45 protein-coding genes (1 of these 45 only partly in view) are annotated in these 57,671 nt (G+C 41.4%); 34 read left to right on the top strand and 11 right to left on the bottom strand.

Going from position 1 to position 57,671, the window contains the following annotated elements:
- Positions 1-70 precede the first annotated feature (70 nt).
- A complete protein-coding gene (locus ACXJY6_RS04360) occupies positions 71-1,936 on the top strand; it encodes a TIGR00341 family protein (RefSeq protein WP_458767509.1) in 1,866 nt (621 codons plus the stop codon).
- A gap of 100 nt (positions 1,937-2,036) precedes the next feature.
- On the opposite strand, the gene ACXJY6_RS04355 is transcribed toward ACXJY6_RS04360, so the two are convergent.
- A complete protein-coding gene (locus tag ACXJY6_RS04355; protein ID WP_456051830.1) occupies positions 2,037-2,417 on the bottom strand; it encodes a TM2 domain-containing protein in 381 nt (126 codons plus the stop codon).
- A gap of 394 nt (positions 2,418-2,811) precedes the next feature.
- Here ACXJY6_RS04355 and ACXJY6_RS04350 point away from each other — a divergent pair, with 394 nt between their 5' ends.
- From ACXJY6_RS04350 to ACXJY6_RS04330, 5 genes are all read left to right on the top strand, one after another.
- Complete coding sequence (locus ACXJY6_RS04350; RefSeq protein ID WP_458767508.1) at positions 2,812-3,726, top strand: hypothetical protein; 915 nt, start codon at positions 2,812-2,814, stop codon at positions 3,724-3,726.
- A gap of 143 nt (positions 3,727-3,869) precedes the next feature.
- Positions 3,870-5,339 (top strand): protein adenylyltransferase SelO, encoded by a 1,470-nt coding sequence (locus tag ACXJY6_RS04345; protein ID WP_458767507.1) that lies wholly within the window; start codon positions 3,870-3,872, stop codon positions 5,337-5,339.
- A 243-nt stretch (positions 5,340-5,582) separates the two neighbouring features.
- Positions 5,583-6,578: a TRAP transporter substrate-binding protein gene (locus ACXJY6_RS04340; RefSeq protein WP_458767506.1), complete on the top strand. Its 996-nt coding sequence runs from the start codon at positions 5,583-5,585 to the stop codon at positions 6,576-6,578.
- A 70-nt stretch (positions 6,579-6,648) separates the two neighbouring features.
- A complete protein-coding gene (locus ACXJY6_RS04335) occupies positions 6,649-7,290 on the top strand; it encodes a TRAP transporter small permease (protein ID WP_458767505.1) in 642 nt (213 codons plus the stop codon).
- 3 nt (positions 7,291-7,293) lie between these two features.
- Positions 7,294-8,655, top strand: coding sequence for a TRAP transporter large permease (locus ACXJY6_RS04330; protein WP_458767504.1), 1,362 nt, complete (start codon positions 7,294-7,296; stop codon positions 8,653-8,655).
- Between the two features lie 92 nt (positions 8,656-8,747).
- On the opposite strand, the gene ACXJY6_RS04325 is transcribed toward ACXJY6_RS04330, so the two are convergent.
- The gene (locus tag ACXJY6_RS04325; protein ID WP_456051836.1) at positions 8,748-10,805 is read right to left on the bottom strand and encodes a methyl-accepting chemotaxis protein; all 2,058 of its coding nucleotides are present in this window, start codon (positions 10,803-10,805) and stop codon (positions 8,748-8,750) included.
- Between the two features lie 124 nt (positions 10,806-10,929).
- Here ACXJY6_RS04325 and ACXJY6_RS04320 point away from each other — a divergent pair, with 124 nt between their 5' ends.
- Positions 10,930-12,324, top strand: a complete 1,395-nt coding sequence (locus ACXJY6_RS04320) for an ABC transporter substrate-binding protein (protein WP_458767503.1) — start codon at positions 10,930-10,932, stop codon at positions 12,322-12,324.
- 95 nt (positions 12,325-12,419) lie between these two features.
- Here ACXJY6_RS04320 and ACXJY6_RS04315 read toward each other — a convergent pair whose 3' ends face one another.
- Positions 12,420-13,766: a sigma-54-dependent transcriptional regulator gene (locus ACXJY6_RS04315; RefSeq protein ID WP_458767502.1), complete on the bottom strand. Its 1,347-nt coding sequence runs from the start codon at positions 13,764-13,766 to the stop codon at positions 12,420-12,422.
- A gap of 15 nt (positions 13,767-13,781) precedes the next feature.
- A complete protein-coding gene (locus ACXJY6_RS04310; RefSeq protein WP_456051839.1) occupies positions 13,782-15,593 on the bottom strand; it encodes an ATP-binding protein in 1,812 nt (603 codons plus the stop codon).
- 484 nt (positions 15,594-16,077) lie between these two features.
- On the opposite strand from ACXJY6_RS04310, the gene tig reads away from it, so the two are divergent.
- The 15 genes from tig (at position 16,078) to ACXJY6_RS04235 (ending at position 32,261) form a co-directional block, all read left to right on the top strand.
- Positions 16,078-17,382, top strand: a complete 1,305-nt coding sequence (tig, locus tag ACXJY6_RS04305) for a trigger factor (RefSeq protein WP_456051840.1) — start codon at positions 16,078-16,080, stop codon at positions 17,380-17,382.
- 104 nt (positions 17,383-17,486) lie between these two features.
- The gene (clpP, locus tag ACXJY6_RS04300; RefSeq protein WP_456051841.1) at positions 17,487-18,119 is read left to right on the top strand and encodes an ATP-dependent Clp endopeptidase proteolytic subunit ClpP; all 633 of its coding nucleotides are present in this window, start codon (positions 17,487-17,489) and stop codon (positions 18,117-18,119) included.
- 83 nt (positions 18,120-18,202) lie between these two features.
- On the top strand, positions 18,203-19,483 hold the full coding sequence (clpX, locus tag ACXJY6_RS04295) for an ATP-dependent protease ATP-binding subunit ClpX (protein ID WP_456051842.1): 1,281 nt from the start codon (positions 18,203-18,205) through the stop codon (positions 19,481-19,483).
- A gap of 114 nt (positions 19,484-19,597) precedes the next feature.
- The gene (gene lon / locus ACXJY6_RS04290; protein WP_456051843.1) at positions 19,598-21,943 is read left to right on the top strand and encodes an endopeptidase La; all 2,346 of its coding nucleotides are present in this window, start codon (positions 19,598-19,600) and stop codon (positions 21,941-21,943) included.
- A gap of 195 nt (positions 21,944-22,138) precedes the next feature.
- A complete protein-coding gene (locus ACXJY6_RS04285) occupies positions 22,139-22,411 on the top strand; it encodes a non-specific DNA-binding protein Hbs (protein WP_456051844.1) in 273 nt (90 codons plus the stop codon).
- Between the two features lie 160 nt (positions 22,412-22,571).
- Positions 22,572-24,431: a peptidylprolyl isomerase gene (gene ppiD, locus ACXJY6_RS04280; protein WP_458767501.1), complete on the top strand. Its 1,860-nt coding sequence runs from the start codon at positions 22,572-22,574 to the stop codon at positions 24,429-24,431.
- A 131-nt stretch (positions 24,432-24,562) separates the two neighbouring features.
- Positions 24,563-24,880, top strand: a complete 318-nt coding sequence (locus tag ACXJY6_RS04275; RefSeq protein WP_456051846.1) for a ComEA family DNA-binding protein — start codon at positions 24,563-24,565, stop codon at positions 24,878-24,880.
- Positions 24,881-25,046: 166 nt separating this feature from the next.
- On the top strand, positions 25,047-25,727 hold the full coding sequence (gene cmk / locus ACXJY6_RS04270; RefSeq protein ID WP_456051847.1) for a (d)CMP kinase: 681 nt from the start codon (positions 25,047-25,049) through the stop codon (positions 25,725-25,727).
- 107 nt (positions 25,728-25,834) lie between these two features.
- Positions 25,835-27,508 carry a 30S ribosomal protein S1 gene (gene rpsA, locus ACXJY6_RS04265; protein ID WP_456051848.1) on the top strand — a complete coding sequence of 558 codons (1,674 nt, stop codon included), beginning with the start codon at positions 25,835-25,837 and terminating at the stop codon, positions 27,506-27,508.
- 75 nt (positions 27,509-27,583) lie between these two features.
- Entirely contained in the window at positions 27,584-27,868 is a 285-nt protein-coding gene (gene ihfB / locus ACXJY6_RS04260; RefSeq protein ID WP_456051849.1) for an integration host factor subunit beta, read from the top strand.
- Between the two features lie 145 nt (positions 27,869-28,013).
- Positions 28,014-28,313: a LapA family protein gene (locus ACXJY6_RS04255; RefSeq protein ID WP_456051850.1), complete on the top strand. Its 300-nt coding sequence runs from the start codon at positions 28,014-28,016 to the stop codon at positions 28,311-28,313.
- A 9-nt stretch (positions 28,314-28,322) separates the two neighbouring features.
- Entirely contained in the window at positions 28,323-29,489 is a 1,167-nt protein-coding gene (gene lapB, locus ACXJY6_RS04250; RefSeq protein WP_456051851.1) for a lipopolysaccharide assembly protein LapB, read from the top strand.
- Positions 29,490-29,526: 37 nt separating this feature from the next.
- The gene (gene pyrF, locus ACXJY6_RS04245; protein ID WP_458767500.1) at positions 29,527-30,222 is read left to right on the top strand and encodes an orotidine-5'-phosphate decarboxylase; all 696 of its coding nucleotides are present in this window, start codon (positions 29,527-29,529) and stop codon (positions 30,220-30,222) included.
- Positions 30,223-30,461: 239 nt separating this feature from the next.
- Positions 30,462-31,400 carry an ADP-ribosylglycohydrolase family protein gene (locus ACXJY6_RS04240; protein WP_458767499.1) on the top strand — a complete coding sequence of 313 codons (939 nt, stop codon included), beginning with the start codon at positions 30,462-30,464 and terminating at the stop codon, positions 31,398-31,400.
- Positions 31,401-31,409: 9 nt separating this feature from the next.
- On the top strand, positions 31,410-32,261 hold the full coding sequence (locus ACXJY6_RS04235; RefSeq protein WP_458767498.1) for an NAD(+)--dinitrogen-reductase ADP-D-ribosyltransferase: 852 nt from the start codon (positions 31,410-31,412) through the stop codon (positions 32,259-32,261).
- Between the two features lie 98 nt (positions 32,262-32,359).
- Here the strand turns inward: ACXJY6_RS04235 and ahpF are convergent, their stop codons facing one another.
- From ahpF to focA, 4 genes are all read right to left on the bottom strand, one after another.
- Entirely contained in the window at positions 32,360-33,928 is a 1,569-nt protein-coding gene (ahpF, locus tag ACXJY6_RS04230; protein WP_458767497.1) for an alkyl hydroperoxide reductase subunit F, read from the bottom strand.
- 152 nt (positions 33,929-34,080) lie between these two features.
- Positions 34,081-34,638, bottom strand: a complete 558-nt coding sequence (ahpC, locus tag ACXJY6_RS04225; protein WP_456051855.1) for an alkyl hydroperoxide reductase subunit C — start codon at positions 34,636-34,638, stop codon at positions 34,081-34,083.
- A gap of 214 nt (positions 34,639-34,852) precedes the next feature.
- Positions 34,853-35,182: a DUF2750 domain-containing protein gene (locus tag ACXJY6_RS04220; protein ID WP_458767699.1), complete on the bottom strand. Its 330-nt coding sequence runs from the start codon at positions 35,180-35,182 to the stop codon at positions 34,853-34,855.
- Between the two features lie 214 nt (positions 35,183-35,396).
- The gene (focA, locus tag ACXJY6_RS04215) at positions 35,397-36,842 is read right to left on the bottom strand and encodes a formate transporter FocA (protein WP_456051856.1); all 1,446 of its coding nucleotides are present in this window, start codon (positions 36,840-36,842) and stop codon (positions 35,397-35,399) included.
- Positions 36,843-37,085: 243 nt separating this feature from the next.
- Here focA and ACXJY6_RS04210 point away from each other — a divergent pair, with 243 nt between their 5' ends.
- Positions 37,086-37,991, top strand: a complete 906-nt coding sequence (locus tag ACXJY6_RS04210; protein ID WP_456051857.1) for a LysR substrate-binding domain-containing protein — start codon at positions 37,086-37,088, stop codon at positions 37,989-37,991.
- A 211-nt stretch (positions 37,992-38,202) separates the two neighbouring features.
- On the opposite strand, the gene ACXJY6_RS04205 is transcribed toward ACXJY6_RS04210, so the two are convergent.
- Complete coding sequence (locus ACXJY6_RS04205; RefSeq protein WP_456051858.1) at positions 38,203-39,327, bottom strand: M14 family metallopeptidase; 1,125 nt, start codon at positions 39,325-39,327, stop codon at positions 38,203-38,205.
- A gap of 217 nt (positions 39,328-39,544) precedes the next feature.
- Between ACXJY6_RS04205 and ACXJY6_RS04200 the strand changes: the two genes are divergently transcribed.
- The gene (locus tag ACXJY6_RS04200; RefSeq protein ID WP_458767496.1) at positions 39,545-40,921 is read left to right on the top strand and encodes an aminotransferase-like domain-containing protein; all 1,377 of its coding nucleotides are present in this window, start codon (positions 39,545-39,547) and stop codon (positions 40,919-40,921) included.
- Here the strand turns inward: ACXJY6_RS04200 and alr are convergent.
- On the bottom strand, positions 40,918-41,991 hold the full coding sequence (gene alr / locus ACXJY6_RS04195; protein WP_458767495.1) for an alanine racemase: 1,074 nt from the start codon (positions 41,989-41,991) through the stop codon (positions 40,918-40,920). The two genes, ACXJY6_RS04200 and alr, sit on opposite strands and share 4 nt — an antisense overlap.
- A gap of 840 nt (positions 41,992-42,831) precedes the next feature.
- Here alr and dgcN point away from each other — a divergent pair.
- The 6 genes from dgcN (at position 42,832) to ACXJY6_RS04165 (ending at position 51,751) form a co-directional block, all read left to right on the top strand.
- Entirely contained in the window at positions 42,832-43,836 is a 1,005-nt protein-coding gene (gene dgcN, locus ACXJY6_RS04190) for an N-acetyltransferase DgcN (RefSeq protein WP_456051861.1), read from the top strand.
- On the top strand, positions 43,836-44,810 hold the full coding sequence (gene dgcA, locus ACXJY6_RS04185; protein ID WP_458767494.1) for an N-acetyl-D-Glu racemase DgcA: 975 nt from the start codon (positions 43,836-43,838) through the stop codon (positions 44,808-44,810). The genes dgcN and dgcA overlap by 1 nt, the downstream gene beginning before the upstream one ends.
- Before the next feature lie 11 nt (positions 44,811-44,821).
- Positions 44,822-45,679: a D-amino-acid transaminase gene (locus ACXJY6_RS04180; RefSeq protein ID WP_456051863.1), complete on the top strand. Its 858-nt coding sequence runs from the start codon at positions 44,822-44,824 to the stop codon at positions 45,677-45,679.
- 330 nt (positions 45,680-46,009) lie between these two features.
- Complete coding sequence (locus tag ACXJY6_RS04175) at positions 46,010-47,155, top strand: efflux RND transporter periplasmic adaptor subunit (protein ID WP_456051864.1); 1,146 nt, start codon at positions 46,010-46,012, stop codon at positions 47,153-47,155.
- An 11-nt stretch (positions 47,156-47,166) separates the two neighbouring features.
- A complete protein-coding gene (locus ACXJY6_RS04170; protein WP_458767493.1) occupies positions 47,167-50,319 on the top strand; it encodes an efflux RND transporter permease subunit in 3,153 nt (1,050 codons plus the stop codon).
- Entirely contained in the window at positions 50,309-51,751 is a 1,443-nt protein-coding gene (locus tag ACXJY6_RS04165) for an efflux transporter outer membrane subunit (RefSeq protein ID WP_458767492.1), read from the top strand. The genes ACXJY6_RS04170 and ACXJY6_RS04165 overlap by 11 nt, the downstream gene beginning before the upstream one ends.
- A gap of 109 nt (positions 51,752-51,860) precedes the next feature.
- On the opposite strand, the gene ACXJY6_RS04160 is transcribed toward ACXJY6_RS04165, so the two are convergent.
- Positions 51,861-53,261: a DEAD/DEAH box helicase gene (locus ACXJY6_RS04160; protein ID WP_458767491.1), complete on the bottom strand. Its 1,401-nt coding sequence runs from the start codon at positions 53,259-53,261 to the stop codon at positions 51,861-51,863.
- 226 nt (positions 53,262-53,487) lie between these two features.
- Between ACXJY6_RS04160 and ACXJY6_RS04155 the strand changes: the two genes are divergently transcribed.
- From ACXJY6_RS04155 to ACXJY6_RS04140, 4 genes are all read left to right on the top strand, one after another.
- Positions 53,488-54,309, top strand: a complete 822-nt coding sequence (locus tag ACXJY6_RS04155; protein ID WP_458767490.1) for a Cof-type HAD-IIB family hydrolase — start codon at positions 53,488-53,490, stop codon at positions 54,307-54,309.
- Between the two features lie 230 nt (positions 54,310-54,539).
- Positions 54,540-55,697, top strand: coding sequence for an HDOD domain-containing protein (locus ACXJY6_RS04150; RefSeq protein ID WP_456051869.1), 1,158 nt, complete (start codon positions 54,540-54,542; stop codon positions 55,695-55,697).
- Between the two features lie 37 nt (positions 55,698-55,734).
- Positions 55,735-57,036, top strand: a complete 1,302-nt coding sequence (locus ACXJY6_RS04145; protein ID WP_458767489.1) for a sensor histidine kinase — start codon at positions 55,735-55,737, stop codon at positions 57,034-57,036.
- A gap of 265 nt (positions 57,037-57,301) precedes the next feature.
- On the top strand, positions 57,302-57,671 hold the 5' portion of the coding sequence (locus ACXJY6_RS04140) for a response regulator transcription factor (protein WP_456051871.1). 293 nt of this gene lie beyond the right edge of the window; the window shows 370 of its 663 coding nt (coding positions 1-370); the start codon lies at positions 57,302-57,304; its stop codon lies off the right edge, out of view.

Here is a 57,671-nt window from a genome sequence, read left to right as displayed (position 1 = left end):
AGTGGTATTCATATACTTAAAAATGCTAGGGTAAAGTATCTGTTAGTTTATTGAGAGCGATAACCCTAGTATGGCGCAATGCTTAATTATCGATAAGGTTGTAGAAGAAAAATCCTATGACAATTATCCCATCTCAGACCAAGACATCTATACATTAGTTCATTGGCCACAGGAAGCGAGTAAAGCGGGCGAATTTGAACAATGGTGGGTGATGGTTGATGATGCTCATATGCCTGATGTGTTGAACCAAGCACAAATTCAGCGAGCCACACTGAATATACTTCCTCATTCTAACAATCCACATACTAAACGCGGTTTCGGTTTACCTTCATCATTGGCGGATGTGGTTTGGGATAGTTCTCAACGTTCGATGTTAGAATGGGATGTTGTCCGATGTAACGATAACGTTGTGCTGAATAAAGTCGTTATTGGTCAGGTGTTTAGTTTTCAACCTGGTGGCCATAAAAATCAAATTTGGTTAAGAGCTAAACTCGCTTGGCGTCGTTTTCGTCAATTGAATCACCCAAAAAACCAGCCTCAGTTATTTACGATCAACTGTGATTGTGAGAATCCAATCGTCACAGCTGCGATTGGAGTTACTTGTACGCCGCACGTATTAGGATCGAATTTATCGCGCAAGTTACTGCCCGATCTTTACGCTAACGACGGTCAACTTTACGCTCTTGTCGTTTCTCCGAAAAGCGTCCAGCAGTTGATACTGTATCTGCTCGCATTACCGCTTCGTTCCAGTGTGTCTCAACCTGGATTTTTGGGTGTTTTGCGTTCTAATGAATTCGAAGTCAGCTCGTCCCAGCCGATGACATATCAAATCGATGAGCGTCCACTTGAAGCTGATTCGATAAAATTGGAGATTGACGAAGTTAAGCTGAACATCGCTGTCGATAGCGATTCATTATTGTTGGAGAGCGTCAAAATCGACAAAGATGTTCGTCGAATTCATGATATTCCCCAGTCAAAACAGGCGATCCAAGCATTAGTGGGTAAGCCTCTCCCATGGATCTCTCACGCCGCTGACGACGATTTTAAAGAATTGTATTTGCAGATTCGCGAAAATGCCAAAGTGAGCGCCAGTTTTTTGGTGATGATGGTGCTTTCAACGTTACTCGCGAGTTTTGGGCTGTACGCTGATTCGGCACCAGTAATCATAGGGGCAATGATACTCGCACCACTGATGGCTCCGATTATTTCCCTTGCGATGGCGTTTGTCCGGCAAGATGAAAAATTGCTGGCAACCAGTGCTAAAACTCTAACGATAGGGTGGGTGGTTGCCATTGGTTTCGCTATGATCTTGTCGTGGATATTACCGATGAGGATTGAGACTCACGAAATTTCAGTTCGGCTAAGTCCTACCTTGCTCGATCTTGGCGTCGCGATCATTTCAGGTATTGCGGGCGCTTATGCCCACGCGAAATCAGAAGCGGCGAAAAGTTTGGCAGGTGTCGCCATTGCGGTTGCGTTGGTGCCTCCATTGGCGGTGACTGGTATTGGTCTAGGTTGGGCTTCTTGGCATGTGGCAACAGGCGGTTTGTTGCTGTTTATCGCGAACCTGACTGGAATTGTTTTTTCGGCAGCATTGACGTTTCTCATTCTTGGATTTGCACCATTTGAGCGTGCACGAAAGGGATTGATCCTTGCGTTATTTTCCGTTGCTATTGTTAGTATTCCTCTTGGTTTTAGTTTTGTGCATCTGGCACAAGAGGCGAAAGTCATCCGTATTGTCGAAACTATGTCGCTCTCGCAAATGAGTATCCGTCAAGTAGATGTAAGCTCATTGCATAACCCGATGAAACTGAGTTTCGAACTGGTGTCACAACGGCCGCTAGATCAAGTCGATATCCGCGGGTTAAAAGATAAAATTGAGAAACGATTAGATAAAGAAGTGACGCTCGAAATTAAATCGGTGCTGCAGTATTAACTGAACAATGTGCGAGCTAAATTAGAGAGAATCATTGCGTAAAGCCACTTCGATACCGAAATCGGAGTGGCTTTAATTTATTATGAGGCCCTAGATTAGTTTATTGAATCTTAGCCACTTCATCTAAATACTCATAATAAGCGGGAAGACCGAACAGAAACGTAATTGAAAATAATACGATGAAAAAAGCCAGCATAATGACAATGAATTTTTTGGAAGGCCCGGGTTTGTTACCATATTTGGCATTCCATTTCTCTTTCGAGGTAAATAAGAACACGATAGATTCAAAGAACGCAATAATACCTGGAATACATGTCCAGAAGAATACTAAGTAAATTAAGCTTCTTTTCTGGCCGAGGTAAAATCGATGTGCACCAATTCCTCCGAAGAAAAACGCAATAACAGCGGCGATAATTTTATTTCGACCTTTAACAAGCTTGTCAGAAGAGCTTTGAGGTTCAGCAGTTTCCACAGATGACATGATGGCAGTTTTCCTATGTTACATGACTTAAATCTAACTTTTTCAAACGCTGAATATAAGAGATAAGCCATTGTAATAATGAGATAATTAATATGAAACCATATTGATTTGAACATATTCTCTGGAATATAAATCAATTTCATATAAATGTAACGAAATTTAGCTAGAGAGCGCAGATCAAACATGCATGAGTTTGATTCGTAACAATGTTAGGTACCTATTTTTCACTGCTGCACATTTTGACTGTGTTCTATTTCTTCTACCAGATTAAGAAATAATCTTATTTGTGTTACATCATTACCGCTAATCATGGTCCGTGAGATGTGAGTTATACGGTACACTTTACCTTTCTTCATCGCTTGCCTTTCAACTTCGTATTATGGATAGATCGTTTATGAACATGAGGATTCCTTTCGTCTTTGCTATTGCACTATTTTCGGCTCCAAATCTTGCTTTTACTGTCGATAAATCATTTATCGATACGACAAGCGTGTTAGGTATTCCAACGGTTAGTTCGATGACGGTTGGGCAAAAGGCGTGGATTGAGCAATCTAAGGTATCGCTATGTGTGAACTCAGAGCGACAGTTGCAAATTGAAAATGCTCAGCAGATCGAACTAACCGAAAATTTGAGACAACTGAATATTGAACTGTCTCGAGTTGATGCCGGTGTCGATATTCAAGTGAATTCGAATGATTTAACAAGCCAAAACGAAAAGTTACAGATTATTGCTTATAAGATTGCGAATGCTAAAGCCTGTACTGAGCGCATCGACCACTATCTGCCTATTGATAGTGTACTCGGAGTCAAATCCCAGTCTGATTTATTGGCGCTATCCCAAATCACCAAAGAAGAGAAGACAGACACACCAAAGCGACTCGATTTGGACAAAAATAGTGATACCTTATCAACTTGGCGCATTACGATTGAACGTGATGAACTTGAACAAGCTGTATCGGTAACATTCAGTCAGCCGGATAATGATCAACATGCACTGTTTGAAGCGAAATGTGAGGCGTCAACGACATCCTACACGGCAGTAGTAAATGATTTTCTGGGAGACAAAAGTCAAGACGCACTTTTGCGTTTCGGCAAGGAACAATATATCCCTGTTCACGTCAACTTAACGGATAACAGCCGTGGTTTTGTTTTAACCGAGGTGCCCGACATAAAGGAAAAAATTCTTAATTCACCCACAATGAGTTTACGTTACACAAACTTTAATCAGGAAACGAAGACGTTAATCTATTCGATTGAAGGTTTGTTGGACAAACTGAATACTCATTCTGAATTATGTGGCTCGAATTAGTTTGCTAGATAAATCACTTCAAGTTGAGTGTGCCAAATACCCTAGTAAATAACTAGGGTATTTGTTATTTTATAACCTCATTTATGATGCAGTATCAGGTTAACCTAGGGTTACTGGATATGCGTTAATTAGAGAGTGTGGTTATGAGTTCTTGGTCTTCATTAGAAATACATCAACGTTATCTTTCTCTGCCTGATTGCTTTTACTCTCCAGTGAATCCAATGGCTTTAGAGAATCCGAATTGGGTGGCTTGGAATGAGCCTCATGCCCACGAATTAGGGTTTCCAGCCATTCCAAACGAAGAATTACTCGCGATTTTTTCAGGCCAGCGAGTTCCCGATTCGGTAACGCCGATCGCGATGAAATACACAGGTCATCAATTTGGTGTCTACAATCCACAGCTCGGTGATGGACGGGGTTTGTTACTTGGTGAAGTTGAAGATAACACGGGGAAGTTGCATGATATTCACCTAAAAGGCGCGGGCTTAACGCCTTATTCTCGCTCTGGTGATGGCCGCGCAGTCTTGCGTTCAACCTTAAGAGAATATTTGGCCAGTGAAGCGATGCATGGACTAGGTATTCCTACTACGCGCGCGTTAGGAATGATCGGTAGTGATACTGTGGTATTTAGAGAACAGCCGGAACAAGGTGCGATGTTAATTCGCACCTCGGAGTCACATATACGTTTTGGTCATTTTGAATATTTCTATCGCAGTAATCAGCATGAAGAACTCAAACTGTTGGCAGATAATGTGATCGATTGGCATTTTCCTGAACTAGAACAACATGAGAATCCATACCAAGCGTTGTTCGCTGAGGTTGTTAAGTCAACAGCAACGCTTATTGCTCACTGGCAATCAGTGGGTTTTGCACATGGCGTAATGAATACCGACAATATGTCGATTCTTGGGTTAACCTTTGATTATGGGCCATTTGCCTTTCTTGACGATTATGACCCAAGGTTTATTTGCAATCATTCTGATCATCAAGGGCGATACTCGTTTGATATGCAACCAAGAATTGGACTTTGGAATCTCACAGTATTAGCTCAGAGCTTTTCTCCATTAGTCGATAATGAAGAACTTCAGCAAGGGTTGGATAGCTATGAACCTATTTTGAATCAAGAGTTTAGTCGTCAGATGAGAGCAAAAGTTGGGCTAAATAGTACCGTTGAAAAAGATGCCGAGCTATTTCAGGAAATGTTTGCGCTAATGAACGATTCTAAAGTCGATTACACACGTTTCTTTCGTCAACTTTCTTATCTCGATTCACAACCTGAATCTGAAGTGACCGATCTGTTTGTTGATCGTGAACGTGCGAAATCCTGGGTCACCAAATATCTAAAACGTTGTGAACAAGAAACATCATCGAAAGGAGAGGTAGTCACTGCAGAGCAGCGTTGTACGCAGATGCGTAAAGTGAACCCTAAATATATTTTGCGAAATTATTTAGCTCAACAAGCGATAGTTGCGGCTGAGCAAGGAGAGTATGGCGAACTCAATACCTTGATGACACTTTTACGCGATCCTTTTGCTGAACATCCTGATTTTGAAGACTATTCTAAGTTGCCTCCACAATGGGGAAAGGAGCTAGAGATTAGCTGCTCTTCATAATTTCTCCGTGTTATTTTGTTATGGCGAAATATGACACATAGTTGAACTTTTTATGGGTGGATTTCCACCCATTTTTTATTCAGGCTGTTTAAATGATATTGCTATTTCTTGCTTTTGTAGTCGGTAAGTTGTTGTTGTAATTGAATTGTTAAAAAATTGTACTAAATTGGCAAGCTCCTTGCTCTATAGGAAATAAGAACACTCATTTGAAGGTGTTCAAATCCGAAATCAAGGAGAACAATAATGATAAAGCCTCTAACTCTACTCGCTACCTCTATTATCGCTGTTACTAGTTTCAACGCTGCTGCGAATTGTGACCCAGGTGAAATGGTGATCAAGTTCAGTCATGTAACCAATGCCGATAAGCACCCAAAAGGAATTGCAGCTTCTCTGCTCGAATCTCGTGTTAATGAAGAAATGAATGGCAAAGTGTGCATGCAAGTCTTCCCTAACTCCACTCTATATGATGATGATAAGGTTCTTGAGGCGTTATTGAACGGTGATGCTCAACTTGCTGCTCCTTCGCTTTCTAAGTTCGAGAAATTCACTAAAAAATACCGTATTTTTGACCTTCCATTCTTATTCGAAGATGTCGAAGCCGTCGATCGTTTCCAAAACTCTGAAGCAGGTGATGCACTTAAAAACTCGATGCGTCGTCGTGGATTGCAAGGTCTGGCATTTTGGCACAATGGGATGAAGCAACTTTCTGCGAACAAACCTCTCGTTCATCCTGAAGATGCAAAAGGTCTGAAATTCCGTGTTCAAGCATCCGATGTGTTAGTTGCCCAGTTTGAACAACTTGGCGCAAATCCACAAAAAATGGCGTTTAAAGAAGTATACGGTGGCTTACAAACCAAAGTAATCGATGGTCAGGAAAATACATGGTCGAATATTTACGGCAAGAAATTCTTTGAAGTTCAAGATGGTACGACCGAAAGTAATCACGGAATCTTGGATTACATGGTCGTAACGTCAAATGATTTCTGGAAGGGGTTACCAGACGATATTAGAACACAACTTGGAACGATTATTCAGGAAGTGACAGAAGTTCGAAATGCTGAATCTGCAAGAGTCAACATGGAAAACCGTCAGAACATTATCGACGCTGGTGGCGTGATTCGTCAGCTGAGTTCAGAACAACGTCAAGAGTGGGTAACTGCGATGAAGCCAATGTGGGCTAAGTTTGAAAAAGATATTGGTGCAGACTTAATTGAAGCCGCATTAAATTCAAATAAATAGAACTTAGAACATTATTTCCCCTACCGCTGAGGTAGGGGAGTTTCCTGAACTGATTAGAGTGGTAACTTTTATGGATAACTCTTTTTTCGCGAAGATCGGTCGGCTTACGGATTCTTTTGAAGAGTTCTTGATCGCTTTTTTCTTAGGTGCAATGACGCTCCTTACTTTCTCGAATGTCATTTTACGCTATGTATTTAACGACAATATTCTTTGGGCGCTAGAGCTAACGGTATTCATGTTTGCGTGGATGATACTCGTGGGTGCATCGTATGGAGTTAAAAAGAATTTCCATATTGGAGTCGATGTGGTGATAAATGCTGCACCCGAGAGTTTGCGTAAGATCTATGCGATGATCGCAGTAATTTGTTGTTTAACGTTTTCAATTTTATTACTTATTGGTTCATGGAACTATTGGTATCCCTTCATTTCCGAACGTGCTTGGTATGAGACCGACGATATTCCAATGCCGGAAATGTTTCAATTTATCGCTGATTGGCTAAATGAAGGCGAGCGCTATGAAAAACTTCCACGTTTTATTCCTTATATGGCACTTCCTATTGGGATGGCGATGCTGACATTTCGTTTTCTTCAAATTGCGTATCAAATTTTCACTGGAAAGCTTGACCGAATGATAGCGGGTCACGAAGCGGAAGAAGCGTTAGAAGAGCTAAAAAATGACGTGTTAAATTCAGATGAAAGTAAGGAGCGCTAGGTTATGAGCATTATTATTATCTTCTTAATGGTCATCTGCTTTATGTTAGTTGGTGTCCCTATCGCGGTTTCATTGGGTTTATCGAGTGTATTATTTTTAATGGTTCACTCAGATGCGTCGCTCGCATCCGTTGCTCAAACATTGTTTAACGCCTTTGCTGGTCATTATACGTTACTTGCGATCCCATTCTTTATTTTAGCCTCCAGTTTTATGTCGACCGGAGGTGTGGCGAAACGGATTATACGTTTTGCGATAGCAATGGTGGGTTGGTTCCGAGGTGGTTTGGCTATTGCGTCTGTAGTGGCGTGTATGATGTTCGCTGCACTATCAGGTTCATCTCCAGCAACGGTTGTGGCGATTGGTAGTATTGTTATCGCTGGGATGGTGAAGAACGGCTATACCAAAGAATTTGCAGCAGGGGTTATTTGTAATGCTGGTACCTTAGGCATCTTAATTCCACCTTCAATTGTAATGGTTGTATACGCTGCGGCGACAGATGTTTCAGTGGGGCGTATGTTCTTAGCGGGCGTCATTCCTGGATTACTTGCTGGACTTATGTTGATTATTGCAATCTATATCTTTGCTCGCGTTAAGAATTTGCCAAAGCAACCATTCGTGGGTTGGGGTGAAGCAGCTAAAGCGGCGAAAGATGCAAGCTGGGGATTGCTATTAGTCGTGATCATATTGGGTGGTATTTACGGCGGAATCTTTACTCCAACGGAAGCGGCTGCTGTAGCGGCGATGTATGCGTTCTTTATCGCCAATTTTGTTTACAAAGATATGGGACCATTCGCGGATAAAGATAATAAATTGCCTATTGCGGTAAAAGCGCTACAAACCTTTGTTCATAAAGACACTAAGGCAACGCTATTCGAAGCTGGTAAGCTAACAATCATGCTGTTGTTTATTATTGCTAATGCTCTGATTCTAAAGCACGTATTAACTGAAGAACGTATTCCTCAGATGATTACGGAAGCGATGTTATCAATGGGGCTAGGTCCGATAGCATTCTTGATTGTCGTTAACATCTTATTGTTAATCGGTGGCCAATTCATGGAGCCATCAGGTTTGTTGATTATTGTCGCACCATTAGTGTTCCCAATTGCAATTGAGTTAGGTATTGACCCGATTCACCTCGGTATCATTATGGTGGTGAACATGGAAATAGGGATGATAACCCCTCCGGTAGGGTTGAACTTATTTGTCACAGCCGGTGTTGCGAGAATGTCGATGTTAGGGGTGGTGAAAGCCGCACTCCCTTGGGTTGCCATTATGTTCTTGTTCTTAATCATTGTGACTTATGTTCCTTGGGTATCGACATGGTTACCAACGTCTTTGATGGGACCAGAAATAATAACCAAGTAGATATGACATCTTTCTAAATGGTAATGAATAAGCAGAAATAGAAAAGGGAAGCCAAAGTGGCTTCCCTTTCGTTTTTATAGTGATAACGAAAATTATCGGTCGAACGTAAATTGCCCAACTTTCTTCTCTAGGTCTTGAACGATAGATACTTGAGATAACGCTTCTGTTTCAGATTGCTCAGCTTGGTTGTTTGTTTGGTCAGCTAACTCTGTAACTTGGTTGATGTTTCTATCGAGCTCTTTTAGTGTTACAGCTTGTTCTTCTGCTGCAGTTGAAATTAGATGTGACAAGTCTTGAATCTCAGCCATGGTGTTTTCGACTTCTGTGATTGTCTCGTCCGCTAAGGTTGTTTGTTTGAGACTGTCACTCACCAATACTTCACTTTGTTTGATTGCGTTCACAGCGACTTTAGAGTCATCAATCATAGAATTGATTTTGTTCTGTATCTCTAATGTCGATTGTTGAGTTCGAGTCGCTAAAGAACGAACTTCGTCTGCAACAACCGCAAACCCTCGGCCTTGATCACCAGCGCGTGCGGCTTCAATAGCGGCGTTTAGTGCCAGTAAGTTAGTTTGTTCCGCAATGGCTGTGATTGTGTCTATGATGCCTTCGATACTTTTAACACCTTCATCAAGTTTGTCGATGGCGCTAATTGTCTGTTCAGTTTGGGCAACCATCTGTTCGACGCTATCTCGACTTGAACCGACTTGTTTTCGACCTTCTCTCGATAGGTTGCCAGCGGTCATGATCTTATCGTGCGTCGCTTCAGTATGACTTGCTACTTCACCCGCTGTAGAACTCATTTCGACAAGTGCTGCCGCAATAGCTTCTAGTTCAGCTTTTTGGCGCTGGACAATTTCACGCGTCATTGTTGAAGAATCAGTGACTCGTTTTACTGAGGTATCGACTTGATGGGCAGAGCTTTCTATATCAACTACAATACCTTTAAGATTGGTTGCTACGGTATCCACATAGTGACTCAAACGTCCGAATTCATCATCAGATTTGCTCGATGAGCGAAGACTTAAGTTACCTTCAGAAAGCGCGTTTAGCCCTTCCATTAATTGATTAATTGCATTTCGAATATAACGAGTTAACCAAAATGAAACGACCGCAATACCTATCATAATCGAGATACCAACAATCATGATGGTTTGGCTTTGTGTGTCGACAGCATCATTAATGTCACTTGATAAACGATTATTTTCCTCAAATGCACTAGAGAGCAGTATGTTTGTATTGGTGCCCGCCTCTTCAAGCAGAACTTTGAATTGTTCGAATGACTGGGTTTGTTGCCCTACAATTTCAAGTTTTTTCTGTTGGATATTGAGAAGACCATTCTCGCCTTCGATTGCATCCATTAATGATAATGTAAGCGCAGATAACTCACGAACAAAGTTTTGAAATCCAGACTCTTGCGTGGCGAAAATCAGCGATGGAAGAAGGTTTGAGTGGCGATTTTGCCAAGATACAAAAAGATTTTTTTGTTCGTTCAGCTCTTCGAGAGTAGCGGCATGCCCCAATCGTTCGATAACCCACATGCCATTGGTAATTGATGCGTCAACGGCATTGATGGTGGAGATGACCATCTCATCTTCTTGCTCAAGCAATGTATTTTGTGCCAGTGGGACGATTTCACTTTGCAATTTTTTCAATTGGTTGATAACTGACGCACCCATCTCTTCATAGCTAACGATCAAATTCTGACCGTTGGTTATCTCAGTGCCGAGCGTGTTAAGTGATTCAATATTTCTTGATAGCTCTTCAACTGTACTTCTAAATGGGCCGTTCACTCCTTCTTGGAGAGGAAAACGACTTACTGAGGCGTTCAATTGATTTGAAATGAAAGTGATGTTTTCAACTTGTTGTTTGAGTTGTTCAGTTGTTTTTGAAGACATTAACTCGATATAAGCGGGCTCATAACTATGAACCAGTTGGTTTATTTGAGAAGAGAACATAACAACAGGAGTCGATTGTGTGTTGATAACGTCTAGCCCTTCAGAAACACGAGTTCCATTGTTATAACTCATCACAATCGTACCAATGAACATAACACCTATGACTAAAAAACATAGGATGATCTTAGTCGTTAAATTCACGCTAAATTTAAGACTGGATGCAGCACCCAAGGATATTGTGTTGGTCATCATCTACTTCCCATATTGACTATTGATAGATTGGTTACTGGTGAAAAATTTACTTGGAAATTTAAATTAGATTCTGTGTAAATGTAGTCTATATTTTTATTAATAGTAAAAATTGAGAGAAATATTTATGTGTTTAACGAAGGCAGCAACATTGAATCACTGGTTTGGATCAAAAACGTGGAGAAAGGGCTTGTTGCCTCTTTTCTCGAGTTCGATACTTTTTACTCCTTTTGCAAATGCTATAACTGAATTGAATATTGCCACTATTGATAGTGGGCATATTTCTGTAATGAAAAAATTGACCAGTGAGTTTGAAGCAGATTATCCAGATATTGCGCTCAATTGGCATGTTTATAACGAAGGTAGCCTAAGAATGCGGGTTATCGCGGATATCGCATCGCAAGCGGGTAATTATGATGTGATGACGATTGGTATGTATGAAACGCCGATTTGGGCAGAACGAGGGTGGTTAAAAACGCTAACGCCATCTAAAGCCTATCAGCTCGATGACATGCTGCCTGCAATTCGAGATGGCCTCTCATATCAAGAAAAGCTTTACGCTGCTCCGTTTTATGGTGAGAGCTCAATGATCATGTATCGCAAAGACTTGGTCGAAAAAGCAGGTATGAGCATAAATGATCGTCCAACTTGGGATCATATTCGCGATGTTGCAAAAGCGATTCATGATCCGAGTAATGAAATATACGGTATTTGCTTACGAGGCAAGTCCGGTTGGGGTGATAACGGGGCGATTATTTCTACCATCTTAAATAGTTTCGGTGGTCGATGGTTTGATATGGATTGGCAGCCACAAATTACGTCGCGAGCATGGAAACAAGCGATTAACTTTTATATTGATTTATTGAACGACTATGGTCCACCGAATTCACAAAATAACAGTTTCCCGGAAATCCTGTCCTTGATGCAAGAAGGGAAATGCGGAATGTGGATTGATGCATCGGTCGCGGGTTCATTCGTAACCGATAAAAAGAAAGCTAAATTCGCAGATCAAATGGCATTTGCCCAATCTCCGGTGAAAGCAACTTCTAAAGGAGCAAACTGGTTATGGGCTTGGGCATTTGCGATTCCAGAAGGGACGAAAAAAGCGGATGCAGCACAGAAATTTATTAATTGGGCAACATCGAAGCAGTACATTGAGCTGGTAGCATCTCGTGAAGGGTGGGGAAGTATTCCGACAGGTACTCGTACTTCGACCTATGAAAATCCCGAGTTTTTAAAGGTGGCTGGGCAATTTGCGGAAGCAGAGCTTAAAGCCATCAAGTCCGCTAACCCGCTTGATAGTACAATGCTACCATCACCGTACACCGGCGTTCAGTTTGTTGCGATTCCTGAGTTTGTCTCAATCGGTGGAGTAACGATGCAGAAAATATCGGAAGCTTTAGCGGGTGACACATCGGTAGAACAGGCTTTATATAGCTCACAAAAATACGCTGAGCGAGAAGTGAGAAGAGCCGGCTATACTCAATCCCCTCAATATCCTCAACCAACGAGTGATGATTGATTGGCGAAGTAGCATAAAATATTAATAGAATATAAACGGGAAGCCTACAGATTTGGTAAAGTAGACTTCCCGTTTTTTGTTAGGTTAATGCACAATTACGCTTTGTAGCTGTCTTTATCTAGTTGGTACTTTTGCATTTTATCGTATAACGTTTTACGTGGTAGATTTAGTTTTTCCATTGTCTCTTTAATTCCTCCATTGCACTCAATCAATGCTTGTTCTATTGCTGCTTTTTCAAACTCAGCAACTTGATCAGCAAGGCTTGTTATATTTGAAGGTTGAGATTCAGTATTGCTATCGGCGATTTGCATCAACTTTCCTAATAATACATATCGTTCAGCCGCATTGCGTAACTCTCGTACGTTCCCTGGCCAATCGTTAGAAATTAAGCGTTGAAGATCTTGATTCGAAATAGCGTTCGCCGCTTTGCCATAACGTGCAGCAGCGACCAGTAAAAAGTGGTGAAATAGCCCTGGTATATCTTCTTTACGTTCTCGTAGGGGCGGCAAGTTCAGCGTGACGATATTAAGTCGATAATAGAGGTCTTGTCGAAAAGACCCTTCCAAGGCAGCTTGAGTAAGGTCGACTTTGGTTGCGGCAATAACACGAATGTTCAATGGTATAAGTTCATTAGAGCCAATAGGTTCGATTACACGCTCTTGCAATACGCGAAGTAATTTGATCTGAGCTTGCATCGGCATCGATTCGATTTCATCCAAAAATAGTGTACCGCCTTGAGCATGTTCTACTTTACCAATGCGTTTTGTTTCAGCTCCAGTAAATGCGCCTTTGATATGACCGTAAAGTTCACTTTCAATTAGATTTTCTGGCACTGCGCCGCAGTTAACCGCAACGAAATTATTTTCGCGGCGAGAACTTTGTTCATGTAGCGAACGAGCTACCAGTTCTTTCCCAGTGCCTGTTTCGCCAAATAGCAGGATATCGGCTGCCGTATCTGCAATGTGCGTAATGGTCTCTTTCAGCTCTTGCATACAGGGCGTTTCACCAATAATTCTAGGGCCAAGAGTTTGGCTAGCTTTGAGTGAACGTTTCAATTTTTCGTTTTCTAATGTTAACTGACGACGCTCTTTTGCTCGGTTAACCGTTTCGATGAGCCTTTCAGGGGCAAATGGTTTTTCAATGAAATCATAGGCACCATCGTGCATCGCTTGAACGGCCATCGAGATATCGCCATGGCCTGTGATTAAGATAACCGGGATATCTTTATCCTGAAGATGGATAGAGTCGAGTAAGTTCTTTCCACTTATGCCGGGTAGACAAATGTCGGTAACGACAACCAAAGGAGGCTGATCGCTTTTCATGGCTACCAGTGCATCTTCGGCGTTTTCAAAAATTTGAGCTCTGATATCAGCCAATTCAAAACTTTGTTCTATTGCGATGCGAATATCGGTTTCGTCATCGATGAAATATACGTCACTCATAGCACGTCCTTCGAATTAGCTTTGTGTAGGTTTTTCTGAATTGGGTTCTGGAATGATCGGCAATATTAGGCTAAATCTAGCCCCTCCAAGTTCAGAGTTGGAGGCGGTAATTTTTCCATTCATACTCTGGGCTATTTGCTGTGAAATAGATAGCCCGAGTCCCAAGCCATTTTTCTTCGTGGTGAAAAAGGGCGCAAATATCTGTCCGACGATAGTCTCGTCAATGCCTTCACCATTATCGTCGATATGAATTGATATCCAATTATTATCATATTCGATTGAGAGTTGAACGTCCTTTTCCTCGGTTTGAGAACAGGCTTGGATTGCATTGGCAAACAAATTAATTAGAACTTGCTCTAACTGGATGGGATTCACGGTTATCCACAGAGGTTGCTCTGGAAGTTGAACACTAAACTCAACGAAGCTTGACTTAAACTGTCCTTGCATCAACTCCTTGGCGGAAAGGATGATTGGTTTTAGTTGTACATTCACTTTTTCATCGCCATCAGATTTTCGCGCAAATGATTTCAATTGCATACTGATTTTAGCAATGCGTTCGGTGAGTGCTGAAATGCGCTGCAAGTTATCGTCTACTCGCTCGTACTTTTCGGAATTGAGAAAACGGCGTGCGTTATCGGCAAAGCTGCGTATCGCGGCGAGTGGGTTATTGAGTTCATGGCTGATACTGGCAGACATTTGACCAAGCACCGCCAATTTAGCGGCTTGAATTAATTCATCTTGGGTCTGACGCAATTGTTCTTCTGTTTTACTTCTTTCTCTAATTTCTTCATGAAGCTCTGAGGTCCGTTCTAAAACGAGATATTCGAGTTTTTGCTTAGCTTCGGATTGTAATTGATCAAATTGACGTTGTTTGAGGCGACGATGGTAGCTAAGTAATAGGATTAGGTAGGCAATTGCAAACGCCATACTGCACCAGATGACATAAGCAAAGCTGTCCCAGAATATTTCAGTTTTTGGTGTCAACACTCGGATGGTTAATGGAAGATCACTCAACGTGCGACTCGTCACTACAAAATCGCCTTCTATCCACCCCTTATTTGGGTTGACCCATTCACTGTGAGAACTATCGAGATCGCCCTTTAGGTTGAGAGAGGTAATGGTTTGGCCGATATAGCGTTGAGATTGATTGATGTTTTCCAATGCTTTTGAAGACAGAGGTGCGATACTTTTAAACAACCATTCTGAGCGGCTGGACATGAAAATAATGTTATCGTTATCCGTGGCGACAAAATAGCTAGTGTCGCTTTGCCAATTCTCTTCAATCGAAGATATGTCCATTTTCACAACGACAACTCCGAGGGTTTCTGCTGCAAAAATTATGGGCGACGAATAGTAGTATCCACGTAGAGCGGACGTTGATCCGAGAGCAAAATATTGACTATTTTTACCTGATATTGCTTCTTTAAAGTAGGGGCGCCAACTAAAGTTTCGTCCTACGAATGATCGCTCTAAGTTCCAGTTACTTGAAGCTATCGTGGCAGCCTCGGTGTTGAGTAGATAAGTGTCTGACGCTTGAATGGTATTATTGATCTGTTCTAGATAGCGATTGGTAATATCGACTTGAGCGGAGTTTGATGGATTTGATAAAGCTTCAATCAACTTACGGTCGCGAGCGATGAGCTGGGGAATATGTGCATATTTTTCAAGACGAGCTTCGATGTGACTTGAAAAGCGGTCGAGCTGAGAGTGGTGATCTTGAATTAACGCATTATAACTGTATTTCCATACCGCATTCGCTCCCAAAGATGCAAATAGAAAATAGGCTAAAAATAAAGCGATACTTTCTCGACGAATAGATAATTTCAAGGCAGATTCCAGAAAACGTTTTTAATAGTAGATATTACGACTTTCATCGCCAAGCTTCACTTTCCATAGATATGGAACTGCAAAAATAGGAGCCAGATCTCTTTTTATCTATTTGTTCAAAAAAAAAGAGAAATAGCATTGAAAATGGCCGTACCGCCCCAATCTGAGAGCAGTATGGATTGATATTATTGAGATTCACTTCTCTTTAATGATGTATTTGGAATAGAGATTTGCCACGATAGGGTGTTTAGCTCGACAGTTGTAAATATGGTCGTTAGAATATCGCGTCTATGAAATTGTCATCGTTCTGTCTTGTAACTTATTCATTGCAGATCGACAGTTTGGCAACCGTCGGACAACAAATTTCTATTTTAAAATTTAGGTACCGATTAAGGTGCGATATACGGATTTGAGTCTTGATTATATCGACAATCGGGATTCACGATACTCAGATTACCTGAGCCAGTTTTGAGGTTTATATACAATGCAAGTTACTGTTGAAACACTAGAAGGCCTAGAGCGCGGTCTTACTATTACCGTTCCTGCTAAAAGCATCGATGATGCGGTTAATGCAGAGTTACGCAACATCGCCAAGAATCGTCGTTTCGACGGCTTCCGTAAAGGCAAAGTGCCAATGAAAATGGTTGCTCAAATGTATGGTTCAGCAGTGCGTCAAGATGCTCTTGGTGAAGTGATGCAACGCCACTTTATTGAAGCAATTGTAAAAGAGAAAATTAACCCAGCTGGCGGTCCTACTTTTACACCTGTTGAAAACGAAGCAGGCAAAGACCTTGTTTTCAAAGCAACATTTGAAGTTTACCCAGAAGTTGAGCTTAAAGGTTTAGAAAACATCGAAGTTGAAAAACCAGCTGTTTCTGTAAAAGACGAAGATGTTGCTGAAATGATTGAAACTCTACGTAAGCAACAGTCTGAGTGGATTGAAGTAGACGCAGCTGCAGAAGAAGGCAACCAAGTTACTATCGATTTCGTTGGTTCTATCGATGGTGAAGAATTTGAAGGTGGTAAAGCAGAAGCGTTCCCACTTGAAATGGGTCAAGGTCGTATGATCCCAGGTTTTGAAGACGGTATCCAAGGTAAAACTAAGGGTATGGAATTTGAAATCGATGTGGACTTCCCAGAAGATTACCATGCTGAAAACCTTAAAGGTAAAGCAGCTAAGTTCTCTATCAAAATCCTTAAAGTTGAAACTCGTGAACTTCCAGAAGTTAACGATGAATTCGTTGCTAAGTTCGGTGTAACTGAAGGCGGAATCGATGCACTTAAAGCTGAAGTTCAGAAAAATATGGAACGTGAGCTTAAGCAAGCAATTAAACAGCGTATCAAGCAACAAGCTATCGATGGCTTAGTTAAAGAGAATGATATCGACGTACCAAGCTCTTTGATTGATCAAGAAATTGATGTTGTTCGTAAGCAAGCAGCTCAGCGCTTTGGCGGAAATCCTGAGGTTGCTGATCAGCTTCCACGTGATCTTTTTGTCGATCAAGCTAAGCAACGTGTCGTAGTTGGTCTATTATTAGGTGAAGTCATCAAAGCTGGTGAAATTAAAGCGGATGACGAAAAAGTGAAATCACTGATCGAAGAGTTAGCATCAGCCTATGAAGATCCATCTGAAGTTATCGCTCATTATGAGCAGAACGAACAGATGATGGACAATATGCGTAATGTTGCACTTGAAGAGCAAGCGATTGATGCTATTTTAGATAAAGCTAAAGTGACAGAAAAAGAGATGCCTTTCAACGAGCTAATGAACTCTGAAGCTGCAGCTTAATAGGCAAATTGTAGCGTAAATAGTTGACTTATAGGCAACTATTCTGTTAACAATGGTCCGTATGATCCCCATCATCCGGGCCATTTATTTTAGGGATAAAGATTATGAGTTACCAAGAAAGAAACGCAATGTCTCCAATTGTTGATGCACTAGTACCAATGGTCGTAGAACAAACCTCTCGTGGTGAACGTTCTTATGATATCTATTCTCGTCTTTTAAAAGAGCGTATTATTTTCTTGACTGGTCAAGTCGAAGACCACATGGCAAATTTGGTTTGTGCACAGCTTCTATTTTTAGAATCTGAAAATCCTGATAAAGATATCTATCTCTACATTAATTCTCCTGGTGGAAGTGTGACGGCTGGTATGTCTATCTACGACACTATGCAGTTTATCAAGCCAAATGTTAGTACAGTATGTATGGGGCAGGCATGTTCTATGGGGGCATTCTTACTCGCTGGTGGAGCACCAGGTATGCGTTTTGTACAGCCTAATTCTCGCGTAATGATTCACCAACCGCTAGGCGGCTTCCAAGGTCAAGCATCTGATATTCAAATTCATGCCCAAGAGATATTAACCATTAAAAACCGATTGAATTCTCTATTAGCTGAGCACACTGGTCAGCCGCTAGAGGTTATTGAGCGTGATACAGATCGTGATAACTTTATGTCTGCGCAAGACTCAGTTGACTATGGTTTGGTTGATGGCATTCTGACTCACCGTGGCGCACAGTCTTGAGTTAATCCAACGAATTGAATAACGCAATTTTAAGAAAATTGTTATACACTCAAATTATTAAATAATAGCTAAGAGGCTAGCGAATGACAGATAAAAGCAAAGAGGGCGGGAGTAATAAATTACTGTACTGTTCTTTCTGTGGCAAAAGCCAGCACGAAGTTCGTAAACTCATTGCAGGTCCTTCTGTATACGTGTGTGATGAATGTGTCGATTTATGTAATGACATCATTCGAGAAGAAGTCAAAGATGTTGCACCACAGAGTAGTACAGAGGCATTACCAACGCCACGCGAACTTAGTGAGCATCTCGATGATTATGTGATTGGGCAAGAACACGCCAAAAAGGTATTAGCTGTCGCAGTATACAATCACTATAAACGGTTACGTAATGGTGATAAAACGGAAGATGGCGTTGAACTCGGAAAGAGTAATATCCTCTTAATTGGCCCTACCGGTAGTGGTAAAACGTTATTAGCAGAAACCTTAGCTCGTTTTCTTGATGTACCATTCACTATGGCTGATGCAACGACATTAACCGAAGCAGGGTATGTTGGTGAAGATGTTGAAAACATCATTCAGAAACTACTTCAGAAATGTGATTACGATGTATCGAAGGCTGAACGTGGCATTGTTTACATCGATGAGATCGACAAGATTTCTCGTAAGTCAGAGAACCCATCGATTACTCGTGATGTTTCGGGCGAAGGTGTTCAGCAAGCACTATTGAAACTTATCGAGGGCACTGTTGCTTCTGTTCCTCCTCAAGGTGGTCGCAAACACCCACAGCAAGAATTTTTGCAGGTTGATACCTCTAAGATTCTGTTTATCTGTGGCGGCGCATTTGCGGGCTTAGACAAAGTCATTGAACAGCGTGTAGAAACAGGTACTGGAATTGGTTTTGGTGCAGAAGTGCGTTCTAAGAGTGACGAGAAAACCGTCGGTGAACTCTTTACACAAGTAGAACCACAAGATTTGGTTAAGTTTGGATTGATTCCTGAATTTATTGGACGTTTACCGGTAACGGCGACGTTAACTGAGTTGGATGAGTCCGCATTGGTTCAAATCTTATGTGAGCCGAAAAATGCATTAACTAAACAGTACGCAGCATTGTTTTCGCTTGAAGATGCTGAGCTTGAATTCCGTGAAGATGCTCTGCAGGCGATTGCTAAGAAAGCAATGGAACGTAAAGCTGGAGCCCGTGGACTTCGTTCGATTTTAGAAAGTGTATTATTGGAAATAATGTACGAATTGCCTTCTAAAACAGACGTAAGCAAAGTTGTTATTGATGAATCGGTAATTAATGGAGAATCTGAGCCATTACTTATTTATTCTGGTTCAGAAAATCAAATTGCAAGCGGCGAGTAATCGTTGCAAATAAAAAAAGGAGGCAAATATGCCTCCTTTTTTAATTCTTTCATTGAATCCAGTCTGTTAGCCCCCATATACAATTTTATATCATAAAGCGGAAGAGAGAATAATATGAACTTGGAACGTTCTGAGCGTATCGAGATCCCTGTATTACCACTACGTGATGTTGTGGTTTATCCTCACATGGTCATTCCGTTGTTTGTTGGCCGCGAGAAATCTATCCAGTGCCTTGATGCGGCAATGGATAACAATAAACAAGTATTACTTGTTGCTCAAAAGCACGCAGATACAGAAGAGCCTTCAGTCGACGACCTCTATGAAGTAGGTACCGTTGCGACAATTCTTCAATTACTGAAGTTACCTGATGGTACAGTGAAAGTATTAGTGGAAGGCCAGCAACGCGCAAAAATTCATTCCTTTGTCGAAGAAGATTACTTCTTTGCTCAAGCAGAATACCTGGTTACGCCAGAGCTTGATGATAAAGAACAAGAAGTCATCGTTCGTAGTGCAATCAACCAATTTGATGGCTTTATTAAGCTAAATAAAAAGATTCCACCCGAAGTGCTTACTTCATTGAATGGGATTGATGAAGCGGCACGTCTAGCCGATACGATTGCAGCACACATGCCATTAAAGTTGGACGATAAGCAATCTGTATTAGAAATTATCGACGTGACCGAACGTTTAGAATTTTTAATGGGGCAAATGGAATCAGAAATCGATCTGTTACAGGTTGAAAAGCGTATTCGTAATCGCGTTAAAAAACAGATGGAAAAGTCTCAGCGCGAGTATTATCTCAATGAGCAAATGAAGGCGATTCAAAAAGAATTAGGTGACATGGATGATGTTCCTGATGAATTTGAAGCACTTCAAGCAAAAATTGATGCAGCGAAAATGCCAAAAGAGGCCAAAGAGAAGACTGAGCAAGAGCTACAGAAGTTGAAGATGATGTCTCCAATGTCAGCTGAAGCAACTGTGGTTCGTAGCTATATTGATTGGATGGTGAGTGTTCCTTGGACTAAACGATCAAAAGTGAAGAAGGACCTTTCTAAGGCTGAGGAAATACTAAATTCAGATCATTACGGCCTAGAGCGAGTAAAAGAACGAATTCTTGAATATTTAGCGGTTCAGAGCCGAGTGAATAAGCTAAAAGGCCCGATTCTTTGTTTAGTCGGTCCTCCTGGTGTTGGTAAAACCTCTTTAGGGCGTTCAATAGCAGCGGCTACCGGGCGTAAGTACACTCGTATGGCTCTTGGTGGCGTTCGAGATGAAGCCGAAATACGTGGTCACAGACGTACTTATATTGGTTCATTGCCAGGGAAACTGATTCAAAAAATGGCAAAAGTTGAGGTTAAAAACCCGCTTTTCTTACTTGATGAAATCGATAAGATGTCTTCTGATATGAGAGGAGACCCATCTTCTGCATTGCTAGAAGTTCTCGATCCTGAGCAAAATAATTCGTTCAATGATCACTACCTAGAAGTCGATTATGACCTTTCGGATGTGATGTTTGTTGCGACGTCAAACTCGATGAACATTCCAGGGCCTTTATTGGACCGTATGGAAGTGATTCGTTTATCGGGTTACACCGAAGACGAAAAACTGAATATTGCTAAAGACCATTTGGTGGCGAAACAGATAGAGCGAAACGGCTTGAAAGCTGCTGAAATTAATATTGAAGATTCAGCAATTATGGGTGTGATTCGTTATTATACTCGTGAAGCGGGTGTACGTAGCTTAGAGCGTGAAATATCTAAAATCTGCCGTAAAGCCGTGAAGAAAATTCTGCTAGATAAGAAACTAAAATCTGTGACGGTTAATCAAGATAATCTAAAAGAGTTCCTTGGCGTCCAGAGATTCGATTACGGAAAAGCTGAAAACAATAATCGTATCGGCCAGGTGACAGGCTTAGCGTGGACAGAAGTTGGTGGAGAACTCCTTACTATCGAAACTCAAGCGATGGTAGGTAAAGGTAAGCTAACTCAAACAGGCTCTCTGGGCGATGTTATGCAAGAATCTATTCAAGCGGCGATGACTGTAGTTCGCTCCCGATGTGAAAAATTGGGAATCAATCCTGATTTTTATGAAAAGCGTGATTTGCATGTCCATGTTCCTGAAGGCGCGACGCCAAAAGATGGCCCAAGTGCTGGTATCGGCATGTGTACAGCATTGGTGTCTAGTTTGACGGGTAACCCTGTTAAGGCAGAAGTCGCGATGACGGGCGAAATTACTCTTCGTGGTGAAGTACTACCAATTGGTGGCTTGAAAGAAAAACTGCTCGCTGCACACCGTGGTGGAATTAAAACAGTCGTCATTCCAAAGGATAACGAACGTGACTTGGAAGAGATTCCAGACAATGTTATAAGCGACTTGAAAGTGATTCCTGTCCAGTGGATTGATGATGTGCTTAAAATAGCGCTAGAGCAAGACCCATCAGGGCTCGAACTTACTTCTTAAAGAGTGATATACAGCAAAAATACTTAAACTCTATGCTGATAAGTCAAAAAAAGACTTGTCAGCATTTTTGTTGGGAGCTAACGTTAGCGATTGTTGCCGAACTCCAAGAACTTCAAAGTGTTAAGCAACTTTAAATCAATGGAACGAAAAGCCAAAAATATAATTATCAAAATTGGCATAGAGGGGAATTAAAAAGTGAATAAAACACAATTAGTAGAACAAATAGCAGAAAATGCAGATCTATCTAAAGCTTCAGCGGGTCGTGCACTTGATGCATTGATTGACGCAGTTGGCGGCGCTCTAGAATCAGGGGATCAAGTTGCGTTGGTTGGATTTGGTACATTTAGTGTACGTACTCGTGCAGCTCGCACTGGCCGTAACCCTAAAACAGGTGATGAAATTCAGATTGCTGAAGCAAAAGTTCCAGCATTCAAAGCAGGTAAAGCACTTAAGGAAGCCTGTAATTAATCAATAATTGATTAATTATTCAGCAACAAGACGAAATTAAGTCGAACCTTTTGAAAATATGCGCATCATAGTGATGCGCATTTATTTTTTCTGATATTATCGTCAGACTTATTTAAGCCAATAGACGTTTTTGGCTTCGTATTCGGAGAACAAACTAATTATGATGGATCGATTGCGTGAAGGTGCTAACAGCATAGCCATAAAGGTTATTTTAGGCCTAATTATGGTTTCCTTTGTCTTTGCTGGTGTTGGCAACTACTTAGTCGGTGGCGGCAATAACTCGGCTGCGGAAGTTGCAGGCGTTAAAATATCACTTAACGAATTCGAACAAGCGTATCAAAATGAACGTAGCCGAATGCAATCTCAATTAGGTGATTATTTTTCTAATCTACTTGCTGATCCAAGTTATGTTGCATCATTTCGTCGCTCGATACTTGATCGCATGGTAAATGATGTTTTGCTTGAAGAGCATGCAAAAACACTTGGTTTGAGCATCAGTGATGATCAAGTTCGTAAGGCGATTCTAGAGATGCCTTCTTTTCAGTCTGATGGAAAGTTCGACCAAGAAATATATCAAGCTGCATTACGCCGTGCCGGTTATAGTGCCGATTCTTTTGCTGCTTATCTACGCAGTGATTTGTTGCGTCAACAATTGGTTGGGGCTGTCGAAGAAACAGAGTTTGCTTTATTAAGTGAAGCCCAAGCTCAAGGGCTATTATTATCTCAAACTCGCACCATTAAAACGGTCGCGATTAAACAAGATTCGTTTGCTGAGAAAGTGACTATTTCCGATGAGGAAGTTGAAAGTTACTACAATACTCATCCGCAAGAATTCACTCGTCCAGAGCAATTTAAATTAGCGTATTTATTACTGTCAGCTGAAGGTTTGAAACAAACAATTGAAGTGACGGATGAAGAAGCGAACCTTTACTATGAAGAACACATTGAGCAGTATTCAACGAAAGCGCAACGTCGTGTTAGTCATATCCTAATTCAAGGTGATGATCAGTCTGTTGCTGATGCGGTATTAGCTAAGGTTAATCAAGGGGCAGACTTTGCTGAGTTAGCTGCTAGTGAATCACAAGATCCAGGTAGCAAAGACTCCGGCGGCGATCTTGGCTGGATTGAAAAAGGTGTCATGGATGCAGATTTTGAATCGGCAGCTTTTGCATTAGTGAATGTTGGTGATGTTTCTGGTGTTGTTAAGTCTAATTTTGGCTATCACATTATAAAGCTTCTTGATGATAAACCAGCGCAAGCGAAACCACTTTCTGATGTTAAAGACGAAGTCATTGCTCTTGTTAAAGATCAAAAAGCCGTTGATACCTTCTATGAGTTACAAACAGAACTAGAAAAAGTCGCGTTCGAGTTCCCTGATTCATTAGAGGAGTCTGCAAAGGTTACGGGTGCAGGAGTGGTTCAAACGGATTTTGTTTCAATCAATACATTACCAGCAGAGCTATCTAGTAATGCAGTAGTGGAAGCGATTAATCACCCTGAAGTTAAAGAAGACCAGCTAAATTCTAACGTGATTCAACTCGCACCAGAAAGTGTCGTTGTTGTAAGGGTCGATGAGCTACGTCCAGAAACTGTATTGCCAATCGAAGAAGTGAAATCGACAGTTGAAAGTGAGTTAACTGCTTCAAAAGCTGAAGCAGCTGCTAAAGCATTTGCTGATAAGATTTTGGCACAACTTAAAGACGGTAACCAAGAAGGGTTGGCCGAAAATGAGTTAAGTTTTGGTGAAGAGGAAGTGATCGATCGTAACTCACCTCTGGCAGAAGCAATTTACGCTTTGAAGAAGCCAGTTGATGGTGAGCATGTGTATGCTCAAGCAACCTCGCCAGAAGGTGAAATTTTGCTAGTTGAATTACTTGATGTGAATGCTGAAAACAACGATGAGCTGAATGAACAACTTATGGGACAGTTGGAGCGTTTAAATAGTCAGCAAGATATCGCTGGGTTAGTTAGCGTACTTCGTACAACGAATGATATTGAGTATCACCTATCGAGCGAATAGGGTATACGATGTAATTGAGTTGTTTATCAAAAAGGATCACATTCGTGGTCCTTTTTAGTTTCTAAGGTTGGTACTGGGGCAAAACAGTATTGTGATTATTATTGCTATGAACCTAAATAAGGAGCAAAGCAATGAAACACACTTTAATTATATTTAAACTCATTCTTTCTACCGTATTGTTTGCGATGTTTACGCCCACTAGTTATGCAGTGGGTGATAGTGCAAGCCCACAAATTATCGATATGGTTGAATATTCGGTTAACGTGAACACGGCGAATGCAGAAGAAATGGCGACGCTTTTAAAAGGTATCGGAGCGAAAAAAGCGCAAGCCATCATAGATTATAGAGAAGCGAATGGCCCATTTACGGATGTTACCCAATTGACCAATGTAAAAGGAATTGGGCCAAGTTTGATTAACAACAACCGTGACAATCTGTCAGTCAAGTAGTTGAAACTGATTTGTTAAAGGTCGCTGTCATTTAAGCGACCTTATTCTGTCTATTCCACATAAACATCATTAGTTTGACAATCGTCGGTAGCCCCCTTCGATAATTCCCCTTATAATCGCTGCCAACTATTAAACTCATTCATAATGACTGATACGGAGTACAAACATGTCCTCTCGAACACCCGTGGTGACGGTAGACGGGCCGAGTGGTGCTGGTAAAGGCACGCTTTGCATGTTGTTGGCAAAAAAACTTGGTTATAACCTTCTGGATTCTGGCGCTTTATATCGCGTGCTGGCTTTAGCGGCGATTCATCATGGCTTTGATACTGACTCTGAGGACGACTTGGTTCCTCTAGCTACGCATCTTGATGTGGCATTTGTTTCCGATGGCGACCTGGTTAAAGTTATTCTAGAAGGTGAAGATGTATCGAACGATCTTCGTAAAGAAGAAACAGGTATGGCAGCCTCTAAAGTTGCGGCACTTCCTAGGGTAAGAGAGGCTTTATTGCGACGCCAAAGAGCATTCGCAAGCGATAATGGTTTAGTGGCGGATGGCCGTGATATGGGTACTGTGGTCTTTACGCAAGCTGATGCTAAAATTTTTCTTGATGCCAGTGCCGAAGAGCGGGCTAGAAGAAGACAGAATCAGTTGCAACTCAAGGGCCTAGATGTTAAATTTGACGCCCTTTTGAGCGACATACAAGAACGTGACGATCGCGATCGCAATCGAGCCGTGTCTCCATTGCGACCTGCAGACGATGCACTGGTTCTTGACTCAACATCAATGTCTATTGACCAAGTTGTTGAAAAATCACTCGAATATATCAAATCTAAACTAGCGGAATAATTTTATTTACCGTTAGTAGGACGTCGATCGCAAGGATGATGATTGGCGAATTTAATAACCCCACGCGGTAGGATACCCGTGGAAGTTTACATTTGAAGACTAAATAAATGACTGAATCTTTTGCTCAACTCTTTGAAGAGTTTCTAAACGAGACTGAATTCCACGTAGGTACCATCGTTAAAGGTACTGTAGTTGCTATCGAGAACGGCTTCGTTCTTGTAGACGCTGGTCTTAAGTCTGAATCTGCAATTCCTGCTGAACAATTCAAAAACGCTGCTGGCGAAATTGAAGTTGAAGTAGGTTCTGAAGTCGATGTTGCGCTAGACGCTGTAGAAGACGGTTTCGGTGAAACTCAACTTTCTCGTGAGAAAGCAAAACGTCACGAAGCTTGGATTGTACTAGAGAAAGCTTACGAAGAAGCTGAAACTGTTATCGGTGTTATCAACGGTAAAGTTAAAGGCGGTTTCACTGTTGAACTAAACGGTATCCGTGCGTTCCTTCCAGGTTCTCTTGTTGATGTTCGTCCTATCCGTGACACTGCTCACCTAGAAAACAAAGAGCTAGAGTTCAAAGTTATTAAACTTGATCAGAAGCGCAACAACGTTGTTGTTTCTCGTCGTGCTGTTATCGAATCTGAAAACAGTGTTGAACGTGAAGAGCTACTTGAAGCTCTACAAGAAGGTAGCGAAGTTAAAGGTATCGTTAAGAACCTTACAGACTACGGTGCATTCGTTGACCTTGGCGGTGTTGATGGACTACTTCACATCACTGACATGGCTTGGAAACGCGTTAAGCACCCATCAGAAATCGTTAACGTTGGCGACGAAATCCTAGTTAAAGTTCTTAAGTTCGATCGTGAGCGTACTCGTGTATCTCTAGGTCTTAAGCAGCTAGGTGAAGATCCATGGGTAGCAATCGCTAAGCGTTACCCAGAAGGTCACAAACTAACTGGTCGTGTTACTAACTTAACTGACTACGGCTGCTTCGTTGAAATCGAAGAAGGCGTTGAAGGTCTAGTTCACGTTTCTGAAATGGATTGGACTAACAAGAACATTCACCCATCTAAAGTCGTTAATGTTGGCGATGAAGTTGAGGTTATGGTTCTTGATATCGATGAAGAACGTCGTCGTATCTCTCTAGGTCTAAAACAGTGTAAGACTAACCCATGGTTAGATTTCGCTGATATGCAAGCTAAGGGCGATAAAGTTACTGGTAAGATCAAGTCAATCACTGACTTTGGTATCTTCATCGGTCTTGACGGTGGTATCGATGGTCTTGTTCACCTATCTGATATCTCTTGGAATGTTCCTGGAGAAGAAGCAGTACGTGAATATAAGAAAGGCGACGAAATCTCTGCAGTTGTTCTAGCAGTTGATGCTGATCGTGAGCGTATTTCTTTAGGCGTTAAGCAAATGGAAAATGACCCATTCAATGCTTACGTAGCTGACAACAAGAAAGGTGTTCTAGTTTCTGGTACTATTTCTGCAGTTGATGCAAAAGGTGCTACAATTGAACTAGAAGAAGGTGTTGAAGGTTACATCCGTGCTTCAGAAATCTCACGTGACCGTGTTGAAGATGCATCTCTAGTCTTAAACGTTGGTGATAGCGTTGAAGCGAAATTTACTGGTGTAGACCGTAAGAACCGCGTAATCAACTTATCTATCAAAGCGAAAGATGAAGCTGATGAGCAAGAAGCACTGGCTACTGTGAACAAAACAACTGACGAATCTTCGTTCGGTAACGCAATGGCAGACGCATTTAAAGCTGCTAAAGGCGAATAATTAAACTCGTTGAAAGGAGCCGCTAGGTTCCTTTCGGTTGGCTTGCGAAGATGTTGCTAAGTATTGAGGGAAACTATGACTAAATCTGAATTAATTGAAAGATTGTGTGCAGAACAAACTCACCTATCAGCAAAGGAGATTGAAGACGCGGTAAAAGATATTCTTGAATCTATGGCTACCACTTTAGAAAGTGGTGAACGCATAGAAATCCGTGGCTTTGGTAGTTTTTCTCTGCATTATCGTGAGCCCCGTGCGGGACGCAACCCTAAAACTGGTGATAAAGTTGAATTGGATGGAAAATATGTTCCTCATTTCAAACCAGGCAAAGAGTTGCGTGAACGTGTAAACGCTAGTTTATAATTTGTTTAATTAGTTAGTTTGATAAAAGGCGATATATCATTTTGATATGCCGCCTTTTTTGTTTTTAAACTTAACATTAGACATGGTGTGGCTAACGATTTTCCTGCATAATCTACCTAACAAATAAAGAAATAGGTATGCCATTATGAAAATTATAAAAATTATTTTAGTACTGATTCTGTTTTTACTTGCTTTGGCTCTTGGTTCGCAAAACCAAGCTGTTGTAGGTTTCAATTATTTAATTGCACAAGGTGAGTTTTATTTGTCTTGGTTGCTTGGTGGCGCATTTGTCAGCGGGTTTATCATCTCTTGGCTGATTTTTGGTAGCATGCACTTGCGCGCAAAACTTAAAGTTCGTAGCCTAACCAAGAAGCTAGAAAGAGCAACTGGTCAGAAAGCAGCGACAAATAAAAAATTACCAAAAGAAAGTTTGAACGCTGGATAAAAACTCACAATGTTAGAGATCCTCTTCTTGTTGTTACCCATTGCCGCCGTTTACGGTTGGTATATGGGTTACAGAAGTGCTCAACAAGACAAACAAAAACAGTCCCTTCAGATTTCCCGTCAATATGTGACGGGATTAAATATGCTCCTCTCTGATCAGTCTGACCAAGCGGTTGATCACTTTATCGAGTTATTGCAAGTTGACGACACAATTGATACTCACTTAGCTCTAGGCAATTTATTCCGCACTAGAGGAGAAGTTGATCGTGCAATTCGAATCCACCAGAGTCTAATCTCACGTTCTGGTCTAACTGTTGATCAAAAAAACCTTGCGTTACAGCAGTTAGCGAAAGACTACATGGTGACTGGGTTTCTTGATCGAGCGGAAAAAATATTTGAGCAACTGGTAGATGAACCAGACCACACCTCGATGGCTCTTAAGCAGCTAACCTTGATATACCAACAAACAAAAGAGTGGTACAAAGCCATTGAATGTGGCAATCGTTTGGTAAAACTCGGTCGAAATCGGATTAAAGCGGATATTGCTCATTTTTATTGTGAGTTAGCCGCAGAAGAGCGTTTCAATGGCGTGTCGAGTAAAGTGGTTAACTTCTATAAGAAGGCGCTGAATGAATATCCAGAGTGTGTTCGCGCCTCGATTGAACTTGGAAAACTGTATGTTGAGCAGAATGAATATGGCAAAGCGGTTACCCATCTTGAGTCTGTTTTAGAACAAGATGTCGATTTTGTTGGAGAAGTCCTACCTATATTGTCTGAATGCTATTCTCAGCTAGGTAACGAAGCAGCACTTGTCGAGTTCTTAAGACGCAGTATGGACAAAAATGCTGGAGCGTCGAGCGAACTCATGCTAGCAACATTGATTGAGCGATATGAAGGAAGTACGGCAGCAATCGATTTGCTTACAAAACAAATTGAAAAGAACCCGACGATGAAAGGTTTCTACAATTTAATTGGATACCATATTACCGATGCTGAAGAAGGGCGCGCAAAGCATAGTCTTTCAGCGCTTCAAGGTATGGTAGGTGAACATTTAAATGTTAAGCCTCATTATCGCTGTCAGAAATGTGGGTTTTCTCCCCATCGATTATATTGGCAATGTCCTTCTTGCAAGGAGTGGGGAGCAATAAAGCCAATTCGCGGGCTTGATGGCGAGTAATTTTAATCTGAAATAAGAAGTGTGTTTAGGAGCAGTAATGAACGATCCAAAAGTAATCGTCGCGTTGGACTATGAACAGCAAGCAGATGCGCTCGCTTTTGTTGATAAAATCGATCCAGCGAGTTGTCGTCTAAAAGTGGGCAAAGAAATGTTTACACTATTTGGACCTGACTTTGTTCGCCAACTGCATCAGCGTGGTTTTTCTGTATTTTTAGATTTAAAATTTCACGATATCCCAAATACGTGTTCTAAGGCGGTTCGAGCTGCTGCTGAATTGGGCGTGTGGATGGTCAATGTGCATGCCAGTGGTGGTGAGCGAATGATGAGTGCAGCACGAGAAATTCTTGAGCCGTATGGGGCGCAACGCCCATTGCTTATTGGTGTGACAGTTTTAACCAGTATGGAACAAACTGATTTAGCCGGTGTTGGCGTCGATGTGTTACCGGACCAACAAGTCATGCGTTTGGCTACGTTGACAAAAAATGCAGGGTTAGATGGTGTTGTATGTTCTGCACAGGAGTCTGCGCTGTTGAAATCAGCGTTGGGGGAAGAGTTTAAGTTGGTGACGCCGGGAATTCGGCCTGTAGGCAGTGTGGCGGGAGACCAACGTCGCATTATGACTCCAACTCAAGCTATCGAAGCGGGTTCAGACTATTTAGTCATTGGCCGCCCAATAACCCAAGCAGAAGTTCCAGCCTCCGTTTTAGAATCAATTAACTTATCGCTCGCATAGATCGTATAATAAGCATAAAAGAGCTACTTGTTAGCTCTTTTATCGTTCTAGTATCAGCTATTGTTATAAATCACTTCCCATCACCTTTTTTATTCATATCTAAATAACGATCAACTTTTGCAGCGGCTAATTAATTGGGTAGTGCAATTGTATTTTGATTCAGCGCAGTACAATTCTCATGCAACGGTATAACGTATTAGTAGATAATTGATTTTAATACAGATAAAAAGGCGTTTTTGATGTCGAGTTCATCATCACGAAACCTCCAAGATAGGCAACGCTTAGATCGTTCACAAGGCGCACTTGTTGGGCTTGCCGTGGGAGACGCGGTGGGAACTACTTTAGAGTTTCTTCCACGTGGTTCGTTTTCTCCTCTCACCGATATGGTTGGAGGAGGGCATTTCCGTCTTAAAAAGGGATATTGGACCGACGACACCTCTATGGCACTTTGTCTAGGCTACAGCTTAATTAAATGTGAATCTTTCGATGCTCTTGATCAAATGACACGGTATTGTAACTGGATGGATGCAGGCTATATGAGTAGCACCGGAAGTTGCTTTGATATTGGGGTAACAGTGTCATCAGCTTTGGCGCGATTTAAACAAAGTGGCGAGCCATATTCGGGCTCAGAGATGAAAATGAGTTCTGGTAATGGTTCGATAATGCGGCTCGCACCTGTGCCAATATTTTATCAGTATGACGTAGAAAGCGTTATTTTTTATGGTGGAGAGAGTTCACGAACTACTCATGCCTCTCCATTATGCATTGATGCGTGCTGTTATCTAGCGGAATTAATTGCCGCGCTAATTTCGGGTGGAGATAAAACGTCGATCTACAGTGGTCGTTTCCAACCAAAGACTGATGAAATCGCTCAATTTACCAGTGCTAAATTCCTCGACAAATCCTATCTGGACTTAGTTGGTAGTGGTTATGTGGTCCGAAGCTTAGAAGCGTCACTATGGTGCTTCTATCATGGTAATTCTTATGAAGAGTGTGTATTGGCTGCGGCTAACTTGGGCGATGATGCTGATACTACAGCAGCGATTACAGGGCAGCTCGCTGGAGCATTTTATGGATATAGCGGTATTAAACAAGAATGGCGAGAAGCATTGTATTGGCATAATGAAATTGTTGATCTTGCGGCTTCGCTCTTCCACTATTCACGTCAAGAGTATTGAGCTATTAGTATGGTAGATACTGATTTTCCAGTCTCTGCGGAGTACTTATTATCTCGTAATGAAACCGACATCTTGCGGTCAATTGTTACATCGTTAAATCACTGCAATGTACCATCGTTGTTGCTCGCCAGTCTCGTGTATCAACGGTATCCTATTCCTATTGAAATAGATGGTATTAGTGCGTGGTATTCAAAGTTTTTCGCATCTTTGGCCGATGTTCCTGAGGCAGAAGTTCGAGCTCATAATTTTAAACAATTTATGACTCATCGATTTAATTTGTCTAAAGAGCGCTATCAAAGTGATGAACTACGTGATGACCCACCACCTCGACCAAAGGTAAATTATCGCCGCTTGCTACTGGGATGGTTATTTGATTCTGACAACGAACAAGGTGCTGCATGGCGGAGTTGGGTTGAATCTCGCTTTGGGTTGGTAACTTGCTTTCATCAACAAGCGTTACCGGATCCAGATAGTTCTGAATATATGCGTTATCGTAACCAATGCACTAAAGCAATTTACAATACAAATACACTCTACGATCAATTGGATCTACTTTACTGCTTTTGCCAACAAGAGCTTAGATTGCGTTACCCTAACTGTGAACATATCACCTTATATCGAGGGAGCTATGAATTACCGAACTACTGTATTAATGGGAAAGATATTATTTTATTCAATAACCTTAGCTCATTCTCATTAGACGTCGAGTCGGCACTTCGTTTTGGCTCTAAGATTTATCAGGTGGAGGTTCCTTTATCCAAAATAGCTTGTTTTGAATCCCTATTGCCGAAGAGTTTAGAAGGCGAGCAGGAATTTATGGTGCTGGGCGGGCTCTATGTTGTGGAAAGGCTGAAGATTTAAGTATGAATAAAAGCGATAGAAAGTATTAAAAATAATGAGCTGCGCTAATCGACTCTAGATAATTAACGCAGCACATTTAGGTTATATTTATGAGAAGTTTAACCCTCTTGACGAATCAAGTAGTCAAATGCTCCTAGGCTTGCTTTTGCGCCTTCTCCCATTGCAATGATGATTTGTTTGTAAGGAACGGTTGTTGCGTCTCCGGCAGCAAACACACCCGCTAAACTTGTATCACCGTGTGACCCGACCTCAATTTCACCACGTGGTGATAGTGTAACTTCTGAATCTTTGAGCCATTCTGTATTTGGAACAAGACCGATTTGAACAAAGATTCCTGATAGTTCAACTTCTTTGATTTCGTCGGTATTGCGATCTTTATACTTTAAGCTAGTCACTCGCTTTCCATCACCAACAACTTCTGTCGTTTGCGCCATAGTAATAATGTCGACATTAGGCAACGAGTTTGCTTTGTTAATTAACACTTGGTCAGCTCGTAGAGTGTCGGCAAATTCCAATACCGTTACGTGTTCAACAATTCCAGCTAAGTCAATTGCTGCTTCGATACCGGAGTTCCCGCCACCAATAACCGCGGTTTTCTTGCCTTTGAACAGAGGTCCATCACAATGTGGGCAGTATGCAACCCCTTTATTACGATATTCCTGCTCTCCGGGTACGTTCATCTCTCTCCAACGTGCACCAGGTGTAAGAATGACGCTCTTACTTTTTAGAACAGCACCGCTTTCTAGGCTGACGTGAATCAAGCCATCATTAGTGTGTTCTGCACCCATAACTTTTGCGACTTGCTGGTCACCAACCATATCGACACCATATTCTTTTAGGTGTTCAGTCATGTCAGCGGCTAGTTTTGGTCCTTCTGTGCGCTTAACCGAAACAAAGTTTTCAATTGCCATGGTGTCCATAACTTGTCCACCGAATCGTTTTGCAACCACGCCAGTGCGAATACCTTTACGAGCGGCATAAACTGCAGCAGCACTTCCAGCGGGTCCACCACCGACGACGAGTACATCAAATGACTCTTTTTCGTTTATTGTAGCAGCTGCTTTTTCGGCTGCGCTGTCATCGACTTTATGTAATATCTCGGTGAGTGACATACGCCCTTGGCCAAACAGCTCACCATTAACAAATACACTTGGAACCGCCATTATCTCGCGCTGTTTTACTTCATCTTGGAACAATGCACCATCGATCATGGTCACGCGAACATCTGGGTTAATCGCGGCCATAGTGTTAAATGCTTGCACAACATCTGGACAGTTTTGACAAGACAATGAAATGTATATTTCGACATCCAGTTTTTTGCCTAGCTGGGCAATTTGCTCTATTGTTTCTGGCTCTTCTTTGATTGGATGTCCGCCAGAATGAAGTAACGCTAATACTAACGATGTAAACTCATGTCCCATAGGTAGGCCAGCAAAACGTAGCTGAGTCTCTTTTTCTGGGTTAGAAATTGTCATCACAGGTTTACGATCACTTGCATTGTCATCACGAACAACACTAACTAAGTCGCTTAGCTCCGCGATTTCATTTGCAAGCTCGTTAATATCACTAGATGCTTTTGAATCATCTAGGCTGACCACTAATCTGACTTCATGTTTCAGATTAGTTAGATATTGTTGTAATTGTTGTTTAATGGCTTGGTCTAACATAATGAAGTACACCTATATATTCTTTCGTAGAGTGGTCACTCTAGATAACAAAAAGGGAGAGCAAACCAGATATGTTGGTCGTCGGTATACCCGGAATGCTCTCAAATTGATTTCTATGCTCTGTTTATTGAATGTGTTTCAATAAACTGGAATTAGATTTTTCCAACAAGGTCTAGCGATGGTGCAAGTGTTTCTTCACCTTCTTTCCATTTCGCAGGACATACTTCACCCGGGTGAGCTGCAACATATTGAGCCGCTTTTACTTTACGCATTAGGTCTTCTGCTTCACGGCCAATACCTTCAGCTGTGATTTCCATTGCTTGGATAACACCTTCAGGGTCGATTAGGAACGTTGCGCGGTCTGCAAGACCTTGACCTTCACGCATGACGCCGAAATTGTTCGTGATGTTGCCTGTTTGGTCACCTAGCATGTAGTAGTTGATTTTGCCGATAGTGTCAGACGTATCGTGCCATGCTTTGTGAGTGAAATGGGTGTCAGTTGATACTGAGTAAACTTCTACGCCACGCTCTTGAAGCTCTGCATAATGATCAGCAAGGTCACCAAGTTCAGTTGGACATACGAAAGTAAAGTCCGCTGGGTAGAAGAAGAAGATAGCCCATTTGCCTAATACGTCTTGTTCTGTAACTTCAACAAATTCGCCTTGTTTGAATGCTGTTGCGCTGAATGGTTTGATTTGAGTGTTAATCATAATGTCTATCCTTTCTGAGTTATGGGTTACGAGTTATCTCGTCTACGGGATTAATATTCGCACTCAGAGCAGATAAAATAAAATTGCTTGTATCTATACCATTGATAGGGAATACCTATTTTAATCTTGTTGGAGGTTGTTGGAGTGGGTTAGCTAGATGAAAGAAAACGATAACTCGTAACGATTGGGAAAGGTTACGAGTATAAGTTATTTATTAGCGGCGCTTGGTTTCCCGTTTAACTAACTCAAATTCGAATTCTTCTGGGAATAAAACAATGCCCTCGCCATTGTTATCTGGAAAAACGATAATAGACAAATCGTCATCTTCTAACCCCATGGTCCAGCGACTTTTCCACTTTGCGGTTGAAATCGGCTCAGGTGTAAACCCTTCCCAATCATCGATAGCCCATTGTTGGGCGTTGGCTTTGCTTGGCCAAACTGGCACACAATCGTCATCGTCGGCACTTAAAAGTACACTGCCATGTTCATCAATTAATAACCAAATTTTCGATGTGTTTGCGATATTTTTAAAAAAGAGGTTCATGCGTTCAGTGGGGTCTTTGGCGACATGCACCAAATCATTTTCAGGGTTAGACATAGCTCGGCCTTATCTTAGTATCAGCCAGCAGTATAACGATTGATTGAACAGAAAACACTAAATGTGGATAGTTGATAGAGAAGGGGAAGCTTAAAGGCTAATGAGTTAACTAAGCCACGACAAAATCCCCTCTTACCATAAAGATAAGAGGGGTGTTTTTTTATGCAGACTGAAGAGCGGTAGATTCGACTAATCGTTCACCAAAAATTGGGCGAAGCGCTTGGAATACCTGCTGGCGAGTGATGGTTCCAACTAAGTGACCATCTTCCATTACCGGCATAACATAAGGGCGATTTAGTTTGCTTGTTTTTGCACGTTCTTCGACAGATAGTGATGAGAAGCTAGTGGCAATGCCTACTGATGTGGTCGGATACAGTTGCTCTCTGTCAACAGATAAGTATTCTGCAATATCAATGAGTCGCTCTTTGATGTCCACCGCGACAACATCACGAGACATTAAGTCGACAACTTTCTGATCTTCTGCCGGTATGTAATCTTGGCACCAAAGTTCAACCATTACATCGTGAGTAGAGAAAAAACCGACAACACGTCCTTCTACGTTGACAACAGGTGCTCCGGTAAGTTGATTATCGAGCAATACGTCTACCGCTAAGGCCACTGGCATATCGGCCGATACGGTTGCTGGGTTGTTTGTCATAATTTCTTTAACGCTAGTTGAACTAAACATAGTGATTTCCTTAATATTTGTGATTTCAGCAGTCGTCGTGATTGTGGCTAATCCGGTTGATTTTAGGTGTGGGCGACTGTAAATACTCCAGTTAGCAAGGCCGACTAATACGGCGCCGCCGACGATATTGCCTAACGTCACTGGAATTAAATTGTTGAAGATAAAGTGGTGGATATTTAAGTCGGCATAGTGACTGGCACTAACGCCGACCTGTTGCCAGAAGCTTTCAGGAGCGAAAGTCTGAATAACGATACCTAGTGGTACCATAAACATATTGGCAACGCAGTGTTCAAAACCGGTGGAGACAAACATCGCTACGGGGAGGATTGTCATTGCGGCTTTGGTCATAGCGTTCGCTGAGCTGAAGGTTAGCCATATCGCGAGACACACTAAAAGGTTACAAAGTACGCCCAACGAAAACGCTTGTAATGTGGTGTGATGAAGCTTGTGCTGAGCAATATTGAGAGCGTTTAGGCCCCATTGTCCAGCGTCGAGTTGATACAACCCTCCAGCTGTAACCAAGGCTAATAGCAGTAGTGCGCCAATTAGATTACCAATGTAAACCTTACTCCAGAGTTTCAACATATTGAAAAATGAAATCTGTTTATTGGCCCACGCAATACTTGAAAGTACAGAGCTGGTAAAGAGTTCACCACCACAAATCACGACAAGGATTAACCCGAGACTAAATGCAAGTCCACCGGCTAATCGGCTTAGACCCCATCCAGCACCAGCACTCCCTGTGGTAACGGTGATATAGAAAATAAACGCAAGCCCAATAAAGGCTCCAGCTAAAATCGCCAATCCTAGGATCATTGAGCTTGTTTTTTTCGTTTTTCCAAACGCGTATTTTTCCGCTTCCGCCATCATTTCATATGGTGAGAAAAAATTAGTATTGTCAGAGTGTGCAACGGACATAGTAGCTCCCTGTAGTGATGTTCATGATTAACCTCCTAACGTCATTTCGGATATCAAACAAAGGCATTTCCTTGTTTGCGTATTAATCCTGAACCTAAAATGATGAGTGGTAAAATTGATATTTCTTCACTTTCATATCAATTCGTTTGATATCGAAAAATTAATGCGTAAAATGGCGTTTTATTGCCGTTGGGCAGAGGAATCTATGCAGGTTTCTTGGTGTTATATTTTATGGGAGTGGGTGTGCGGTATTCTCTAAAACAATTAGCGGTATTTGATGCAATAGCTGATACAGGAAGTGTCAGCAAAGCGTCGGAAAATCTTGCTCTGACTCAATCGGCAACAAGCATGTCGCTAGCACAGTTAGAAAAAATGCTTGGGCGTCCTTTATTTGAACGTCAAGGTAAACAGATGGCATTGACTCATTGGGGAATGTGGTTAAGACCGAAAGCAAAGCGTCTAATCCAAGATGCACAAAAAATTCAAATGGGGTTTTATGATCAACATTTGATTAGCGGTAATATTCGCGTGTGCTCAAGTCAAACCCCGGCTGAACATTTGGTGCCAGAGCTTATCAGTATTCTTGATAATGATTTCCCTGAAATGCGTGTCAAATTGAAAGTTGAAAGTACAAAAGCGGTCATAAATGGCTTATTGGACTATCAATACGATCTTGGAATTATAGAAGGGCGATGCGACGACAGTCGTATTACTCAAGATGTGTGGTGTCGAGATCACCTTGTGATCGTTTCTTCTTCTCATCATCCGTTTGCTAAGGCAGAAAAAGTAAGCTTAGCGCAGTTAGAAGAAGCTAAGTGGGTCCTACGTGAGCCAGGTTCAGGAACCCGAAATATCTTCAATAGTGCCATTCACCATCTTATCCCGAATCTTGATTTATGGCGTGAATATGAACATGTGCCTGTACTGCGAGCTATGGTCGAAAGCGGACCATATTTAACGTGTTTACCCTATCTAGATGTCGAACGATTTCTGAAATCAGGTCAACTTGCTGGGCTTAATGTACCAGATCTCTATATGGAACGAACTTTATCGTTTATCTGGCGTGCCGATATGATTGAAAATCCACTGATAGATTGTATTCGCCGAGAAGCGAAACGAATGATGAAAGGGCGTCCTACGGTATTATAATTAAGCGAATTTTTACTGTGATGTTTCTTTGATGCTGGATATCAGGATAATTTATGATGGGGAGATTTTGAAAATAATATCATGTCGTTGAATCTTTCACTTCTCGATAGTCTTAATTACGGATAACCATTTTATCCGCAGCTCAATATAAGGCTCTACGTTGCAGTAGAGCTTTATTAATCTTAATAATTCTGGCCGTTGATATGACTCATTAAAGCTTGGCGACAACTGCTGGAATTGCCGCAAGAACATCTTGCCCAAATGCCACACTCCGCTCTGGCGACCAACCGTATAGCTTATCTGGGTGTGCGTCGTTGTCTTTGAAAGGCATTTCAATAGTGTACGAAAGGCATTTAAATTGTTCAGCTACCCATTTTGAACCAACGGTCAGGTTTGCAGTACCGGGTTCGTTTTCAGGATAGCCTTCTTCCACCTGAAACTCCGGTGTTATGGTTAACAGTGCTTGTTTAAATAATGATTCAAGATCGGCTATTTTATCGTTGTAACTGGGTACACCCTCAGAACCTGCGACAAAATTGTATGGAATGGCTTCATCACCGTGAATATCTAGAAACATATCAACCCCAGCATTCAGCATTTCTTCGCGTACATAATAGACTTCAGGGCTTTGCTCTACAGAAGGAGTTTGCCATTCTCGATTTAAATTAACGCCAATGGCATTGGTGCGAAGGTGTCCGCGAGCACTTCCATCTGGATTCATGTTTGGAACGATATAGAAGACTGCTTGGTCGAGTAATGATCGTGCTACAGTGTCGGTGGTATCAAGAAGCCTTCTAAGCAAACCTTCAACAAACCACTCTGCCATGGTTTCACCGGGATGTTGGCGTGCGGTGACCCAAATTTTCTTTTTATCATTATTTGGTTCCCCAATGGTCAAAAGGCTAATATCTCGGCCATCAATGGTTTGCCCCAACGTGTCTAAAAGGCAATTAGGATGCAATTGAGCTTGGTGGATGAGATCGAGATGGCGGTCGTAACTGTAAGGTGCAAAATAGGCGAAATAAACCGATTTGTGTTCTGGCGTAAAATTAAAACGTAAACTGTTGCCATCAAACTTTGAAGGAATGCGAAACCAATGCTCGCGATCATACGAGACAACTACGTTGTAACCGTCCCACCCCTCAGGGTAAGCTGATTTTTCGAGGTTGATTAGCTGAAAAGAGTGCTCTAATAATGGTGTTGATTCGAGACGAAAATGGAACCACTGAGCGATATCTGATTGATTATCAGCTCGCAGGGACAATTGAATATCATGGTGGTTTAATGCTTCTACTACTTCAATGCTTCCTGATTCAAAATTACTGTATATCTTCATATTGGCCATATAATATTTGGAAATGATAGGTAAAATACCAATTAATATAATGATAGGGAAGATTTAGTAAATTGATATCCAAATTCCTTCCTAATTATCACCATTTAGTAGGATAAGTTTGCTCATTTCTCTTGTTAACCCTGAGTTTCGTTAATTGACAAGTTACCTATTCATTCTTAGTCTTGTTTGCGAACCTTTATGTGGTGAGTAATTAATAATGAGTGTGACTAAATATAGACAAATTGCCAACTTGATCGCTAAGCGTATAGATCAATCATTTTATCGGGTTGGCGACAAGCTGCCACCACATAGAGTACTTGCTAAGCAACTCAATACAACCCCGGTGACAGTCGCCAAAGCTTATCGTTATTTAGCGCAACAAGGACGGATTAGTTCGCATGTCGGCAAAGGCAGTTTTGTATTAGGTGAGTCACCTCTGGAAAAGGTCATTACTCCAAAAAGCGAGTATCAAGAGTATAATTTTTCCATTCTTCAACCTTGTCTTGAGGCTAACCTATCGGTCTTAAGCCGTCTTTTTAGTGATCTTCAAAAGAATATTTCTCAAACCTTGGTTGGGTACGTCGAACATTCAGGTTTACCGCGCCACAAATCGATATTTTCAGATTGGTTAAATCAAATGGGATTATTGCATGCCGATTCTAAACAGATAGTTTTGACCAATGGCGCTCAGCATGGTTTAGCTCTCGCCATCGAGATGTTATCTGAACCTGGTGATACCGTATTGGTTGAACAACAAAGTTACCCGGGAATTTTCGCTATTTGCGAACAATTAGGTCGACAAGTATATGGTGTAGAAATGGATCCAAGTGGCATGTGCCCAGATCATTTGCAATATGTGATTGATCGTCACGAGCCAAAGTTGGTGATAGTCGTACCTTCGTATCAAAATCCAACTGGAATTACCATGCCAACTTCGCGGCGAAAAGAGGTTGCAGAAGTTATCGAGCAAAATCATTTATGGTTAGTTGAAGATGATATTTATGCTTTCTTAAACTCTGTCACTATACCTGCTATTTCGAGCTACATTCCAGATAGAAGCATCTATATTTCTAGTATGTCGAAGCTACTCAGCCCCGCATTGCGCAGTGGGTTGTTGTATGCTCCTCAAGAATTGGTGGCAAGATTTGAGGCAAAAGTTCGTGCGACAATTTGGCTAAGTTCACCGTTGATGCATGAAGTTGCTGCACAAGCGATATCCAGTAACGAAATAGTCAAACTTTTAAGAAATCAGAAAAGGATAGCGAAACAGCGTCAAGAAGTCGCATCAAAGATATTGAAAATGGAAATGTTTGGCGATGGATACCACATTTGGTTACCGATTGATTCGCGAGTTGAAGTAGAAGAGTTTGTTACACAGGCGAGGAATGTAGGTATCATAGTTAGTAGTGGACGTTACTTTGATAGCCCTAACTTTGCCAGTCATCACATCCGTTTGTCGCTCATGGCAATCGATGAGGACGAAAAGTTTGAACAAGGCTTAGTCAAATTATCGGTCCTGCTTGAACAACAAACGGATGAGCGTAGTTTCTACTATAAAATTTACGCTTATACTAAAACGAGCAAAGTATTCTAAATAAATCGTTTGGACACTCGCTTAGTCAACTTAATCATGAGCTCATAACTAATCGTGCCAATATGATTTGCGATGTGCTCTATAGGTAAGTTGTCACCCCAAAACTCAACGGAGTCTCCAACTTTATCTTGCATATCAGGCCCTAGGTCAACGGTAATCATATCCATTGATACATTCCCTACGATCGGAACAAGGCGACCATTAACATATACCGGAGTTTCGTTTGGTAGGACGCGCGGATAGCCATCTCCATATCCCATGGCGATAACGCCAATGTATGTATCGCGTGAAGAGACCCAATTTTCTCCATACCCTACAGGTTGATCAGCGTTGTGTTGTCGAATAGCTATTAGTTTTGATTGCAGTGTCATGACGGGCTTTAGGCCATGATCCGAACCAATTTCATCTTGGTTTGGACAGATACCATATAGTGCAATACCACCACGCATGTAATCCAATTGGGCATCAGGCCAATACAATATACCAGCAGAATTTGCGATCGTTTTAGGGCCAGGATAATGGGATGTTTGGTCTAAAAATTGTGCTATTTGGTTCGCGGTTGTGTCTGACTTTAAATCATCGGCGCAAGAGAAGTGACTTATAAATCCAACAGGACCATCTAGTTTACCTGTTGCTTCGATTCTGTTGACATAATCAGGCAATTCACAAGGCTTAACACCGAGGCGATGCATGCCAGTATCTAACTTCAACCATACTGTAATTGGCTGTTCGATGATGGCCGTTTGTAAGTGGGTAAGTTGCTCACTACAGTGAATGGTTGTGTGAAATTCAAGTTGAGCGGCAAGTTCTAAATCTTCTACGCAGAAACATCCTTCAAGTAATAGAATTGATTGAGTAATACCACTGTTACGTAATTCGATAGCTTCTTCTATACGAGATACTGCAAACATATCGGCTTGCGGTAGGGCTTTTGCCGTCTTGACCGCATCATGACCATATGCATCACCTTTAATCACCGCCACCACAGATCTGTTATTAGATTTACTTTTTAGTAAATCGTAGTTGTCACTAAGTGCTTGTAAGTTAATAACCGCTTCAGCAGTAATCATAATGTGTCCTGATAATCTAAATATTTGAAATATGCCTGAATAAATACGAGGAGCAGGCTAACGGGCCGTGTTCTATTGGAGGAATGATATCGTTAAAATTCTCGCATGATAAGCAATTTGTAGACCAGCGCGAACTACTTTGCGAAGGAGAGATATTGCTTAATATCTCCAGACTAACTACATAATATCGCTTACTCTAAAAAATCAAATATAGTTTTTTATATTATTTTGATATTTATGTATTTTGTAGATTTTATATCTAATGTTTAAGTTGATGTATTATTGGGAGCATCAATGTTTACTTATGTGTAATTAATTGACTTTCTAGTTCTATTTGCTGATTTATGCACTATTGGTGACCATATTTGCACCTTTATTGGGCGTTTGTAGGTATTTATGCATTCTAACTGTGTGGTCTAACGAACTTGTCTATTGTCTGTTAGGTTTGTTTTTGTGAAGTTCATCACAAAAATTAAAATATCAAATTAAGGTGGGTTATCGATATTAAACGCTGTTTTATTTGTTGTGAGGGACGTTTAGATAACTCGTATAAACTGATAGGTTTAACATTATCAACTGATGATTTGGTTTTTGGTTGAGCTATTATTCTGATAAATTTCATTAAATTAGAATTTAATGAAATTGAGATGTCTAGTGAAACAGAATAAATAGTCAGTTTTTTGAACTAAAAAGTCGGTTAAGTGGTGTTATTTAACCTACTTATGCATATTTTTTGTAAAATAAAATGTTTGTTGTCACGCATATTGCACTGTATCTTGTGCGAATTGTTAACATTAAATACTACTAAATTAATTAGTCATAGCGCAGAGGAACACCAAGATGGAACTTAAACAACCATATCTATTATTTTTAGGCGATGCACCTGACAACCTTGCTGCTAAAGTAGCGCAAGGTATTAAGACATGGCGTCCTGAGTTTTGCATTGGTCAATTTCGATTGCCAGAATGTAAGGCCGATGTTGGTTTAAGTGACTTAACCATCGAACAAGCTATTGAAGCAGGTGCTAAAACCCTAGTTATTGGTGTGGCTAACCGAGGTGGTTTAATTTCTGAAGAATGGATTGCTGTCCTTCTTAAAGCTATTGATGCAGGAATGGATATTGCGGCTGGTTTGCATAACAAACTTGCTGACATTCCTGAGCTTGTTGCTGCAGCAGAAGCAAAAGGTACTCAGCTTTTTGATGTTCGTTATCCAACAGAAGATTATCCAGTCGCGAACGGTAAGAAACGTACTGGTAAGCGCCTACTGACTGTCGGTACCGATTGTTCAGTTGGTAAAATGTACACATCTTTAGCAATCGAAAAAGGCCTTAAAGAGCGTGGTATTAATGCTGATTTCCGTGCAACGGGTCAAACCGGTATCTTAATTACTGGCGAAGGCGTAAGTGCTGACTGTGTTGTTGCTGATTTTATCGCTGGTGCAATTGAAGCGATTACACCAGCAGCCGAAGCTGATCACTGGGACATCGTTGAAGGACAAGGTTCATTGTTCCATGCTTCATATGCCGGTGTAACAACAGGTTTGATTCACGGTTCTCAGCCAGATGCATTAGTTTTATGTCATGAACCAACTCGCACTCATATGCGTGGTCTTCCTGATTACGCATTACCAGATATGCAAAAGTGTATGGACGCTAACATTGCTACGGCAAGTTTAACCAATCCAAATGTTCAATTTGTTGGTGTGTCGGTTAATACGTCTGGGCTAGAAGAAAAAGAAGCACTTGAATACATGAGTAAAGTTGAAGCTGAGCTTGGTTTGCCAGTTGTTGACCCATTCCGTCAAGGTATCGCTCGTATTGTAGATAAAATTGCGGAGCTGTAATGAACGTTAATCTTTACACAAAAAGTTGGCCAATCCGTGGCAGTTTTACTATCTCTCGAGGGAGTAAAACTGCAGTGGAAACCATCATCGTGGAGATTGAACACAATGGCGCTGTTGGTCGAGGTGAATGTGTTCCCTATGCTCGATATGGTGAGTCAATAGACAACGTATTAAAGCAAATAGAATGGGTTCTGCCTGAGATTAAAACTGGTATCAACCGAGAACAATTGCAGCCATTGCTTCCTTCTGGAGCCGCTCGCAATGCTATTGATTGCGCAATGTGGGATTTAGAGTGCAAGCTCGCAAAAAAATCCATATGGGAAACAACAGAGACAGAGCCGGGTGAATTAACGACGGCTTATACACTGTCACTGGATAAACCAGAAAAAATGGAACAAGCAGCGATAGAAAATGCGCATCGTCCTCTTTTGAAATTAAAGTTAGGTGGCCCAGAAGATTTAGAGCGAGTTAAAGCCGTTCGTCGCGGAGCACCTAACGCAACGATTGTACTCGATGCAAATGAAGCTTGGACTCCTGAAATATACAAAGCGTTGATTCCCGAGCTCGAAAAGCTAGGGGTAGCGATGATTGAGCAACCATTCCATGCAGATGCAGATGAAGCTCTTGATCATCTTGAACGTCCAATTCCTATTTGTGCCGATGAATCTTGTCACGATCGCTCAAGCTTGCCTCATGTTATTGGTCGTTACGATATGATCAACATTAAGACCGATAAGACAGGTGGTCTAACAGAAGCATTAGCACTTAAAGCGGAAGCGGAAGACGCTGGATTGAAAGTAATGGTCGGCTGTATGTTGTCGTCTTCACTCAGCATGGCGCCGGCATTTGTCGTCGCACAAAATGTTGATGTCGTAGATCTTGATGGTCCATTATTGCTTGCTAAAGACATCGACAATGGTTTTGAATTTGAGCAAAATGCTATGTTGCCTTTCAGCACGAAGCTGTGGGGCTAGGAGAATTAAAAATGGAACGTATTGTTTATCTAAATGGTGAATATGTAAAAGAAACTGACGCGAAAATATCAATATTTGACCGAGGTTTTCTATTTGCAGATGCCGTTTATGAAGTTACTGCCGTACTTGAGGGTAAGCTAATTGATAACCCTGGTCACTATGCGCGTTTAGCACGTTCGGCCAAAGAACTTGGTATTAAGTTCGATCTTAGTGCAGATGACTTAACTCAGATTCAGCGCGACCTGATTGCGAAAAATGAACTCAATGAAGGAGGTATTTACCTTCAATTGACTCGTGGTACAGAAAGCGATCGTGACTTTACATACAGTGAAGATATTAAGCCGACTTTGGTTTTATTTACTCAGTCACGTAATTTGGTAACCAGCCCAATTGCAACGAAGGGTATTAAGGTTATTTCTACAGCTGATATTCGCTGGCGTCGTCGTGATATTAAAACGACTAGCTTATTGCCTGCATGTTTAGCAAAGCATGCTGCCCATGAAGCTGGCGCGGATGATGTATGGATGATCGAAGATGGTTTTGTGACTGAAGGTGGTTCTAGTAATGCCTACATCGTGACTCAAGATGATAAGTTAGTTACACGTCCACTTAGTAATGACATTTTGCATGGTATTACTCGTGCTTCATTAATGAAGCTCGCCGTCGAAATGAAATTGGATATTGAAGAACGTTTTTTTACTATTGAAGAAGCGTATGCTGCGAAAGAAGCATTTGTAAGTTCTGCAACGACATTTGTTTGGCCTGTCGTCTCTATTGATGGAAATACAATAGGAACAGGACAGCCGGGTGATATTGCAATGAAACTGCGAGAGATATATATCAAAACCGCAAGGGAACTTGCTGAATAGTGTTTAGATATTAATTGTCTACCTCTTATTTAAAAAAACCCAACCTTAGTGTTGGGTTTTTTATTAACTAAAATAGAGTATAGTAATAATACTATTCGGTGTCTGATCGCATATCGCTCAAGTCGTAGCGCGCATTGGTGTGACTTTTTTTAACGATTTTTTATGATTTTAACCAATCTTTAACCATAAGCTATCTAAAATGCGGCGCTGAAGGTATGTTGTATTATTTAAGGCTATTTAGAAAATAGAATAGTCCAATTGCTTTTTCTCACCCCACTTTTTTATATTGGTTGTAGAACGGTATAGCCAAACTTTTTAGGAGAGATTCAAATGTCTAAATCCTTCCCTTTGCCCCGTAAATCGGTCTTGGCATTAGGTTTAATGGTTGCTTTAACAGGTTATGCAAACGCAGAAGGGCCAGAAGGTATGCCCGGTGGAGGAGCACCAAGAGCGACAGCTGTAGACGTGGTTCAACTCAAACCGGAATCAGTAGAGATTACCACTAAGCTGCCAGGTCGCACCAGTGCTTATCGCACGGCGGAAGTTCGCCCTCAGGTTGATGGTTTGATTATCGAACGTTTATTTACCGAAGGTAGTTTGGTTAAAAGTGGAGAGGTTTTATACAAAATCGACCCAGCAACGTATCAAGTTGAGCTTGATAGCGCTAAGGCGAGTTTAGCCTCAGCCCAAGCGACATTAGAGAGCTCTAAGTTACAAGAAGAGCGTTATGCTGAATTGGTAAAAAGTCGCGCAATTAGTACTCAAGATTATGAAGATGCACGAGCAACATATCGTGCAGCTGAAGCGAATGTGATGGCAGCACAAGCGGCGGTATCATCGGCAAAAATTAATTTGGCTTACACTAAAATCAAGGCACCAATCTCTGGTCGAATCGGAAAATCTACTGTGACCGAAGGAGCGCTAGTTACTGCCAATCAAACCAGCTACCTTGCAACGATCCAACAGTTAGATCCTTTGTTTGTCGATCTTGCTCAGTCGAGTAGCGAAGTAATGAAAATTCGCATGAGCTCGAAAGGGACAGATCAAGAGTTCAGTGGCATTAAAGTTACTCTTGATGACGGCACAGAAATAGAAGAAAAAGCGAGCTTACAGTTTGCTGATGTGACGGTCGATGAATCTACTGGGACTGTTGGCCTAAGAGCATTGCTGCCTAACCCAAATCATCTTTATTTACCTGGACTGTATGTACGAGCTGACCTCCCGATTGAAAAACGTGAAGGTGCTATTTTAGTTCCTCAAAAAGCTTTAAGTCGTGATTCTCAAGGTAATGCTTATGTAATGGTGGTGAATCAAGAAAATACGATTGAAAGTCGCTCAGTGGTCGTTGATCGTATAGTCGGCTCTGACTGGTTAGTAAATTCAGGTCTACAAGATGGTGATACCGTTGTTGTGAGTGGTTTGCAAAAAATACAAGTAGGCTCTTCTGTTGAACCTACCGTCACAACGAACGAGTAGGGAGCGAGTTTATGTCACGTTTTTTTATTGATCGCCCTATTTTTGCATGGGTGATTGCAATCATCATCATGTTGGGAGGGGTGCTCGCAATTGAAACCCTTCCAATCGAACAATATCCGTCAATATCTCCTCCGTCGATAAAAATAGCGGGGAGTTATACAGGTGCTTCAGCACAAACCATTGAAGAAAGTGTCACTCAGGTTATAGAGCAGAATTTGAATGGTATCGATAACTTATTGTATATGTCATCGAGCAGTGATTCTTCAGGGAGCTTTTCGGTAACATTAAGTTTTGCTACCGGCACTGATCCTGATATTGCTCAGGTTCAAGTACAAAATAAATACAATGCTATTTCCAGTAACTTACCTGATTCAGTGGTGAATACTGGTGTGACAATTAGTAAGTCAAATAGCAGTTTCTTGCTGGTTGCTGGATTTGTATCGACCGATAACTCAATTAATAACCATGAGCTCGCCGATTATGTGGTGTCCAATATTAAGGATCAGGTAAGTCGTCTTCAAGGTGTAGGTTCGGTTACGGTATTTGGGGCACAACATGCTATGCGCATTTGGTTAGATCCCAATAAACTGTACAAGTTTAACCTCACTCCTTCTGATGTAACGACAGCAATTACCAATCAAAATAGCCAAGTGTCGTCAGGTGAGATAGGTGGTACACCAATCGTAACTGGTCAACAAATTAACTATACGATCACAGCTCAAAGTCGTTTAACAACAGCGGAAGAATTTGAAAAAATTCTTCTTAAAGTGAATACGGATGGTTCACAAATTCGCATTAAAGACGTTGCTCGTGTAGAGATTGGTAGTGAAAGCTACGGCTCAGTAGCGCAATACAATGGTCAGTATTCAACCGGGCTTGCGATTTCATTGGCCACAGGCGCGAATGCACTTGATACTGCTGAAGTGGTAAGAGCTAAATTAGACGATCTTGATGATTATTTCCCAGATTCTGTAGAGGTTGTTTATCCATACGATACAACGCCATTTGTGCAAATTTCAATTGAAGAAGTTGTTCAAACACTGATTGAAGCGATTGTACTCGTTTTCTGTGTTATGTATTTGTTCCTTCAAAATATCCGCGCAACGTTAATTCCAACGATTGCAGTACCCGTTGTGCTACTGGGCACATTTGGCATCATGTCTATATTTGGTTACTCAATCAACACACTGACGATGTTTGGTCTTGTTCTTGCAATCGGGTTGTTGGTAGATGATGCGATTGTTGTTGTTGAAAACGTAGAGCGGGTAATGGCTGAGGATGGGCTAGGACCTAGAGAAGCAACTCGTCGCTCAATGGGACAAATTACAGGCGCATTGATCGGGATCGCTTTGGTGTTGAGTGCGGTATTTGTACCAATGGCATTTTTTGGTGGCTCAGCAGGTTCGATTTATCGTCAGTTTTCGGTCACGATTGTGTCGTCAATGGTGCTATCAGTTATCGTCGCGATGGTGTTGACTCCTGCGATGTGTGCCGCATTTTTGAAACCATTAAGCGAAGGTTCACATACTCCGACTCGTGGACCATTAGCTTGGTTTAACAACGCGTTCAATCGCGGTACCGATAAATACCAAAATGTCGTTGGAAATACGGTTAGTAAAACATTTCGTTATTTTATTGTTTATGGACTTATTGTTGGCGGGTTAGTCGTATTATGGCAACGTCTTCCATCTTCATTTGTACCAAATGAAGACCAAGGCGTAATGATGACGATGGTTCAATTGCCAACGGGTGCAACGCAAGAACGAACACTTGCGGTTCTCGACCAAGTTTTAGATTATTACCAAACTAATGAGAAAGACAACATTGAATCAGTGTTTAGTGTTGCTGGCTTTAGTTTCAGTGGTAGTGGTCAAAATATGGGGATGGCGTTTGTCAAATTTAAGGACTGGAGTGAACGCCCCGCACCTTTCCAATCAGTTGATGCCGTAGTGGGTCGAGCGTGGCCAGGATTAGGACAAATTAAAGACGCACAAATCTTTACGTTCAACTTGCCACCAATTCAAGGTTTAGGTAATGCCAGCGGATTTGACGCTTATCTTGTTGACCAAGGAAGTCATGGTCATGAGGCTCTTGTTGCCGCTCGTAACCAAGTACTTGGAATGGCGGCTCAGGACTCTTCTCTGGCCAATGTCCGACCTAATGGCCTAGAGGACTCTCCGCAATTTAAAATTCAAATTGACCATGAAAAAGCAATGGCAATGGGCGTAGCGGTTAGTGATATTAACAGCTTACTATCTACTGCTTGGGGTTCTTCCTACGTCAACGACTTTAATGATAACGGTCGAATTAAAAAGGTATATGTGCAGGGTGATGCTCCGTATCGAATGAACCCGGAAGACCTGAACTTATGGCATGTTCGTAACGATTCAGGTGATATGGTTCCGTTTGATTCATTTGCTCAAGGATATTGGAGTTATGGTTCACCTAGCTTGACACGCTTTAATGGTTTTTCCGCGATGAACATTCAAGGCTCAGCCGCACCAGGAAAGAGTTCTGGTGACGCGATGGACGCGATGGAAGCGATTGTGGCGAAACTTCCTTCAGGCTTTGGCTTGGAATGGAGCGGCATTTCTTACCAGGAACGTCAGACTTCATCTCAGACAACTTTGCTTTACGGACTCTCATTACTTATCGTATTTCTGAGTTTGGCAGCGCTGTACGAGAGCTGGATTGTACCATTCTCGGTTATTTTGACGGTACCTTTGGGGATTTTTGGCGCGATTGTTGCGACAACTCTTAATGGATTATCAAATGACATTTATTTCCAAGTCGGTCTTTTGACAACGATTGGTTTGTCGGCAAAGAATGCAATTTTGATTGTAGAATTTGCTAAGGCTCAATTTGATGAAGGCATGGAGTTAATTCAAGCAACAGTTATGGCGTGTCGTATGCGTTTACGTCCAATTATGATGACGTCATTTGCCTTTATCCTAGGTGTGTTGCCATTGGCGCTTTCATCTGGAGCAGGCGCGGCTAGCCGAAATGCAATTGGTTGGGGCGTTGTTGGGGGAATGTTCTCCGCAACGGTTCTCTCAATTTTCTTTGTTCCTGTATTTTTTGTTTTGGTGATGAAATTGTTTAAAGCAAAACCTAATGCACTCAAAGCTAACGCGACATCTGAGGAGACAGTTAATGCAGAATAAGATCTTACCTATCGTCATTGCAGCTCTACTTGGTGGATGTAGTTTAACTCCAGAATATCAAACACCTGCGGTTCCTGAAACCGACGGGTGGGTCGGTGTTGAGCAAGTCTCGAATCAAGAGGTTCTTCCTGAGTGGCGTCAATTTATGGCGGATGAAACATTACAGGAGTTTGTTGAACTGGCGCTTGTAAATAATAAAGACTTACGTCAAACCGTGTTAAATGTTGCTTCAATGCGAGCTCAATACCGTATTACAGACGCAGAACGGTATCCGGCTATTAATGCCGGTGCATCGCAAAGTCGCACGTTTACTCAAGATGCGGTTACAGGCAACGGTGATAGCTACAGTTCAAGTTACCTCGCAACTTTGGGTGTAACGAGCTATGAGTTGGATCTGTTTGGAAAGGTGAAAAGCAATTCGAATCAGGCGTTAGAAACCTATTTGTCTGCTGAAGACAGTCGTCGTAGTGCAGTGATATCACTGGTTGCCGAGATAGCGTCAAACTATGTTTCTTTACTCACTAACCAAGAGCTACTTGCCATTAGTCAAGAAACAGTAGCGACTTATCAAGAGACGTTGAAATTGGTACAAACGCGTTTTGATGCTGGTTATAGTGATGCGTTAACATTAGCCCAATCAAAGACAGCTGTATACGGTGCACAAGCAACTGTATCAGGTTATCAGCTTGCAGTTGCAACTGATTTCAATACCTTACGCCAATTAGTCGGTGTTCCAATCTCGATGCCTGAGACTAAGCGGTTACCAAGGAATGATGGCAAAATGTTGTTTGCTTTAAAAGAGGGAGCACCATCGGAACTGTTGCTTTCTCGTCCTGATATTATGGCAGCGGAGCATCAACTTAAAGCGGATAATGCAAATATTGGCGTTGCGCGAGCGGCGTTTTTTCCAAGTATTAGCTTAACTGCCAGTGCTGGTTCGGCGAGCAGTTCTCTAGATAACTTATTTTCAAGTAATTCTGGTTACTGGACTTTTGCACCATCACTTTCATTGCCAATTTTTAATTGGGGCAGTAACGAAGCAACACTTGATTCGGCTAAAATAGCGAAGCAGGTGAGTGTGGTCGCTTATCAGGAAACGATTGAAACGGCATTTAAAGAAGTTTCAGATGCAGTACTTGGGCAGCACTATTACTTGTCGCAGTGGAAATCACAGCAGAAGAACTTAGAAGCAAACATGGACTATTACGAATTAGCTAAGATGCGTTACGAAAAAGGTAATGACAGCTATATTGACTTACTCGATGCACAACGTTCATTATTCAGTGCAAGAGAAAGTGAGTTGTCAGCACACTTAAACTTGTTAACAAGTCGGGTTAGTTTGTACAAAGCGATGGGGGGTGGTTGGCAAGCCGCCGATATTGATTCTGTGAATCCGAAGTTAGTCTCAGAGTCGATTACTGAAGCTGATTAAGACTAATGGTTGCAGTTAAATGCACAGTTTCAATACTTGCATAGTATGAAAAAACCGGCTTTCGATGAGCCGGTTTTTTATTTGTAGGTTGGGATATTAATGAGGCTTACTAACTGTTATTCCCAGAATGCGTCTTAGGCTTGTTAGCTCGACTTTTATTGTTCGCTGGTCGAGGTTTTCTGTTTTGCCCATTGTTGGTTGAATCGCTATTTGATTTGGGCTTATTGTTTCCAAATCTACGTTTTGGTTTTGCTTGACCACGATTTGATTCATCGTCGTTTCGCTCATTATTGCCGTTGTGTGCGTGAGGTTTTATAGGCTTCTTTGGCTTCTTAGGTTTAATTGGTCGTGTATCTAGCTTCTTCTCTGGCACCGGATTGCTAGGTTTAAACCCACTGAGCTCAAGGCGTGGTAATAATTGCTTGATTAAACGTTCAATCGCAAATAGCTCGTTTGCTTCTGCTGCTGCAACCAAAGAAATCGCCTTACCGACTTCTCCCGCTCGTCCTGTTCGACCAATTCGATGAACGTAATCTTCTGGAACATTTGGCAATTCATAGTTAACGACTTGAGGTAATTGAGGGATATCGATACCACGAGCGGCGATGTCTGTCGCGACTAGCACTCGAATGTCGCTCGACTTAAACTCAGCTAGCGCACGTGTCCGTGCGCCTTGACTCTTGTTCCCATGGATAGCAGCTGCGCTAATTTTTTCATCGTTCAAGAATGCCGCTAATCGGTTCGCACCATGTTTTGTTCTGGTAAAGACCAAGACTTGATGCCAATTTCCATCTTTTATGAGCTTTGCCAGCATTGGTGCTTTCTTTTTAGCGTCAGCGGGATAGATAGACTGTTCAACAGTTGGAGCAGTTGAATTTGCAGGGCTGACTGACACTTCGATTGGACTATTCACTAATCCCTTCGCAAGTTCGCGAATTTCGGGAGAGAAAGTGGCGGAAAACAGTAAATTTTGACGTTTTTTCGGTAACAGTTGAAGAATTTTACGAATATCACGGATAAAACCCATATCAAGCATTCTATCTGCTTCGTCTAAAACTAGAATTTCTAGTTGGTCAAACCTAACCGCATTTTGATTATGTAGGTCCATCAAACGACCGGGAGTCGCAACGAGGATATCGGCACCTTGACGTAGACGTAGCATTTGAGGGTTAATTTTTACTCCGCCAAATACAACGGCGCTCGTGAGAGGTAAGTGACGACTGTAGGTCACCACACTCTCATGTACTTGAGCGGCAAGTTCACGAGTGGGTGTTAAAATTAATGCTCTAACTTGATTCCCTCGAACTTTCTTTCCTCGTGAGAGGCGTTGCAAAATCGGTAACGTAAATCCAGCGGTTTTACCGGTACCAGTCTGAGCCGCAGCCATGACATCTTTTCCATCGATCACGGCTGGGATAGCCTGTTCTTGGATTGGTGATGGAGTGTCATATCCTTTTTCTTGGATAGCTCTTAAGATTGGTTCAGAAAGACCCAGCTTGGTAAAACCCATAGTTGATTCTCGACTATTAATGAGGAGTAGCGCGTTTCTAGATGCGCGAAAAGTGCGTCATTCTGAGACTTTTGTCACGTAGTAGCAACAGTTAATTCAATTAACTTATATTTATGTCTTATCTAACTGCTGTAACAGAAAGCTATTTTAATTAACGGCTCTTATGAGATTTGAACGTAATTGAAGCCATGCTATTCTGAATTACCAATTTTGATCAGGAATCACGATGTATAAATTACTTGCATTAGACTTAGATGGGACTGTACTCGATAGTCAGCGGGGGATTCATCCAGATGTTAAGGCTTCTATTCAGGAGCTCAAACATCACTATCACGTAATGATTGTTACTGGACGTCACCATACTGCAGCAAGACCCTATCATGCTGAATTGGAATTAACGACGCCGATTATATGTTGCAATGGTACATATGTGTATGATTTTCAGGAAAACAAAGTGCTTCAGCATACCGCTTTGAATAGAGAGGTGGCACTTAAGTTTCTTGAACTTGCTCATGAATCGAAAATGAAAGTTTTAATGTATGTAACAGACGCGATGCTCTATTCAAAATCAATCCCGGTGGAATTTATTAGCAGTATTCTTGAGTGGTCGAGTCAATATGACGATGATTTAAAGCCGAATATATTGGAGGTTGAATCATTTGCAGAACATGCGATGAGTGCTGAGTTTATCTGGAAATTTGTCGTAGAAGGAGAGCCATCTGTTATTGAAGCATTTAATTCGCTTTCCTGGATTAAAGAGAATTTTAATGGCGAGCAATCGTGGAGCAATCGGTTTGATTTTGCGGCGATTGGAAATAGCAAAGGTAAGCGACTAGCGGAATATGCCGAAAGCTTGGGTATAAAATCGTCAGAAGTAGTAGCAGTAGGTGATAACCACAATGACATCTCGATGCTTGAATATGCTGGACTAGGTGTTGCGATGGGCAATGCAGAAGCAGAAGTTAAACGGTGCGCAAATCAGGTTTGTATAGGAGATAGCAATGGACCTGGTTTGAGTCACTTTATCCAAAACACATTTCTAGGTTAAATATTAATAAAATAGAGAGCGAGCTTTATCGCTAACTGCCTCACAATCGTTTAAATAGAGTGGTGAAGTGGATGCTATTAAAACGGATAGTGGCAACTCAGTTTATTGAATGTGTATATTTTTTGCGATAATTGGATTAACTCCTCTCATCCTTACTCTTATCATGAACTACAATATATCTAATGTATTGAGAAATAAGAATTAACATCTGTAAGAATTAGGGATTAGTAATGGAAGAAATCAGCTTAAATATTATCTGTGTCGATGATGATGAACTGATGCTCAAGACCATCGGAAGTACGATCAATGATTTACGGCCACATTGGAAGGTGCTGTATTGTAATGACCCATTGGCGTGGCGTGATGAGTGGAGTTATTCAGATATTGAAGCACCCGCTGTCTTTATCTCTGATTTGCAGATGGCTCGAAAACGTGGTGACCAATTATTAGATGAAATAAAGAATATTTTTCCTGATGCTATTCGTGTGTTGTTAACAAGTGATAATGATGAATCGTTTTCGGGGCGAGCTCATAATTATGCGCATTTTGTGTTACCAAAACCGTTGGTTGAATCGGACTTTGAGCGTTTATTTCTCTGCGCCGAGCAATTGGACAAAATGCCGTTTAATGATGAATGTCGTCGGAATCTAGGAGCGTTTACAGACTTACCTGTGCTACCAGATAGTGTGATGAGATTGCAGAGAGTGTTAGGGTCACCCTCGTGTGACAACCATAAAGTTGCCGATGTAATCAGTCACGAGCCAGCATTAGTCGCACGTGTGTTCCAAACAGCAAACTCCCCCTATCTTGGTTTTCGAGTTTCGACGGAGTCATTGCCTGACGCAGTGGGTCGATTAGGGATGACATTGGTCGAAAGTTTAGCAATTGAACAGCTTCTCTCTATTTCTAATAAAAGGTTAAGCACAAATCGGCATATAGCCGTGACTGAGAATGCCCTAAAAATTGGCGAAGTATCTCGAGTATTGGCAAGAAAACTACACTTAAGTTTGAATGATCAGGATAAAGTGTTTATTGCTAGTTTATTGACGTCAATAGGTGCGTTAGTATTGCTCGAAGAAGGTGCCAACGAATCCGAATTAGACCATTATATCGGCTTACAAGAAGGTATGTCTGATAGCCACATTATCGCGGCATATGTGTTGATAATGTGGGGTTATGAAATTGATATTAGTGAGGCCATTCTCCATCAGCGCAAAGTAAACTTTGAGTCTGAAGATATTGGCGTTCTTCGCTCAAGTATTGTAGGTTTAGCGACTCAAATTGTATCGTTCAATACGAAACAGGAACTACTTGATTTAGCAGAGACGTTACCGAATACTGTAGCGGAAATTGTTGTCGAACTTTCCACATTTCGTTTTGATAAATAGTATGGATTTTTACCAGTAGGGTTTAGTAGGAGTAATAATGAGTAATAGTCGACTAATATTATCTGATTTGTTTGATCATCTCTCCTTTGCCATATGTATCGTGCGAGCGGACTATATTATCGAAAAAGCAAACACATATTTCCAAGCCCATGCGGTTCATACATTTGACTCAACAGAAGAACAGAACATTCTAGAGCTATTTCCCGCTGCCTCAAATTATCTAAAACCATTGATAGATAGTGTTTTTAAAAATCAATCGTCACATTTTGCTTCGTGGGAAAAGCTTTCTGATACCTTGCCATTTAAAAGAGATCGTACTGTATATGGTGAAGCAGACAAGATGCAGCAAGATTGGGAGTTTGTTCCAATCTATGAAAATGGAAATGTAACGCATGTAGGGTTATGTATTTACGATTCTACTGTACAGGCCAGTCAAGAAAAGCAGCTCCATCTAATCTTAGAGCAACTTAATGCTGAACGTAAGCAACGGCAGAAATTGGAACAAAAACTGAGTGAAGTTCAAGGTCAACTGATTTACTCGGAAAAAATGGCATCGATTGGCCAAATCTCAACAGGAATAGCTCATGAAATTAATCACCCAATTGAGTCTATGACTGCGAATATGCATACCTTCAAAGATCACACTCAAAACATAGAAAGCGCCGTTTCTGATATTGAAAAATTGATACTGACGAATGCTGATCAAAGTTTGATAGAGCAATTTAAAACGTTGAAAGTAGCAAACAGACTTGACGCGATTTTTAATGATACAGATACGTTAATCAATGAATCACTTTTGGGATCCGATCGAGTTTTAGCAATTATCGAAAATTTAAAAGAGTTTTCTCAAGAAGACGCTTCAGAGTGGAGCTATGCAAGTCTAGTGGCATGTATTGAGTCGACATTAAAAATTATTAATAACGATATCAAATATGGAGTGTCAATAGAACGCGACTATGAAAATGAGGTACCCGATATCTACTGTCAACCAATGCAAATTAATCAGGTATTGCTTAACCTTATTGTAAATGCTAGTCAAGCTATTGATAGTGAGGGAATTATAAAAATATCTCTTAGTAAAATCGATGCAAGCTCGGTAGAAATTCGAGTTAAAGATAATGGTACTGGTATAAAAACAGAGCTGCAACAACGTGTATTTGAGCCATCTTTTACCACCAAGGGAGGTGATTCAGGTACTGGGTTAGGTTTATCTGTATCGCATGATATTATCGAGCGCCATCACGGGAAAATACGGCTACAAAGTAAAGTAGGCGTTGGTACCGAGTTTATTGTTACTTTACCAATAATAAAGCAACCTACTGATGACGTTGGCGAGTAGCGACAATATTTGACTCACTATTAAAAACTCAGATTCTTGAAATAGATGTGTCAACGAGTAAGTCAAACGCTTAAGGCTTGTCCTCTCTTGGGCAGGCTTTTTTATTGATAGTAGCTTTTTAGTGCCCTATCGCATGAATACATGCAATGTAGCTGAAATCTCGAGGAATATTTGGTTTAACCTAATCTTAACCAGAGACAATTTATCATTGATCTCATTGTGGTAGCTATTACCAACCTTAGAACAGTGAATAAAGGCCAATTTAATGCTTAAAGTATTAGTTGTTGAAGATGATATCGATTTAGCAACGGCAATCATCGATTATATGGATTTAGAAGATATAAATGCTGATTATGCGGCTGATGGTGCTGTTGGGTATAATTTAATTACAACTCAGACTTACGATGTTGTCGTGCTTGATCTGAACTTACCTAAAATTGAAGGATTAGCCGTTTGTGAGCGGATCCGAAATTTAGGTATAGAAACACCCGTGCTGATTTTAACGGCAAAAGATACATTGGACGATAAGCTCATTGGCTTCTCAAAGGGCGCTGATGATTATTTGGTTAAACCATTTGAAATGGAAGAATTAATCGCACGAGTAAATGTTCTTTCGAAGCGCCGTAGTGGTCAAA

It is taken from the genome of Vibrio phycocola (assembly GCF_054404255.1).
The sequence above is the reverse complement of the archived record's forward strand: the minus strand, read 5'-3'. Positions and strand labels throughout refer to the sequence as shown.

Coding starts and splice junctions, on each gene's coding strand:
- ACXJY6_RS04360 (WP_458767509.1), top strand. CDS start 71: ATGGCGCAATGCTTAATTATCGATAAGGTTGTAGAAGAAAAATCCTAT.
- ACXJY6_RS04355 (WP_456051830.1), bottom strand. CDS start 2,417: ATGTCATCTGTGGAAACTGCTGAACCTCAAAGCTCTTCTGACAAGCTT.
- ACXJY6_RS04350 (WP_458767508.1), top strand. CDS start 2,812: ATGAACATGAGGATTCCTTTCGTCTTTGCTATTGCACTATTTTCGGCT.
- ACXJY6_RS04345 (WP_458767507.1), top strand. CDS start 3,870: ATGAGTTCTTGGTCTTCATTAGAAATACATCAACGTTATCTTTCTCTG.
- ACXJY6_RS04340 (WP_458767506.1), top strand. CDS start 5,583: ATGATAAAGCCTCTAACTCTACTCGCTACCTCTATTATCGCTGTTACT.
- ACXJY6_RS04335 (WP_458767505.1), top strand. CDS start 6,649: ATGGATAACTCTTTTTTCGCGAAGATCGGTCGGCTTACGGATTCTTTT.
- ACXJY6_RS04330 (WP_458767504.1), top strand. CDS start 7,294: ATGAGCATTATTATTATCTTCTTAATGGTCATCTGCTTTATGTTAGTT.
- ACXJY6_RS04325 (WP_456051836.1), bottom strand. CDS start 10,805: ATGATGACCAACACAATATCCTTGGGTGCTGCATCCAGTCTTAAATTT.
- ACXJY6_RS04320 (WP_458767503.1), top strand. CDS start 10,930: ATGTGTTTAACGAAGGCAGCAACATTGAATCACTGGTTTGGATCAAAA.
- ACXJY6_RS04315 (WP_458767502.1), bottom strand. CDS start 13,766: ATGAGTGACGTATATTTCATCGATGACGAAACCGATATTCGCATCGCA.
- tig (WP_456051840.1), top strand. CDS start 16,078: ATGCAAGTTACTGTTGAAACACTAGAAGGCCTAGAGCGCGGTCTTACT.
- clpP (WP_456051841.1), top strand. CDS start 17,487: ATGAGTTACCAAGAAAGAAACGCAATGTCTCCAATTGTTGATGCACTA.
- clpX (WP_456051842.1), top strand. CDS start 18,203: ATGACAGATAAAAGCAAAGAGGGCGGGAGTAATAAATTACTGTACTGT.
- lon (WP_456051843.1), top strand. CDS start 19,598: ATGAACTTGGAACGTTCTGAGCGTATCGAGATCCCTGTATTACCACTA.
- ppiD (WP_458767501.1), top strand. CDS start 22,572: ATGATGGATCGATTGCGTGAAGGTGCTAACAGCATAGCCATAAAGGTT.
- ACXJY6_RS04275 (WP_456051846.1), top strand. CDS start 24,563: ATGAAACACACTTTAATTATATTTAAACTCATTCTTTCTACCGTATTG.
- cmk (WP_456051847.1), top strand. CDS start 25,047: ATGTCCTCTCGAACACCCGTGGTGACGGTAGACGGGCCGAGTGGTGCT.
- rpsA (WP_456051848.1), top strand. CDS start 25,835: ATGACTGAATCTTTTGCTCAACTCTTTGAAGAGTTTCTAAACGAGACT.
- ihfB (WP_456051849.1), top strand. CDS start 27,584: ATGACTAAATCTGAATTAATTGAAAGATTGTGTGCAGAACAAACTCAC.
- ACXJY6_RS04255 (WP_456051850.1), top strand. CDS start 28,014: ATGAAAATTATAAAAATTATTTTAGTACTGATTCTGTTTTTACTTGCT.
- lapB (WP_456051851.1), top strand. CDS start 28,323: ATGTTAGAGATCCTCTTCTTGTTGTTACCCATTGCCGCCGTTTACGGT.
- pyrF (WP_458767500.1), top strand. CDS start 29,527: ATGAACGATCCAAAAGTAATCGTCGCGTTGGACTATGAACAGCAAGCA.
- ACXJY6_RS04240 (WP_458767499.1), top strand. CDS start 30,462: ATGTCGAGTTCATCATCACGAAACCTCCAAGATAGGCAACGCTTAGAT.
- ACXJY6_RS04235 (WP_458767498.1), top strand. CDS start 31,410: ATGGTAGATACTGATTTTCCAGTCTCTGCGGAGTACTTATTATCTCGT.
- ahpF (WP_458767497.1), bottom strand. CDS start 33,928: ATGTTAGACCAAGCCATTAAACAACAATTACAACAATATCTAACTAAT.
- ahpC (WP_456051855.1), bottom strand. CDS start 34,638: ATGATTAACACTCAAATCAAACCATTCAGCGCAACAGCATTCAAACAA.
- ACXJY6_RS04220 (WP_458767699.1), bottom strand. CDS start 35,182: ATGAACCTCTTTTTTAAAAATATCGCAAACACATCGAAAATTTGGTTA.
- focA (WP_456051856.1), bottom strand. CDS start 36,842: ATGTCCGTTGCACACTCTGACAATACTAATTTTTTCTCACCATATGAA.
- ACXJY6_RS04205 (WP_456051858.1), bottom strand. CDS start 39,327: ATGAAGATATACAGTAATTTTGAATCAGGAAGCATTGAAGTAGTAGAA.
- ACXJY6_RS04200 (WP_458767496.1), top strand. CDS start 39,545: ATGAGTGTGACTAAATATAGACAAATTGCCAACTTGATCGCTAAGCGT.
- alr (WP_458767495.1), bottom strand. CDS start 41,991: ATGATTACTGCTGAAGCGGTTATTAACTTACAAGCACTTAGTGACAAC.
- dgcN (WP_456051861.1), top strand. CDS start 42,832: ATGGAACTTAAACAACCATATCTATTATTTTTAGGCGATGCACCTGAC.
- dgcA (WP_458767494.1), top strand. CDS start 43,836: ATGAACGTTAATCTTTACACAAAAAGTTGGCCAATCCGTGGCAGTTTT.
- ACXJY6_RS04180 (WP_456051863.1), top strand. CDS start 44,822: ATGGAACGTATTGTTTATCTAAATGGTGAATATGTAAAAGAAACTGAC.
- ACXJY6_RS04175 (WP_456051864.1), top strand. CDS start 46,010: ATGTCTAAATCCTTCCCTTTGCCCCGTAAATCGGTCTTGGCATTAGGT.
- ACXJY6_RS04170 (WP_458767493.1), top strand. CDS start 47,167: ATGTCACGTTTTTTTATTGATCGCCCTATTTTTGCATGGGTGATTGCA.
- ACXJY6_RS04165 (WP_458767492.1), top strand. CDS start 50,309: ATGCAGAATAAGATCTTACCTATCGTCATTGCAGCTCTACTTGGTGGA.
- ACXJY6_RS04160 (WP_458767491.1), bottom strand. CDS start 53,261: ATGGGTTTTACCAAGCTGGGTCTTTCTGAACCAATCTTAAGAGCTATC.
- ACXJY6_RS04155 (WP_458767490.1), top strand. CDS start 53,488: ATGTATAAATTACTTGCATTAGACTTAGATGGGACTGTACTCGATAGT.
- ACXJY6_RS04150 (WP_456051869.1), top strand. CDS start 54,540: ATGGAAGAAATCAGCTTAAATATTATCTGTGTCGATGATGATGAACTG.
- ACXJY6_RS04145 (WP_458767489.1), top strand. CDS start 55,735: ATGAGTAATAGTCGACTAATATTATCTGATTTGTTTGATCATCTCTCC.